The organism is Phycisphaeraceae bacterium, from assembly GCA_020851465.1.
Taxonomy (GTDB): domain Bacteria; phylum Planctomycetota; class Phycisphaerae; order Phycisphaerales; family Phycisphaeraceae; genus JADZCR01.
The window spans coordinates 57,672-115,342 of sequence record JADZCR010000001.1; the positions used below are offsets into that span (position 1 = coordinate 57,672).

At 60.8% G+C, this 57,671-nt stretch carries 39 protein-coding genes (2 of these 39 cut by a window edge); 33 read left to right on the forward strand and 6 right to left on the reverse strand.

The genetic code is table 11. From position 1 onward, the window contains the following. Nucleotides 1–573: the 5' portion of a hemerythrin domain-containing protein gene (locus IT444_00255; protein ID MCC7191184.1), read on the reverse strand. Its footprint begins 57 nt before the window's first position; the window shows 573 of its 630 coding nt (coding positions 1–573); the start codon lies at nt 571–573; its stop codon lies beyond the left edge, outside the window. A gap of 188 nt (nt 574–761) precedes the next feature. On the opposite strand from IT444_00255, the gene IT444_00260 reads away from it, so the two are divergent. The 7 genes from IT444_00260 (at nt 762) to moaA (ending at nt 10,291) form a co-directional block, all read left to right on the forward strand. After that, nucleotides 762–1,184, forward strand: coding sequence for an Rrf2 family transcriptional regulator (locus IT444_00260; protein ID MCC7191185.1), 423 nt, complete (start codon nt 762–764; stop codon nt 1,182–1,184). A 268-nt stretch (nt 1,185–1,452) separates the two neighbouring features. Continuing rightward, a complete protein-coding gene (locus IT444_00265) occupies nt 1,453–3,165 on the forward strand; it encodes a c-type cytochrome (GenBank protein MCC7191186.1) in 1,713 nt (570 codons plus the stop codon). A 45-nt stretch (nt 3,166–3,210) separates the two neighbouring features. Next, nucleotides 3,211–6,741, forward strand: a complete 3,531-nt coding sequence (locus tag IT444_00270; protein MCC7191187.1) for a molybdopterin-dependent oxidoreductase — start codon at nt 3,211–3,213, stop codon at nt 6,739–6,741. Further along, on the forward strand, nt 6,731–7,093 hold the full coding sequence (locus IT444_00275) for a hypothetical protein (protein ID MCC7191188.1): 363 nt from the start codon (nt 6,731–6,733) through the stop codon (nt 7,091–7,093). Before IT444_00270 ends, IT444_00275 begins: the two co-directional genes overlap by 11 nt. Then, the gene (locus IT444_00280) at nt 7,086–8,378 is read left to right on the forward strand and encodes a 4Fe-4S dicluster domain-containing protein (protein ID MCC7191189.1); all 1,293 of its coding nucleotides are present in this window, start codon (nt 7,086–7,088) and stop codon (nt 8,376–8,378) included. Before IT444_00275 ends, IT444_00280 begins: the two co-directional genes overlap by 8 nt. Before the next feature lie 12 nt (nt 8,379–8,390). Further along, nucleotides 8,391–9,221, forward strand: coding sequence for a molecular chaperone TorD family protein (locus IT444_00285; GenBank protein MCC7191190.1), 831 nt, complete (start codon nt 8,391–8,393; stop codon nt 9,219–9,221). An 11-nt stretch (nt 9,222–9,232) separates the two neighbouring features. After that, nucleotides 9,233–10,291: a GTP 3',8-cyclase MoaA gene (gene moaA, locus IT444_00290; GenBank protein MCC7191191.1), complete on the forward strand. Its 1,059-nt coding sequence runs from the start codon at nt 9,233–9,235 to the stop codon at nt 10,289–10,291. Nucleotides 10,292–10,338: 47 nt separating this feature from the next. On the opposite strand, the gene IT444_00295 is transcribed toward moaA, so the two are convergent. Together IT444_00295 and IT444_00300 are read right to left on the reverse strand one after the other, a co-directional pair. After that, nucleotides 10,339–12,030: a DUF4445 domain-containing protein gene (locus IT444_00295; GenBank protein MCC7191192.1), complete on the reverse strand. Its 1,692-nt coding sequence runs from the start codon at nt 12,028–12,030 to the stop codon at nt 10,339–10,341. 17 nt (nt 12,031–12,047) lie between these two features. Next, complete coding sequence (locus IT444_00300) at nt 12,048–12,869, reverse strand: DUF1638 domain-containing protein (GenBank protein ID MCC7191193.1); 822 nt, start codon at nt 12,867–12,869, stop codon at nt 12,048–12,050. Between the two features lie 101 nt (nt 12,870–12,970). On the opposite strand from IT444_00300, the gene IT444_00305 reads away from it, so the two are divergent. The 11 genes from IT444_00305 (at nt 12,971) to IT444_00355 (ending at nt 27,480) form a co-directional block, all read left to right on the forward strand. Next, the gene (locus IT444_00305) at nt 12,971–13,606 is read left to right on the forward strand and encodes a corrinoid protein (protein ID MCC7191194.1); all 636 of its coding nucleotides are present in this window, start codon (nt 12,971–12,973) and stop codon (nt 13,604–13,606) included. Between the two features lie 11 nt (nt 13,607–13,617). After that, entirely contained in the window at nt 13,618–14,985 is a 1,368-nt protein-coding gene (locus IT444_00310) for a methylenetetrahydrofolate reductase C-terminal domain-containing protein (protein MCC7191195.1), read from the forward strand. Then, nucleotides 14,967–15,851: a dihydropteroate synthase gene (locus IT444_00315; protein MCC7191196.1), complete on the forward strand. Its 885-nt coding sequence runs from the start codon at nt 14,967–14,969 to the stop codon at nt 15,849–15,851. Before IT444_00310 ends, IT444_00315 begins: the two co-directional genes overlap by 19 nt. A gap of 2 nt (nt 15,852–15,853) precedes the next feature. Next, complete coding sequence (locus tag IT444_00320) at nt 15,854–17,065, forward strand: amidohydrolase family protein (protein ID MCC7191197.1); 1,212 nt, start codon at nt 15,854–15,856, stop codon at nt 17,063–17,065. Beyond that, nucleotides 17,065–18,153 carry a hypothetical protein gene (locus IT444_00325; GenBank protein MCC7191198.1) on the forward strand — a complete coding sequence of 363 codons (1,089 nt, stop codon included), beginning with the start codon at nt 17,065–17,067 and terminating at the stop codon, nt 18,151–18,153. The genes IT444_00320 and IT444_00325 overlap by 1 nt, the downstream gene beginning before the upstream one ends. Beyond that, nucleotides 18,146–19,282 (forward strand): hypothetical protein, encoded by a 1,137-nt coding sequence (locus IT444_00330; protein ID MCC7191199.1) that lies wholly within the window; start codon nt 18,146–18,148, stop codon nt 19,280–19,282. The genes IT444_00325 and IT444_00330 overlap by 8 nt, the downstream gene beginning before the upstream one ends. Nucleotides 19,283–19,316: 34 nt before the next feature. Continuing rightward, nucleotides 19,317–20,549: a hypothetical protein gene (locus IT444_00335; GenBank protein MCC7191200.1), complete on the forward strand. Its 1,233-nt coding sequence runs from the start codon at nt 19,317–19,319 to the stop codon at nt 20,547–20,549. Further along, nucleotides 20,546–21,100 carry a hypothetical protein gene (locus tag IT444_00340; protein MCC7191201.1) on the forward strand — a complete coding sequence of 185 codons (555 nt, stop codon included), beginning with the start codon at nt 20,546–20,548 and terminating at the stop codon, nt 21,098–21,100. Before IT444_00335 ends, IT444_00340 begins: the two co-directional genes overlap by 4 nt. A 90-nt stretch (nt 21,101–21,190) precedes the next feature. Then, nucleotides 21,191–22,600: a TolC family protein gene (locus IT444_00345; GenBank protein MCC7191202.1), complete on the forward strand. Its 1,410-nt coding sequence runs from the start codon at nt 21,191–21,193 to the stop codon at nt 22,598–22,600. A 21-nt stretch (nt 22,601–22,621) separates the two neighbouring features. Next, nucleotides 22,622–23,968 carry an efflux RND transporter periplasmic adaptor subunit gene (locus tag IT444_00350; GenBank protein MCC7191203.1) on the forward strand — a complete coding sequence of 449 codons (1,347 nt, stop codon included), beginning with the start codon at nt 22,622–22,624 and terminating at the stop codon, nt 23,966–23,968. 83 nt (nt 23,969–24,051) lie between these two features. After that, entirely contained in the window at nt 24,052–27,480 is a 3,429-nt protein-coding gene (locus IT444_00355; protein ID MCC7191204.1) for a CusA/CzcA family heavy metal efflux RND transporter, read from the forward strand. 115 nt (nt 27,481–27,595) lie between these two features. Here the strand turns inward: IT444_00355 and IT444_00360 are convergent, their stop codons facing one another. Next, nucleotides 27,596–29,056 (reverse strand): UDPGP type 1 family protein, encoded by a 1,461-nt coding sequence (locus tag IT444_00360; GenBank protein ID MCC7191205.1) that lies wholly within the window; start codon nt 29,054–29,056, stop codon nt 27,596–27,598. A 154-nt stretch (nt 29,057–29,210) separates the two neighbouring features. Between IT444_00360 and IT444_00365 the strand changes: the two genes are divergently transcribed. Next, the gene (locus tag IT444_00365; protein ID MCC7191206.1) at nt 29,211–31,688 is read left to right on the forward strand and encodes an alpha-mannosidase; all 2,478 of its coding nucleotides are present in this window, start codon (nt 29,211–29,213) and stop codon (nt 31,686–31,688) included. Between the two features lie 88 nt (nt 31,689–31,776). Here the strand turns inward: IT444_00365 and IT444_00370 are convergent, their stop codons facing one another. Then, nucleotides 31,777–32,775 (reverse strand): Gfo/Idh/MocA family oxidoreductase, encoded by a 999-nt coding sequence (locus IT444_00370; GenBank protein ID MCC7191207.1) that lies wholly within the window; start codon nt 32,773–32,775, stop codon nt 31,777–31,779. A 71-nt stretch (nt 32,776–32,846) separates the two neighbouring features. After that, nucleotides 32,847–33,857: a zinc-binding dehydrogenase gene (locus IT444_00375; GenBank protein MCC7191208.1), complete on the reverse strand. Its 1,011-nt coding sequence runs from the start codon at nt 33,855–33,857 to the stop codon at nt 32,847–32,849. 421 nt (nt 33,858–34,278) lie between these two features. On the opposite strand from IT444_00375, the gene IT444_00380 reads away from it, so the two are divergent. From IT444_00380 to IT444_00445, 14 genes are all read left to right on the forward strand, one after another. Then, a complete protein-coding gene (locus IT444_00380) occupies nt 34,279–35,256 on the forward strand; it encodes a sigma-54-dependent Fis family transcriptional regulator (GenBank protein ID MCC7191209.1) in 978 nt (325 codons plus the stop codon). 339 nt (nt 35,257–35,595) lie between these two features. Further along, nucleotides 35,596–36,057 carry a hypothetical protein gene (locus tag IT444_00385; GenBank protein ID MCC7191210.1) on the forward strand — a complete coding sequence of 154 codons (462 nt, stop codon included), beginning with the start codon at nt 35,596–35,598 and terminating at the stop codon, nt 36,055–36,057. A 140-nt stretch (nt 36,058–36,197) separates the two neighbouring features. Next, nucleotides 36,198–37,199 (forward strand): hypothetical protein, encoded by a 1,002-nt coding sequence (locus IT444_00390; protein MCC7191211.1) that lies wholly within the window; start codon nt 36,198–36,200, stop codon nt 37,197–37,199. A 321-nt stretch (nt 37,200–37,520) separates the two neighbouring features. Continuing rightward, on the forward strand, nt 37,521–39,047 hold the full coding sequence (locus IT444_00395) for a hypothetical protein (protein MCC7191212.1): 1,527 nt from the start codon (nt 37,521–37,523) through the stop codon (nt 39,045–39,047). 276 nt (nt 39,048–39,323) lie between these two features. Beyond that, nucleotides 39,324–43,205: a hypothetical protein gene (locus tag IT444_00400; GenBank protein ID MCC7191213.1), complete on the forward strand. Its 3,882-nt coding sequence runs from the start codon at nt 39,324–39,326 to the stop codon at nt 43,203–43,205. Nucleotides 43,206–43,259: 54 nt separating this feature from the next. Further along, a complete protein-coding gene (locus tag IT444_00405; protein ID MCC7191214.1) occupies nt 43,260–44,588 on the forward strand; it encodes a hypothetical protein in 1,329 nt (442 codons plus the stop codon). Continuing rightward, entirely contained in the window at nt 44,585–45,238 is a 654-nt protein-coding gene (locus IT444_00410) for a hypothetical protein (GenBank protein MCC7191215.1), read from the forward strand. Before IT444_00405 ends, IT444_00410 begins: the two co-directional genes overlap by 4 nt. A 40-nt stretch (nt 45,239–45,278) precedes the next feature. After that, a complete protein-coding gene (locus IT444_00415) occupies nt 45,279–48,038 on the forward strand; it encodes a PKD domain-containing protein (GenBank protein MCC7191216.1) in 2,760 nt (919 codons plus the stop codon). Next, complete coding sequence (locus IT444_00420; protein MCC7191217.1) at nt 48,038–49,633, forward strand: right-handed parallel beta-helix repeat-containing protein; 1,596 nt, start codon at nt 48,038–48,040, stop codon at nt 49,631–49,633. The genes IT444_00415 and IT444_00420 overlap by 1 nt, the downstream gene beginning before the upstream one ends. Continuing rightward, entirely contained in the window at nt 49,630–51,252 is a 1,623-nt protein-coding gene (locus IT444_00425; protein ID MCC7191218.1) for a DUF4159 domain-containing protein, read from the forward strand. The genes IT444_00420 and IT444_00425 overlap by 4 nt, the downstream gene beginning before the upstream one ends. A 68-nt stretch (nt 51,253–51,320) precedes the next feature. Then, nucleotides 51,321–52,361 carry a MoxR family ATPase gene (locus IT444_00430; GenBank protein ID MCC7191219.1) on the forward strand — a complete coding sequence of 347 codons (1,041 nt, stop codon included), beginning with the start codon at nt 51,321–51,323 and terminating at the stop codon, nt 52,359–52,361. Nucleotides 52,362–52,416: 55 nt separating this feature from the next. Then, on the forward strand, nt 52,417–53,433 hold the full coding sequence (locus tag IT444_00435) for a DUF58 domain-containing protein (GenBank protein ID MCC7191220.1): 1,017 nt from the start codon (nt 52,417–52,419) through the stop codon (nt 53,431–53,433). A gap of 88 nt (nt 53,434–53,521) precedes the next feature. Beyond that, complete coding sequence (locus IT444_00440; GenBank protein MCC7191221.1) at nt 53,522–55,720, forward strand: BatA domain-containing protein; 2,199 nt, start codon at nt 53,522–53,524, stop codon at nt 55,718–55,720. Between the two features lie 12 nt (nt 55,721–55,732). Continuing rightward, a protein-coding gene (locus IT444_00445; protein MCC7191222.1) for a VWA domain-containing protein crosses the window boundary here: on the forward strand, nt 55,733–57,671 show its 5' portion. Its footprint extends 311 nt past the window's final position; the window shows 1,939 of its 2,250 coding nt (coding positions 1–1,939); it begins with the start codon at nt 55,733–55,735; the stop codon falls past the right edge of the window.

Consider the following 57,671-nt stretch of genomic DNA (forward strand, 5'->3'; position numbering starts at 1 on the left):
ATTCAATCCAACGGGCTTTTGACCGGGATCGAGTCCGCGACGCTGCGCCATTTCCCGACCCACCGCAGCGATGTCCGACGGGGACAGCACTTCCGAAGCGGTGGGAAAGACCACGCGGTCTTCGTAGGCGATATGACGCTCGTAAATCGTCACCAGTGATTCGAGCAATTCCTCCAGCCGCGCTGTCTGTGCGGCTGAGATGGTTCCATCCGCCAGCCACCGCCGGCCAAGCTCGTCCACTTCATCATGCAGACGAACCGCCATCGCGTGATCCGCTTCGAGCCTGGCCATCTCGGCGAGCATGGCAGCGACCCGGTCGTCACGCAGGGACCTCATCCGTGGAAAAAGGGACGACTCCTCATCGGCGGTGTGACGCGGCGCAGCAGTCGAAAAATAGCGCAACGCCACCTCAAGGGCCTCGCGATGGGAAGCGTCGAGCGGCCCGCCATGTGATTCACGGCAGACACGCTGGAGAATGCCCAAAAATCGCTCGATCCGCCGGTGACAATCGCTCAGCAGAGCCATTGGCTGATCGAATCCACTCTGATGCGGGCCGTTGAGACTGATTGGCAATTGAACCTCCACGGGCGGGCAGTTCAGCACAGCGTAACCCCGGAGAGGCGGTCATGCACCGCGCATGATTTTTTGCTCTTGTCAGTCACGGTATCGGCTGGTACACTCCCAGTCAAGATATGAGGATATTTTTATCCGTTGTGAGGTTGCGACTGATATCAAAAAGCGCCGAATACGCAGTCCGGGCATTGATTTGCCTCTCACGGAATCCCGATCATCCGTTGACATCACAACGGTTGGCGGCGGCGGCGGCGGTGTCGCCGACTTATCTCAAAAAAGTTCTGCACCAACTCGGTCGAGCGCGACTCGTTCAAGGACGACGCGGAGCCGGCGGCGGTTTTGTGCTCGGCGTTCCCGCCCACAAATTAACGGTCCAGGCTGTCGTTCACGCAGTGGACAACGGCCACGTGCGCGCTCAGCGGCCGCCGAGACAGTCCGGCTGTGTTCACGCAGCGGGTACCTGTCATCGCCCTATTGCGGAGCTTTTTGCGCGAATTCAAAACCTGCTCGCGGAAACGACGATCGCGGATTTGACGCCGCCGGGTCCGGTCCCCTTGCAGCCCGCACAGATCGGGACTGTGATCAGAGGAGGATGTGCAGTTGACCGTTAGTGCTTCGGGATGTTTCGCCCGTGAGGGTGAGTATGGCTGCTTCGCAGGCGATGAGTTGCGAAGCCCGATCTCTGTTGTGATGACGAAATCACGAAGCACTGGAAATCGAGCACGCCGGCCAAACTCAAAAAGTGCGGCTTTGAAGCCTCCGGGCAGACGTTGTGGAAAACTTTCGTTTAACTATTTGACAAACAACTCCGTGTCGCCGATAAATAGATATAGTGATCTTTTTATCACCTAAACCGAGGCGGCATCACGAGGCGCTCCGATGAAACACCTCAACCGATTCACCGTCCCTGTGTCCGTTCGCAACCAAGCCCTCTCCCCGTGGCTGGGAGTGCTCACCGCCGCCGCCGTCGCCGTTTCGGCTTCGTGTGATTCGGCGGGGCCTGGGCAGAGCGGCTCAACAGCCGGTACACCGACAGCAACCCCTTCCGCTTCCGTGGTCCCGGCGGCACCTCCCACGACGCAGGCTGCCGCCGCGGACGCACGGACGATTTTCGCCGCCAACTGCGCGAGTTGTCACGGCACCGAAGGCAAGGGTGACGGGCCTGCTGCCTACCTCGTTTACCCCAAGCCGCGAAACTTCACGACTGGCTCTTTCCGGTTCAAGTCCACTCCCACTGACCAGCCCCCCACCGCTGACGATCTGCGACGGATCATCAAGGGCGGTATCCAGCGGACCGCCATGCCGTCCTTCGCCGGCACTCTCACGGATGAACAGATCGACATGGTCGGCCAGTACGTCGTCTCGCTGGGCCCCAAGCACGAGGGTTCCGATCCTCTCACACCATTGAAAGTTCCCGACGCTCCCACGCTGGATCAATCCCTGGCTCAACAGGGCAAGCTGATTTATCAGAGCATCGGTTGCGCGGTCTGCCACGGCGAGACGGGCAAGGGTGACGGCCCATCGTCGAACACGCTGGCTGACACCGACGGCTATCCGCTGCCGGCGGCTGACTTCACAATGGGTGTGTACAAGAGCGGCTCGACGCCGGGCGATCTCTACCGGGCGGTATATCTGGGTGTACCAGGCACACCGATGCCCGCGTTCGGAGAAAGCTTCAAGTCCCTGCCGAAGATCGAAGGAGTCAACCCGCAGACCGATGCGACGTGGGCACTGGTGGCGTTTCTCAAGAGTCTGGAAACCCCGCGTGAAGAAACCGGTGTCTCTCCCGGCGCGGTCATCACCGCAACGGCTGCTTCCGATGCGGAAATGCTGAAAAACCCACTGCATGCCGGATGGGAAAAGGTCAAGCCTGTTGCAGCCACTCTTCAGCCGCTGTGGCAGCGGCGCTCGTTCGCTCGCTCCATCGAGGTGCGGGCGGTGCAGGTGGGCGATCAGATCGCGTTTCGTCTGGATTGGCCGGACACCACCGTGGATACGGTGGCGGGCGTGAACAGCTTCGCCGATGCCGGGGCATTGATGTTCAGCCTCAGCGACGGCATTCCGCCGCTGACGATGGGTGCGGGCTTCCGTGCGGGTGATGTCGAAGCTCTGGTGAACATCTGGCAGTGGAAGGCGAGCCGTCAGCTCAACGCTGACGAGTCGCGCCTGCACGATACGGTGAAGGCCGATGTGCATCCGCCTGCTGACATGTACATGTTCAAGAAAGGTGACCCTGTAAAGGGTCCGATCACTGAACACGACAAGACCTACATCACCGCATGGGGCGCAGGCAATCCGAATGCCGACCCGGCTCTGCAACTGCGGCCGGTGATCGAGTCCAACGCTGCGGGCTTCGGTTCGTTGACGCAGCAGCCCGTGGGTGAGCAGAACGTCGAAGGCGCAGCGAAGTGGCGTGACGGCCGCTGGTGCGTCCTGATGTCGCGGACGCTCAAGCCCGCCAACAAGACCGACGTGAATTTTGTGCGATCCACACGTGTTCCGGTCGCCTTTGCGGTCTGGGATGGTCACTCCGGTGACCGTAACGGGACCAAACTTATTTCAGGGTGGTACTGGCTGGAAATCAAGCCGTAATCGTCTGGGAACCAATCATTCGGACGCAGGAGCAGGACCAAAGCCATGAAAGAAGAAACAAAACCCAGCAACCCGGCGCCGGACTCGGCCGCCGGCTCGCCCATCGAAGTCTCCCGACGCCAATTCATGGGAGTGGTCGGTGCCGTGGGCGTCACGGCTTTCGCCTGGCCTTCGCTGGGCGGATTAGCTCCGGTGGTGGGCGTCAATGATCCACTGGCAGCCTACCCCTCACGAGACTGGGAGGCGGTTTATCGCGATCAATATCGCTATGACCGAACCTTCACCTGGATCTGTGCTCCCAACGACACGCACATGTGCCGCATGCGCGCGTTCGTCCGTAACGGAATCATGGTCCGTTCGGAGCAGAACTACGACAGCGACAAGATCGGCGACTGCTACGGCAATCGCGCCACTGTCGGCTGGAACCCGCGCGGATGTCCCAAGGGCTTTACCTTCCAGCGTCGCCTGTACGGCCCCTACCGTCTGCGCGGTCCGGTCGTGCGCAAGGGCTGGAAGCAGTGGGCTGATGATGGTTTCCCTAGCCTCTCGGATAAACCTGAGCTGCGATCCAAATACAAGTTCGACAGTCGCGGCAGCGATACTTTCGTCCGCCTGCCGTGGGAGGAAATCTCCACCTACGTCGCCAAGGGCATGATGGCGGTCGCCAAGACCTACAGCGGTGATGACGGCAAACGCCGCCTGCTGGCTGACGGCTACGACCCCTTGATGCTCAAGCCATGGAAAGGCGCCGGCACCTCCACCATGAAGATGGGTTCAAACCTGCCCATTCACGGCATGGTGGGGAAATACGGTCTCTATCGATTGGTAAACATGACCGGTCTCATCGACCACCATGTGCGTGGCGTGAGTGCTGACGATGCCGTCGGCGCACGGGACTGGAATGAATACACATGGCGCGGCGATCAGGCTCCGGGCGGACCTTTCGCCACCGGACTTCAGACCTCCGAGTGCGACATCAACGATCTGCGCTACAGCCGTTTCCTCCTCCATGTCGGTAAGAATCTGGTCGAAAACAAAATGGCTGACACGCACTGGTTCATTGAAACCATGGAGCGTGGCGGCAAGATCGTCTGCATCACCCCCGACTATGCCGCACCATCCGCCAAGAGCGATTACTGGATCGGTGTGCGTCCCGGTCTTTCCGACCTGGCGGTGCTGCTGGGTGTCGCCAAGCTCATCATCGACAACAACTGGCACGACGTAGATTTCTGCCGCCGCTTCACTGACTTCCCCCTGCTGGTGCGTACCGACAACCTTCAGCGTCTGCGTCCGCAGGATGTGTTCAAGGGATACGTAATTAAAGACATCAAGGGCGGTCCGTCCTACAAGGCGCACGGCCTGACCGACGAGCAGCGTCAGTCCATCGGCGACTTCTGCATGTGGGACGCCAAGAAGGGTCAGGTCGTCGCGGTGTCGCGTGACGAGGTGGGTGAAAAGCTCGCGTTCGAGCCGGCACTCGACGGAACCTTCACGGTCGAGACGATCGACGGCAAGCGCGTCGAAGTCATGCCGGTGCTCGAAATGTATCGCCGCCACCTCAAGGATTACGACCTCAAGACGGTCCAGGAACTCAGCGGGGCCGACCCCGTGCTCGTGGAACGGCTCGCCAAGGATCTGGCGACGATCAAGCCCGCGGCAATCCACGTCGGCGAAGGCGTCAACCACTACTTCCACGCCACGCTGCACAACCGCGTCTGCTTCATGCTCGTGGCTCTGACAGGCAACATCGGCAAGCACGGAACCGGCTCGCACACATGGGCCGGCAACTACAAGGGCGCGTTGTTCCAGGGCGCGTCGTGGGCCGGTCCGGGTGTGGGTGCTTACATCTACGAAGACCCCTTCAACCCCGTCCTCGATGAGAAGGGCGTGATCGATCATCACCACATGCGCCATTGCTCATCCAATGAGGAACCCAGCTACTGGGCCTATGGCGAGAAGGTGCTGAAGATCAAAACGGCGCAGGGTGAAAAGCTCTTCACCGGCCAGACGCACCTGCCCACTCCGACAAAACTCATCTGGTACAACAACGCCAACTTCCTCAATCAGTCCAAGTGGATCTACGACCTGATCCAGAACGTGCTGCCCAAGGTTGACATGATCATCGACCAGCAGATGGAATGGACCGGTTCGGCCGAGTACGCCGACATCGTCCTGCCCGTCAACTCGTGGGTGGAGTTCCAGGATCTTGAGATCGGCGGATCGTGCTCGAACCCGTTCATCCAGGCGTGGGGCGGCGACGCGCTCAAGCCGGTGCATGATTCACGCGATGACGCCATGGTCTTTTCGCTCGTCGGTGACGCCTTCACCGCCATCACGGGCGACAAGCGGTTCAGCGATTATTGGAAGTACATCAAGGAGCGCAAGAGCCGCGTCTATATCCAGCGGGTTCTCGACTCGTGCATCACCACCCGCGGCAAAGATGGCCCATACCAGATCGACCGCATGATGCGCGGTGAGTACGGCGGCCAGCCCGGCTCGGCTCTGTGGCTTTTCCGTACCTATCCGCGCGTGGCGTTCTACGAACAGGTCCACGACAACGTCCCGTTCTACACCGACTCAGGACGGCTCGCCTCCTACTGCGATCTGCCCGAAGCGATCGAGTACGGCGAAAATCTCATCGTCCACCGCGAAGGTGTGGAAGCGACGCCCTACCTGCCGAACGTCATCGTCTCGACCAGTCCCTACATCAGGCCGCAGAGCTACGGCATCGCTCTGGACTCACTCGATCCCGACGAGCGAAGCGTGCGAAACGTCAAGATGTCCTGGGAGGAAGTCAAAAAGACGGTCAATCCGCTCTGGGCGCAGGGTTTCCGCTTCTTCTGCTCGACACCCAAAAGCCGTCACAGCACGCACTCCTCGTGGTCCACGGTGGACTGGAACTGGATCTGGTCCTGCAATCACGGCGACCCGTACCGCGCGGACAAGCGCGCTCCGGGCGTCGGCGACCGGCAGATTCAGATGAATCCGCAGGCCGCCAAGGACCTGGGACTCAACGCCGGCGACTATGTCTGGGTGGACGCCAATCCACAGGACCGGCCGTACCGCGGCTGGAAGGAAAACGATTTCCGCTACCGCGCCTTCCGCTGCATGGTGCGGTTGAAGGTCAATCCCGCGCTGCCTTACCACATGACCATCATGAAGCACACGGGCTGGATCGCCAGTGAGCGAACGGTCAAGGCGGCCGAGTCACGGCCGGACGGACAGGCACTGGCGGAGGATACGGGTTATCAGGCGAGCTACCGGTACGGCTCGCACCAGTCGATCACCCGCGGCTGGCTCCCGCCCATGCACCAGACCGACACACTCTTCCACAAGAAGACCGGCGGCATGGGATTCAAGTACGGCTCCGACGTGGACAACCACGCGATCAATACCGTGCCCAAGGAAACGCTCGTCCGCGTCATCAAGGCGGAGGATGGCGGAATCGGCGGCAAAGGCATCTGGGCTCCGGCGCTCTCAGGCTTCGGACCCGAAAGCCATGAACCTAAAAACCTCGCTTACCTCAGCGGTTCTCTGACGACGCTGGGGACACCAGGAGGCGGCGATGAGTATTGAACTCAACCAGCCTGCTCACCCCGCGTCACGGCCGGCGGAGCCGGACCATCCTCTGATTCTCGATGGCGGCGTCGTCCCCGGCGATGCGTCTCTGATGGTTCGCTGCATGATCGAAGAGCTCCTCCAGATCGGTATCCCCCGACAGGAGCTGCTGGCGATGAGTCGTGATCCTAATTTTCAGGGACTTTTCGCGGCGCGGCGTGATCTGGGAGATCAGACGATGGACGCCCTGATCGACGGCGCTTTTAACCGCGTCGGTCGCCATCGTCACCGCACCGTGGAGTTCACCGGTGACGTTCAGTCCGCCACGTTGACCATCGGGGGATCCAGTAAGGAGCCAAACCGTGCCTAATGTTTACAACTGGCAACTCGGCCGTGAGATGAGCTATCCCTACGAAGAACACCACCCGGAGTGGCAGTTCGCCTTTGTCTTCAACATCAACCGCTGCATCGCCTGCCAGACCTGCACCATGGCGTGCAAGAGCACCTGGACCTTCTCACGCGGTCAGGAATACATGTGGTGGAACAACGTCGAGACCAAGCCCTTCGGCGGATACCCGCAGAACTGGGACTCGAAGCTGCTCAACCTTCTCAATGCCGCCAACCCCGACGGTCAGGTCTGGAACCCTGAAGCGGAAAAAACCCAGCAGGCTCCCTTCGGGACGTTCGACGGCAAGACCATCTTTGAAGCGGTGGACAAACAGTACGACGAGACCGGCCCCAAACGGGCGCTGGGCTACATCCCCACCGATCAGGAATGGCAGGCCCCCAACATCCACGAGGAAACCGCAACGGGTGAAGCGTGGAACAAGGAGGCCTTCGGCAGCAGCGCGCAGCTTCCTGAACACAAAGTCTGGTACTTCTACCTTCAGCGGCTTTGTAATCACTGCACCTATCCCGGCTGCCTCGCGGCCTGCCCGCGCCAGGCGATCTACAAGCGGCCGGAAGACGGCATCGTGCTCATCGATCAGTCCCGATGCCAGGGCTACAAGAAATGCGTCGAAGCATGCCCTTACAAAAAGTCCATGTATCGCACGACCACCGGCACAAGCGAAAAGTGTGTCGGTTGCTATCCACGCATCGAAGGCAAAGACCCGCACATCAGCCCCAACGGTGAACCGGCGGAAACACGCTGCATGGCTGTCTGCCCCGGCAAAATCCGTCTTCAGGGTCTGGTCAAGATCGGTCCCGACGGCAAGTGGGCGGAAGACCGTTGGAGCCCGCTGTATTACCTGATCCGTGAGCGGAAAATCGCCCTGCCGCTCTATCCTCAGTTCGGTACCGAACCTAATGGTTTCTACATCCCGCCCCGCTGGGTGCCCCGCCCCTACCTGACGCAGATGTTCGGGCCGGGCGTCGAATCGGCGATCGAGCAATACTCCTGCCCCGACCGCGACCTGCTGGCGGTGCTCCAGCTTTTCCGCGCCACGCAGCAGATCATCTTCCGCTACGAAGTGAAACAGGGACCGAAGGTCGCCGAAATCGAAGTGACGATGCCCAACGGCAAGACCAAGGTGCAGGAGATCTACAACGACACCGTGCTCGGATACAACAAGTTCGGTGTCGAGGTCGTCCGCACAACAATCGAAGAGCCGTCGTTCGAGCGTAATGCTGAACTGCACATGAACAGCATCTGAGAGGATCACGCGATGGAAACCCAAACTCTGGTGGATACCGCTGACCTGCTGGCTCGACAGGTTGTCGTCGCTGCGCTCTCCGAGGCGATGGTGGATCGCCGCGCCAGGCCGCTCGACTCAACGCACCGCTTTGATGCGAATCTGCTCCGACGCGCCTGGGCGGTGCTGGCCGACTCCAGCCGCACCCAGCCGCCCGCCAAGCTGGGACTCGGAGAGCTGCGCCCCGAAGAGACCGACATCGAGCCGCTCATCCGCTGGCTGGCGCGCGAGCCGCAATTGCGCGGGGAAATGTATCAGGTGGTCTTCGGCCTGGTCGCTTCGCGCGACTGCACACCCTATGAGACCGAATACTGCCACTGGAGCGATCCGACTTATCGCGCCCAGCAGATGGCGGACATCGCAGGGTTTTACCGGGCGTTCAGCGTCGAGCCGAGCGATCTGCGCCCGGAGCGACACGATCACGTTTCGCTTGAGCTGGAGTTCATCGCGTTCCTGCTCCAGAAATTGAGCCATGCGCAGCAACAGGCAATGGGTGAAGGTGCGGAGGTCTGCCAGGACGCCCTGAAAAACTTCGTGCGTGACCACATCGTCTGGTGGATACCGACATTTGCGCGATGCGTGGAACGACGAGTCGAGCGAATGTCACCAGACCTTGCCGACACGGCGACGCGCGACGCGCTGCAGGACTGGGCGGGTGCCGCCCGCGTGCTGCGTGCCTGGACCGCTGCTGAGCGGATCGCCAACGGCGTCGAACCCAGCCAGCGCATCATCGCTCCGATGGTCGAGCCTCCGCCCGCCGAGGAGGAGAGCTGCGGCGGCTGTGCACAGGCGGTTCCCCAGTAGGCGTCGATACGGTGCTCAACTCCAGCGTTTCACTTCCCGTTCTCGACTATCAGAGCGAAAGCTCCCGTTGTGACGTGGACGCGATCCGTCCGGGTGAAAATCTGCAGGACGCTCACGGCAGGCGGGTCCGTTATCTCCGCCTCTCCCTGACATCCGCCTGTTCGATGCGCTGCCTCTACTGCCGACCAACCACGATGGGTCACGATCATGATCCGTCCCGGATGACGCCTGTTGAAATCGAGCGGCTCGTCCGTCACCTCGTCGAGCAGCGGAACGTGCGAAAGGTGCGGCTTACCGGCGGCGAGCCGACCAGCCGCTCGGACCTGTTGGAAATCATCCGCCGTCTCAGTGCGATTCGTGGCCTGGAAGACCTGGCAATGACGACCAACGGTCTGACGCTGGCGCGCCACGCCGATGACTACCGCCGCGCCGGTCTGCGCCGTGTGAACATCAGCCTCGACTCGCTCGACCCCAACCGTTTCGAGCGCGTCACTGGCGTGCGCGGCGTGACCCGTGTAATTGAGGGAATCGATGCGGCGCAGGCAGCCGGTCTCCTGCCGGTGAAAATCAACACGGTTGTCGTCCGCGATGAGAATACGGCCGACCTGCCGGAGCTGATCCTCTTTGCCGCGGATCGCGGACTGGAGATTCGGCTGATCGAGCTGATGCCCATGGGACCGCTCGCCCCGCAATGGGCCGGCCGGTTTGTCTCGCAGCAGGAGATGAGAAAATCTCTCGACCCGATCGTGCGGTCGTGGTGGCACTTCTCATCAGGCTCCGACGCGGCGAGGGTCGATCTGGCGGAGCTGCGTGACGGCCGGTGCGTGCGCATCGGTTTCGTCACCGCGATGAGCTGCCGATTCTGCGAGGCGTGCGATCGCATCCGCATCGGTGCCGATGGAACGATTTACCCCTGCCTGATGGATCATCCCGCGGGAAACCTGATGCGGGCACTTCGTCCGGAGTTTGATGCTGCGTTGCTCGACCGGATGCTGATGAGTTCGCTAGCGGAAAAGAAACGGGAACACCCCGCCACCGGCGCGGGGATCATGACTCGGATCGGCGGGTAATAAACCCGTCCCACAACGGAACGAAAATCGACAGCAGAGCGGCGGGGTCACTCCGGCATGGCGAGCTGATCGATGTAGCGGGCTTCAAAGCCCGGATCAAGATTCAGCTCGACGATTTCCATATCGCGGCCGATGCGGGATATTTCCTTCAGTACGTTCCGATCAAGCAGCGTCAGGTACGCGCCGCCGAGCGACGTGTTGCCGACGACTTCAACCTGTTGCGGGGTAAACCCCGGCAGCAAGCCGCTGGCGATGGCGTTGGGAACATCCAGATGCAGGCCGAATCCGCCGGCGAGATAGACCTTGCGCAGATCGGACGGCGCAAGCCCGACACGTTCGAGCAGCGTCAGAATACCGGCGGCGATGGCGGCCTTGGCCTGGAGCAGTGAAGCGATGTCAGGCTCGCTGACCAGAACCGCTTCACGGCCGCGACCGTGTGCAACCTTAAGCGACAAGGTGCCGTGCTCATCGCGGCTCATCGCTTTTTCCGAACCGGGCAGATGTGCGGTCTGATAGCGACCGGTTGGGTCGAGCAGGCCGATGCGTCGTCCTTCCGCGAGGAAATCGATATACGCCGACCCGCAGATTCCCACGGGTTTATCTCCGCCGATCACTTCCGTCCGCACTTCAAAGGGTGACGCTTCAAACCGGATGGTTTCGATAGCGCCGCGACCTGCACGGATTCCGCTGGTGAGTCGCGCGCCCTCGAACGCCGGCCCTGCCGCCGTTGCGCAACCCAGCAGCCGCTCATCCTGCTTGAGGATGATTTCGCCGTTGGTGCCCACATCGACCAGGAGACTCGGCCCCGGATCGTAGAGCATGCCGCTGGCGAGCACACCGGCGCAGAGGTCAGCGCCGACATACGCCGACGCCGACGGCAGCAGATGAATGGGGGTATCCGGCGCCAGACCCGGCACTTCAAGCCGCACACTGCCGGCCGTGATGCAGCGATGTTCCAGAAAGGCAGGCGTAAACGGTGCGGTGCCCATCGGCGAGGGATCGACCCCCGCCAGCAGATGAAGCATCGTCGTGTTAGCCGCGATCGACAGACAGACGAGGCGGTCCTCATGCGGCTGGCGGTCAGGAAACACCATTGCTTTGCGCAGCAACGGCGCGATGGTCTCCTTCACCAGAGCATCCTGTAATTGCTGCACCATTGCTGAATCGCTCAGGCAGAGATTGATGCGGGTCAGCACGTCATCGCCCAGGTGCATCTGGCGGTTAAAGGCTGAGGACTGCCCGACCACTTCGCCGGTCGCCAGATCGACGAGCAGAACCGCCACCGTCGTCGTGCCGACATCGATGGCGGCACCCAGATTTCGCGGTAACGATCCGTTGCTACCGCTGGTGCCGTTTCCCGACGCCTGGTGCTGCCAGAGCGGGTCATGGGCACGGGCGACGTTCAGACGAAACGACGTCACGACCTGCGGCTCATGCGCCAGCAGGGAACGAGCTGGAATGCGTACATGCGATCTGTCATCGAAACGGAACTCGCAGCCGCGCAGCTCCACCGGGGCTGCCCCCGCCTCGACGACCTGCCCGGTGACGCAATGGACCGCCCTGCCGCGAACCAGCTCCACCACGCATCCATCACACAAACCACGCTGGCCGCACCGTGTGTTGAGCGGCATCGACTCGCGTCGGAGTATTTCGGAAAGCTTCTGTTCGCCGCTGCCGGCCGTTGAGATCATCCGCCGGTCCTGCGGCGATTCAACATCCAGATATTCTTTTGGATCCATAGTTCAGGTACTCATCCTCAGGGTGCGGCGGTTCCGCCGGCCTTTGCCGACGGTGCCACTTCAACCACCCGCTCGTCGGCGGTCATTTGCAGGGACTGTCCCGGCTCAAGAACAATAAACCGCTCGTCGTCCCAGTCCCCCGACAGCAACGCTTCGAGCAGGGACGGATCGCCGCGCTGATGGTCAAACTGCCAGCCCAGCCAGTCCGCGCATTGCTTCGTGTAATCCAGGTCCTGCTCCGTCGCCCCGATCGTCAAATCGACGTATGTCGCGTGATCGTAGGTCTGGAACCACTTCTGTTCCTCCTCCATGAGAAACTCGGCATTCTCCTCGCCGTACTGCTCCTGATATTTTCGGAGGAGTTTGTTGTAGCGTTCCTTACCCGGCGGCGTGTGATGCTTGTTCCATCCGGGGCTGTACCAGTATGTGCCGGGATTCTGGCGGACATACTGGGCGTATCGCTCTTTGCTGCCCAGCAGGATCGTGATGCAGTCGTGGGCGCGGGGCATGATGAGCCTGGCACGACTTGCCTTGACGCCTTCGGTTCCCCGGCTGCACAGACCGTAGCCCAGCAGAATCACATCGGGATTCACTCGTTGCTCTACGGATTCAACCGCAGCTTGCAACTCCACGCGCAGACGATCCGGCTCGTTGTGCAGCCCCTGACGCATCCATTCAAAGTGAATCAGATGGGAATAAGGCTTGGCGTAGTGCTCGACCTCAATTTCGAGCACGGCACAGGAGATGATCGCCACCCGTAACTGCTTGGACGGCTGTTGCTTATCGCCTGACTGATCTTGCGTCTCAGACCCGTGTGACGTCTGTGATGGCTGGGGCATGGAAAATTCCTCAAATCTTTTCCCACAAGCGACCAATTTGCTCTGATTCAGTGTAGCATATATAACGAATAAAGGATATTATTATCCTAAAAGGAGCAATTATGAGTAGTCTCTCTGAACTGTCACAGGCGATCGAAAAGGGCAACCGCGCCGAGTCCACTCGGATCACGCGGGAATCAATCGCCCAAGGCATCCCCGCACGGGAGATTCTCGACGCCATGGTGGCGGGAATGGACGTGGTGGGGCAGAAGTTCAAGAACAACCAGATCTTCGTCCCCGAGATGCTCATCGCCTCTCGCGCGATGAAGGAAAGTCTGGCATTGCTTGAGCCGCTGCTGGTCAAAGCCGGCATCCAGCCGGAGTTCTCCGCCGTCATCGGTACGGTGCAGGGCGACCTGCATGACATCGGCAAGAACCTGGTCGCGATGATGTGGAAGGGTGCCAACATCGACGTCGTGGACGTGGGCACCAACGTCTCGGCCGCCAAGTTCATCGCCACCGCCAAAGAGCGTAACGCCCGGATCATCGGGCTGTCAGCTCTGCTGACGACCACCATGCCCGCGATGAAGAGCACCGTGCAGGCGATTCGTGACGCCGGCCTGACTGATGTGAAGGTCGTCATCGGCGGCGCGCCGATCACTGAAGGGTTTGCCCGCGAAATCGGCGCCGACGGTTTCGCTCCTGACGCCGCGTCCGCCGTTGAGCTTGCGCGCCGCCTTGTCGGGGCGGCCGTCTGAGGAGCGCCGCCATGTTCGAAAAATCAGTCGCCCGGGTGGAGGCCTTTCTAAAAGGAATGGCCTTTGACTGTCGCGCCTGCGGACAGTGTGTCCTGCGCGAGACGGGTTTAATCTGTCCGATGACCTGCCCCAAAGGGCTACGCAACGGACCCTGCGGCGGCACGCTCAACGGTGAATGTGAAGTGTATCCCGACAAGCCCTGCGTCTGGATACGCATTCACAAGAGGACAGGTAAGGAGTCGCTCGACTGCCCGAAACTGCTTCCCTCACCCGACGCACGACTGATTCAGACCTCTTCGTATCTCAATTACCTGACCGGGGCGGACGAACACGGCAGGAAACCGCTGCCCTACCTCGACCTCGGCTCGTGTCGCACCCGCGCGACGCAGGCCACCCTCTCGCGGTTGGAACTGCGGCTTCGATCCGGCGCGTTTGTACGGCTCTGCGAATTACGGGCACCGCGAACTTCGAGCTTTGCTGCCTTTGATGAACAGGCCGGGATCATCCGTGACCATTTTGACGCGGTAAACGCCACCGCCTTTCTCAACGCACGGCCGTCGCTGCCTTCGCCGGTGGCTGCCGCCCGGCTCGTTACTCTGGGAGTCGAGCCGATCTGCCAGTCCACCTGCCGCGATCACACCAAGACCTCTTTCATCGCGGAATTGCTGCTGAATCAGATCAACGGCGTTCATAACACCCTTTGCCTGACGGGGGACTCCTATCGAGGCACCCCGAAGATCAAGCAGGTGTACGACATGGACGCGGCGCTGATGGTTTACGAAGCGCGGTACCTCCGCGAGACCGGACGTGTGCATTTCACGCAGGAGACCATGGAGCCGCCCCCCCGGCCGTTCATCGGTGCGGTCATCAATCCCCTGACCATGCCGATCGAAGTGCCCGTCCGTCGGCTCAAACAGAAGGCGGCTGCGGGAGCCGACTTCATCCAAACCCAGCTCATTTTTGATATCGAGGGATTTCGGCGGTTCATGGAGCTCGTCCGCAGCGAGCGGATCGACGACGACCTTTTCATCATCGCAGGTGTGCCGGTCGTCACCTCGAAACAGGCATTGGCGATTCTGCCCAAGATTCCGGGCGTGAGTGTGCCTGAGGAAATTTTCCGGCGGCTCGACGGTGCGGCGAACATCCGTGCTGAGGGGCTGGCGCTGGCGCGGGAATCCATTGCGGCGATCAGCGCGATCGAAGGTGTTGCGGGGGTTCACCTGATGCTCTTTGGCTCCGACCATTCCGTGCTGCCGGGGCTGGTCGCGGATCTCAAAACCTCGCGCCAAACACCGTCAAAGACGGATACCAAACCGGCGTCCATCCACTTAAAGCAGTTGCCGACCACGAAGGAGGAAACGTGTCCATCAGCAAGCTGACCCTGATCGGCGAACGGATCAATCCCGGATTCGCCAGCTCCAAGGCGTTACTCGAAAACCGAGATATCAAGGGTCTCCAAGATCTGGCGGTTTCGCAGCGTGCCAAGGGCGCGCACTATCTGACGATCAACGTCGGTGAGACGGCGAGCCATGATGCGTCCTTCGTGCGTGAGGTCATTGAGGCGATCCAGGCGGTTGTCGATCTGCCGCTGTCGTTCGACTATCCCCACGCCTCCGTGCAGGAAGTGTGTCTGAAGACTTATGACCCCGGCAAAGCCAGGGGGCGCAAGCCGATCGTCAACTCGATCAGCGAGCTGCGCTGGGACATGTTTGATCTGCTGAAAATCCAGCCCGCCAAGGTGGTGCTGATGGCGTCCGAGCGGGTTGAAGACGGCGTGGAAATCGCCAACCAGAGCGCGACGGAGATCGCCCATACCGCCCGACAGATGGCGCAGCGAGCCATGAGCAACGGCCACGCACTCGCGCCCGATGACATTTTCATCGACGTGTCGCTCTGTCCGATCGCCACGGATACCGAGGGTCGAACCCGTCGCGCCATCGACTCGATCCAGCAGATCGGTTCCGATCCGGCAATGCGCGGCGTCCACATGCTCGTGGGGCTTTCCAATCTCGGTGTCATGCTCCCCAAGCAGGCACTCGACGGCAGCAAACTGAGCGTCAAGGTCGAATCGGCTTTCCTGACCATGACGATCCCGCACGGACTCGACACGATTCTGGGTACCGCCGGTCGCGAGTACCAGATGCTTCCCAGCGACGACTTTGTCCTCCGCGGCTTCGCCGAGGCCGTCGCCAGCGAGGGCTTTGAAACGCTGACCCGGATACAGGAACTTTACGAGAGAAAATAGTCATGGCCTCCCTGACAATCGCCGTCAACTCCTATTTCGACGGGTGGCGGTATCACAGCGACGGCCCGTATTGGATCGAAATAACGGACGGCGTGATCCGTCGGATCACCAGCCATCCGGGCGGTGTCGCGCCGCCTCAGTCTCTCGCTGCACCGTTTGTCATGCCGGGGCTGATTGAAGCTCACTGCCATCTTTTTCTTGACGGCAGCGAGCTTGATGTGAACGTGCGAAAGGCTTACCTCTCCGCGCCGGCTGAGGCGATGCTGGCCACGGCGCGGCGCAGCGTCGCGGAGAATCTCGCTGCGGGTGTGACCACGATCCGGGACGCCGGTGATTTTTTCGGCATCAATAAGCGCATCAAGGCTGAGTGCGCCGCGGCAAAACCTCCGACACCCATCATCCGCAGCCCCGGCTTTGCGATGCGCCGGGCGGGTCGATACGGCTCCTTCATGGCCCTCGAAGTCACTGATGCCGACAGCATCGTCGCCGCGATTCACAAGCTCGCGCCCACCGCAGACGATCTGAAAATCCTGCTGACGGGCATCATCGACTTCGATACCGGAAAAATGAAAGGCGGCGTGCAGTTTGATCTGGAGGAGACGCGGTTGATCGTGCGGACCGCGCGCCAACTGGGGCTGCGGACCTACGCTCATTGCAGCGGTCTCGATGGTCTGGAAATCGCGGTCAAGGCGGGCATCGATTCGATCGAACACGGCTTTTTCATGGAGCGTGAAATCCTGCGCGCCATGTCGGATCAGGGCACCGCCTGGGTACCCACTTTTTCGCCGGTCCAATTCGTCAAGGACAATCCGACGTTAATCAACCTCAGCTCATCCGCTGTGGTACAGCTCGATCAGATTCTCCGTCAGCACCATGAGCAGGTGGCGGCGGCGAGCAACATGGGTGTCATGCTCGTCGCCGGCTCCGATGCCGGCAGCTACGGCGTGCCGCATGGTAAAGGGCTGGTCGATGAACTTCTGTTCTTCCACGACACCGGCATGAACATGGAGGAAGTGCTGACCGCAGCCACCTCCCGACCGCGACGACTCTGGGGCTGTCCCTCTCGTGACATCGCTCCGGGAAACTCCGCGGAACTCCTGGTGCTCGAAGGCTCTCCCTTCGATGACATCGAAAACCTGCGCCGCCCGCGCCAAGTCGTCATCGGCAACGATGTCGTATCGCTGACCCCTGCTTCGATCGGAAGGAATTCGTAATGACCAAGGCTGTTTTGTCCGGCTGTGATCGGGTGAATCGAATGATGGAACGCCGGGACCACGACCGGGTTCCACGGCACGATACCTATTGGCCGGAAACCCTTGAGCGATGGGGAAAAGAAGGGCTTTGGGGCGGGTCGAACCGCGCGCTGGATCTTCTGCAATCCGATCTGCACTACATCTGCTGGCTGTGGCCCAGCGCGTTCCCCGGCCGGGAGGAGGTCGTCAGCGAGGATGAAACGACACGGGTGATCCGCGATGCGCAGGGCAAGCTGGTGCGCTACTGGCGGGAGCGCAGCGGTACGCCTGAGCATCTGGGCTTTGAGTGCGACTCCCGCAGCGCCTGGGAAAATCGCTTCAAGCCCGCGCTGCTTTCCACCGGACTCCAACTCGATCCTGAAGCAGCCAAGCGCAACCTCGCGGTTGGCCGTGAGAAGGGCCGATGGTGTTACCTCGCCGCGGTCGAGAGCTTCGAGGAAACGCGCTCCCTGATGGGTGACGAGATCACGATGATCGCCATGGCAGAGGATCCTGAATGGGTGCGCGACGTATCGCACACTTTCACCAATCAAGTCATTCGCAACCTCGATGCGGTCATGGCCGCCGGCGCACAGCCCGACGGACTGTGGATCTACGGCGACATGGCGTACAACCACGCCACCGTGTGCTCGCCGGCGATGTACAAGGAACTGATCTGGCCCGATCACAAGCGGCTGGCGGACTGGGCACACAGCCACAACATGAAAATGATCTACCACACCGACGGCGACATTCGCGCCGTGGTGGACCTCTACATTCAGGCGGGGTTTGACTGCCTCCAGCCGCTCGAATCCAAGGCTAACGTCGATATCCGCGACCTCTGCCCCCGCTATGGAAAAGAGCTGGCGTTTTTCGGCAACATCAACGCGATGGTGATGTCCACCAACGATCTCGAACAACTCGAGCATGAGGTTTCGACCAAACTCGCCGCCGGCAAAGCGAACCGGTGTTACATGTATCACTCCGACCACTCGGTCCCGCCGCAGGTGAGCTGGCAGACGTATCAGGCACTGATCCAGATGTTGGATAAGTACGGCCGCTATGACTAAATCCCACACGCCGGACATCTCGACCGCGCCGACTCCGCTGACTCGCCGACCGCTCACCGGACGCGAGCGATTCGCGCGCATGTTTGAACGGCAGGATCACGACCGTGTGCCTCGCTACGACAGCTTTTGGGCTGACACCATCACGCGCTGGGAAAGCGAAGGTCTCACAGGCGGCTACGACGGCGCAATGGACCTCATGGGCTATTACGACATCGAAGGTGTCGGCGACTCGGTGCCTGAGGTGTATCACGGTCAGAAAAAAATCGTCAGCGAGGACGAGCAGACGGTGGTTTATCAAGACCCCTGGGGCGCGACGGTTCGCTACTGGAAAGCACGCAGCGGCACGCCTGAACACGTCGCATGGGAATGCGACGGCCGCGACGCCTGGGAATCGTCCATCAAGCCGCGCCTGCTGGCGTCACCGCCGCAGCCTGATCTGGCGTGGTGGAAGCGCCGCTTCGAGATCCACCGGGCGGCGCAGCGCTATCTGGTTTTCGGCGTGCAGGAAGCCTTCGAGATCACCCGCAAACTCATGGGTGATGTCGGTTCGCTTTACGCCATGGCGGACGATCCTGAACTGATCCAGGACATTTCACGGACATTCGCTGATCTGGTCATCCGGGACATGGAACGCTTCCTCGCCAACGGCATCGAGGCTGACGGCCTCTGGATCTACGGCGATATGGCGTACAACCACGCCACGATCTGCTCGCCGACCATGTACCGCGAGTTGATCTGGCCGGACCACAAACGGCTGGCGGACTGGGCGCACGCCAAGGGGATGAAGGTGCTGCTGCACACCGACGGCGATGTGCGCAGCTTCCTCGACCTCTACGTCGAGGCGGGCATCGACTGCCTCCAGCCGCTCGAAGCCAAAGCCAACATGGACCTTCACTCACTGGTTCCCTCGCACGGCAAACGGCTCGCCTTTTTTGGAAACATCGACGCGCGGGTGCTGTCCACCAATGACCGCGCCATGATCGAAGCTGAGGTACGCGACAAGCTGCGCGCGGGTATGGCCGGGCGATGCTACGCCTATCACTCCGATCATTCCGTGCCGCCGTCGGTCAGCCTGGAGACTTACCGCTTTGTTGTGCAACTGCTGGATCAATACTCCTACTACGGTTAACCACATCACCCTCTAACCCATTGAGACACCACCCATGAACGACCGTCAACGCTTCAATGCGACCATGCACTACCAGCCGCGTGATCGCGCTCCGATCTGCGACTTCGGCTTCTGGCCGGAAACCATCGAGGAGTGGCACAAGCAGGGGCTGCCCGCATGGGTCGGCGGCGGACACAACACCACCACGACCAACCAGTTCTTCGGTATGGACGCCTACGCCGGCGGTATTTCCGGCGATGTCTATCTGAACCCCACCTTTGAATACAAAGTCATCGAAGACCGCGGCGATCACGAAGTCGTCCAGCAGGGAGACGGGGTCATCGTCCTGCGAAAAAAATACATGGGCTCGATCCCCAATCACCTGGGCCACACCCTCGTCGATCGCGATTCCTGGGAAAAGCACTACAAATGGCGGCTTGATCCGTCCAACCCCAAACGACTGCCCGATCCTGTCGAGGCACGTCGCATCTGGGACGACCCCAACTATCCTGTGCCCCGCTGCGCAGCAGGCGGCAGCCTCTTCGGCTGGATCCGCGACTGGATGGGTATCGAAGCGGTCTCTTATCTGGTCTATGACGATCCCGCGCTTTTCGAGGAAATAGTCACCACGCTGGGCGATTGCAATGTCGCGGTCACGCTCAAGCTCTACGAAATGGGAGCCAAGTTCGACTGTATAGGCATGTGGGAAGACATGTGCTACAACGGCGGACCGCTGCTTTCACCCGAACACTTCAAGCGTTATCTCGTCCCCCAATACAAACGCATCACCGAGATTCACCGCGCCAACGGCTGCGATGTCGTCTGGGTCGATTGCGACGGCTGCATCGACCAACTGCTGCCCCTCTGGCTCGAAGCGGGCGTCAACTGCATGTTCCCCATCGAAGTCGGCACATGGGGCGGCGACCCCGTCCGCTACCGCCGTCAATACGGCAAGGAACTGCTGCTCATGGGTGGCGTGGATAAACACATTCTCGCCAAAGACAAACGCCAGATCGAAGCCGAAGTCCGCCGCCTTACTCCGCTGGTTGAGGAAGGCGGGTTCATCGGCTTTGCGGATCACCGCGTCCCGCCCGATGTGTCGCTGGATAATTACATGTTCTACCTGCACAACATCCGCGATCTCTGGGGCCGCGGAGTGAATCTCAAACCACTCGGCCAACTCGAAACCAGCAGTAAAACCGCCTCCGAAGCAAAACCCCTGCCCCCCTCAAAGGGTTTCACGGGTAACGCAGCAGGTCGCGGCAACGGACTGCGTAACTCGGTGTGAACATCCGCCCGCAGGCAGCGGTAGTGCTGCTGTGTCTGCACTTTTCAGGTAAGCTCATGGCTTCGCCTGCCGTCAGGCGAGCCGGATATCGGTTGCGCTTGCGCGTCGGGCTGAGAAATCGTTCAAGCATGATCCGCGTTTTCACTAAATCCGCCGCTTGCTTCCTGGCAGTCGTGCTGCTGGTCTTCGCGCCGTTCTTTGGTCAGTATCGCGTGCTGTGCGAAGGCGCGGATGGGCACGTTGCTGTCGAAGGCTTCGCCGAGCATGAAGCTTGCCACGTCAACGAGGCAGGTTTGATGCAGGAGTTTGCCTTCGAGTTGGCAGCCGCCCCCGATGCGGGCGAGTGTCAGCATGTCGAGCTATCGAGCACGCAACTCACACGAAACCTCTCGCGGTCAGTGATTTCTGCGCTGACGCTGGCTTTCATGCCTGCGCCTGCTTTTTCCCCGACTCCGCCTGCATCGGCGTGCCTGTCAACGTCAGTCATTGATTTCCGCGCCGTCCCGCCGCCTGGATCGCGCTGCGTCGCATCGACCGTCCTGCTCATCTAAATCTCCGCGGTCAGCCCCATCGGTCAAGACGGCAACAGGCCGCTGACCCCGCTCTTTTTTTCCTGGCTACACCTGCGGAGAAATCTGCCGATGCAATCGAAGTTGATCTCTGTTCTTGCGCTGAGCGCGCTGGGCGTCTCAGTCGGCTGCCAGCCCAAACCGCACTGGCCTGAACCGGAGCGTCACACCGCCCTCGCCGCGGGACTGGATGAGCCGATTGCGATTCGTGTCGTCGGCTCGCCGGTGGATGAAGCGGAGCCTGACCCTTCCGCGATCACTCCCGCCGAAGCGATACGGCTGGCGTTGACGAGTCACCCGGAGATTCAGGCCGCCATCGCGCGCGTGCGGATGGCGCAGGCCGAGGCGCATCAGGAGCGACTGCTGCCGAATCCCGTTCTGGATGTCGCGCTGCGATTCGCGGAGACGGGTGGAACCCCGGTCGTGGAGGCGGGCTTGTCCGCCGAGTTACTCAGCCTGCTGCAAAAGCCGGGACGGGTACGGGCCGCGGATCATCGGCTCCGCGTCGCAGCGACCGAAGCGGTGACGGTCGCGCTGGATGTGCTGGCGCAGGTGCAGGAATGCTACGCGGGCATTCAAACGCTCGACTCGCTGATCCCTGTCCTTGAGGAGCGGCGCGGGTTGACCGGGCGGCTGTTAACTATCGCCGACTCACGGCTCAAGGCCGGTGAAGGTACTCGACTCGATGTTACGACACTTCGTGCGCAGGAAGCTGAGCTTTCGATTGAACTCATCTCGCTGGAGCAGGAGCGTCGAGAGCTGCGACTTCAACTGGCGCGATTGATCGGCCAACCCACATCAAAGGCGGTTTGGGAGCTGGCTCACTGGGCTGTTCCCGTCCCGCAAACACTGGACGAATCCGCATGGATCGCCGCAGCTCTGGAGCACCGCCCGGAAATTCAGACACGGATGGCGGAGCTGTCCGCTCTGGATGTCGAGGCACGGCTGGCGCGATGGATACTGACCGAGGGCACGGAAGCCGGCATCGAGTCGGAACGCGACGACCACGTCTGGTCCGCCGGGCCGTCGATCCGTGTGCCTCTGCCCGTGTTCGACTGGGGTCAGGCGCGGCGAGAGCTGGCGGACGCACGGCGGATCGAGGCAGCGCATCAGCTCGTGCAATTAAAGCGACAGGCTGTCGAAGACGTGCGACGCGCTCTGGCCGGCTACCAGTCCTCCAGCGAGGCGGCCAGACGTGTGCGGGAGGAGTTGCTGCCTCTTGTGGAACAACGCGGCCGTGAAGCGGAGGCAATCTACCGCGCTGGTCAGGATGACATTCTCATGGTCATCCTCGCGCAGCAGGAGCTGCGTGCGGGGCAGATCAAGCTGATCGAGCTGGAACGTCGCGCTGTCGAGGCTTTCATCCGGTTACAGCGTGCCGTCGGCGGGCCGGCACACCTTCCCGCCGCCTCTCCCATCGTCACTCCGAAAAATCTCCAGACAGCGCCGACATCCGCACCGACGACGCAACCCTTGCCTTAACCATCGAACCAGGATCACAACATGAACTCATGCTTTCGCATCACGATTCCTCTTCTCCTGCTGGCCATGGCCGTCACGCCGGCCTGCAACGACAAGAAACAAAACACCAGACCGACCGAAACTCACGACGACCACGGGCACAACCATGACAGCAACGCCCACGATCACGGCCACGATGAGGAGGACGAAGAAGCGCACGATGAGCACGATCATCACGAAGACGCCGAGGAAAACCATGACGAGCACAGCGATGAAGTGACGCTCACCGCCGACGCGATCCGCAAGTCGGGAATCCATGTCGAGCAGGCGGGAAAAAAAGTTCTGGTCGGCACCTTCGTCGCTCCGGCGCGCGTGTCGTTCAACCTGGAACGTATGGCACATGTCGGCACGCCAATCTCCGGTCGAGTCGCTCAGATCAAGGTCCGGCTGGGTGACTCCGTTAAACAGGGCGACGTGCTCATGGTCATTGACAGCCCCGATCTGGGCGAAGCGCAAAGCGACTTTCTGCAAAAGCGAACCGCGGTCACCACTGCCGGCCCCGCGGTGGAGCTGGCGCGTAGTGCCTACGAACGGGCGGAGCAGTTGCACAAGGACATCCAAGGCATCTCTCTGACCGAGGTGCAGCGTCGTGAAGCGGAATGGCGTGCCGCACAGGGCGCGCTGCACACCGCCGAGGCCGCTCTCAAGGCCGCCGAAAACCGTCTGCACCTGCTGGGCATGAGCAGCGAAGCGATCAAGTCGCTCACGGACAACGGCGAGATCGACCCGAGCAGCGCCATCCGCGCACCGATGGAAGGCGAGGTTATCGATCGTGAAGCGACGCTCGGTGAGTTGGTCGGTCCCGACCGCGAAGCACTGGTGGTGCTGGCGGACATGAGCACGCTCTGGGTTCTGGCGGACGTACCCGAAGCAGTGCTCCATGACGTTGCGGTCGGCTCCAGGGCGCAGCTCGTCGTCAGCACCAGAAATCAGACGATCGACGGCACGGTGGCGTATGTGCTGCCGCAGGTCAAAGCTGAGACGCGCAGCGGTTCCGTGCGCATCGAGGTGGATGGCGCATCATCAGGGCTGCGACCGGGCATGTTCGTTCAGGCGCGGATCGATCTGGCCGCGGGTGACCATGGAAACGAGCCGGTACTGGCGATCCCGGAGGCCGCGGTGCAGGTCGTCGAGGGTGAAATGTCCGTGTTCGTTCCCGTCAAAGGTGAAGCCAATACGTTTACCCGCCGTCCGGTGAAAGTCGGCCCGCAGGTGGGGCGCCTGGTGCCCGTGCTTGACGGGCTGCGCGAAGGTGAGTCGGTGGTCGTCTCCGGCAGCTTCATCCTCAAGGCTGAGTTAGGCAAGGCTGGTGCCGCTCACGAACACTGAGCGGTCATCCTCGTGAAACGGCAAGACTGCCGTGAGATGGTCGAAATGCAGCCTCCTCGCCCCCGCTACACAAGAAGAAAACCATGCTTGAACGAGTCCTTCAATATTCCATCCGGCATCGCTGGTTGATCGTTCTCCTGACGCTGGCGGCATCCGCCGTCGGCGTGTATTCGCTTCAACGGCTGCCCATCGACGCGGTGCCGGACATCACCAACAATCAGGTGCAGATCAACACCGAGTTTCTTTCGCTGTCACCTCACGAGATCGAAAAACAGGTGACGTTTCCCATCGAGACGGCCCTGGCGGGGATTCCCGGACTGGAATACACACGGTCGCTCTCCCGTAACGGCTTTTCGCAGGTCACGGCGGTCTTTGAAGACTCCGTGGATATCTACTTCATCCGCCAGCAGGTCAGTGAAAGGATCAGCGAAGCGCGTGAGGGGCTTCCGCCCGGTGCCGAGCCGATCATGGGGCCGGTCACGACCGGCCTGGGTGAGGTGTACATGTACACCGTCGAGTTTGAGCATCCCGACGGCCGGGACGCGGCGATCGCTGACGGTCAACCCGGCTGGCAGAGCGACGGAACCTATCTCACACCCGAAGGGCAGCGGCTGACCAGCGAGCTGGAACGCGCGTCCTATCTCCGCACGGTGCAGGACTGGATCATCCGTCCGCAACTGCGCAACGTGAAAGACGTGGCGGGCGTGGACTCCATCGGCGGCTATGAAAAACAGTTCCACGTCCAGCCCGACCCGATGAAGCTCGTCAGCTACGGGTTGACCTTCACCGATGTGATCGACGCGCTGGAAAAGAACAACGCCAGCACCGGTGCCGGATACATCGAACACAAAGGCGAGGCGTACAACGTCCGCGCCAGCGGCCGGATCACGACTTCGGAAGAAATCGAGACCATCGTGCTCGGCTCGCACCACGGCACGCCGATCTACGTGCGTGATGTCGCAGTCGTCGGCCTGGGCGCAGAGCTGCGCACAGGTTCCGCCAGCGAGGATGGTCAGGAGGTGGTCGTCGGCACAGCCATGATGCTCATCGGCGCCAACAGCCGCACCGTCGCCGCCGCCGTCGATGCGAAAATGGCGGACATCAATCGCGGTCTGCCTCCCGACATCCGCGCCAAGACCGTTCTGAACCGGACCACGCTGGTTAACGCAACGATTGAAACGGTCGCAAAAAATCTCGCTGAGGGCGCGATCCTCGTGATCGTCATCCTCTTTCTCATGCTCGGAAACATCCGAGCAGCTCTGATCACCGCGCTGGCGATCCCGTTGTCAATGCTTCTGACCGCCACCGGCATGGTCAGCGCCGGCATCAGCGGAAATCTCATGAGTCTGGGAGCAATCGACTTCGGCATCATCGTGGACGGGTCCGTCATCATCGTTGAAAACTGCCTGCGGGTGCTCGCGGAGCGGCAGCATCATCTGGGCCGCAGGCTCACGCTCGCTGAGCGGCTCGAAGCGGTTTTCGATGCCAGCAAACAGGTACGATCCGCGACCGCTTTCGGTGAGGCGATCATCATCACGGTGTATCTGCCGATCCTCGCGCTGACCGGTACGGAGGGGAAAATGTTCCGGCCGATGGCGGCGACGGTGATCTTCGCCCTCGTCGGCGCGTTTGTGCTTTCTTTGACCTTCATCCCCGCGATGGTCGCCTTGTGCATCCGGGGCAGAGTCAAGGAAAAGGAAATTTTCCTCGTCCGCTGGGCCAAGGCCGCCTACGCACCGATCGTCCGCCAGGCGGTACGGCTGCGCTGGATCGTCGTCCCCGCCGCCATTGTCGTCTTCGCCCTTTCGCTGCTCCTCTTTACACGGCTCGGCCAGGAGTTCGTGCCCACACTCGATGAAAAAAATATCGCCATGCACGCGATGCGCATTCCCAGCACCGGCATCACGATGTCCAGTCAGATGCAGTTCGAGGTCGAGCGCACCATCCGGGAGAAGTTTCCCGAAGTGCAGTACGTCTTTTCCAAGACCGGCACAGCAGAGATGGCATCGGACCCGATGCCGCCCAATGTCAGCGACACCTTCATCATGCTCAAGCCTGAAAACCAGTGGCGCAGCGAGGCTGAGCTGGACCGCCTGATCGAGCAGCAGCGACACGAGCTGAGCGGGCTGGGCGGCTCTGATGCGGGACATGAAGATGAACACGATCACGGAGCCAACGGTACTGACGGGCACGGGCATGGACCGCCTCCTGCAGGACACAAGGGCAAGCTTCTCGCGTTGCTCCAGATCGAGCTGCAAGCCGTGCCGGGTAACAACTACGAGTTCACGCAGCCGATCCAGATGCGGTTCAACGAGTTGATCGCCGGAGTGCGCGGCGATGTAGCGGTGAAGGTTTACGGCGACGAGTTCGAGGACATGCTGCCCGCGGCACAGGCGATCGCCCGCGTGCTCCAGGAAACTCCCGGAGCCGAGGGCGTCAAGGTCGAGCAGACCGAAGGGCTGCCCATCATGAATGTCACGGTGGATCGTAATGCCATCGCACGCTACGGCCTGAACATCGCCGACGTGCAGGAGGTGATCGCCATCGCCATTGGCGGGCGTGAATCGGGACTCGTTTATGAGGGCGATCGCCGCTTTGACCTGATGGTGCGTCTGCCTGAGGAGGTTCGCAGCGACATTCCCTCGCTGGCGAATCTTCCCATTCCGCTGCCGCGGCGTGACGATGACGAGCCGGTCGATTTTCAACCGGTACTGACCGGCCGCGCGTTTGCTCCGCCGCCGATGCCCGCCTTCATCCCGCTGGGCACGATCGCAAAGATCGAAGTCGCCGAAGGCCCCAACCAGATCAGCCGCGAGAACGGCAAGCGGCGCGTCGTGGTCCAGTGCAACGTCCGGGGACGCGACATCGGTTCCTTCGTCACCGAAGCGCAGGATCGCATCGCGCGCGAAGTATCGCTCAAAGCGGGCACCTGGCTCGACTGGGGCGGACAATTTGAAAACCTCGTCGCGGCGCGTCAGCGGTTGATGATCGTCGTCCCGCTCTGCTTCTTCCTGATCTTCCTGCTGCTTTTCGGCACGTTCAACAGCGTCAAGTATGCGCTGATGGTTTTCACAGGTGTGCCGCTGGCACTGACCGGAGGCATCGTGGCACTCTGGCTGCGCGGCATGCCGTTTTCCATTTCCGCGGCTGTCGGTTTCATCGCGCTGTCGGGGGTGGCGGTGCTCAACGGCCTGGTAATGGTCACTTTCATCAACCAGCTCCGCATGGAAGGCGAGACGCTCGACGAAGCGATCGTGCGCGGCTCGCTGACACGACTGCGACCCGTGCTCATGACGGCACTGGTGGCGGCATTCGGCTTTGTCCCCATGGCCTTGGCGCGAGGTACCGGCGCGGAGGTGCAAAAGCCGCTGGCGACCGTCGTCATCGGCGGCATCATCTCCTCGACCATCCTGACCCTGGTGGTGTTGCCGGCCCTTTATCGTCTGTGGAACCTCGCGGAAAACCCCCGACCTGCCGCCCCCGCTCCCACAGGCGAAGCCTCGACCCATTGACACGGATTTCCGCATCATCACGAGTGTGCGCAGGCCGGTGCGCCCCTGCTCTCGACAGGCAAGCAATGACATGAAAATTGCCGCTCGACAAGTTTCTGCTTATTCGGACGGGTTCTTAAAGCAAGATACGATCACCCGGCTTGATCGCAGCGGGCAGTTTCTCCGCAGGCAGGTCTGCTGATTCGATAGCTGTGAGCTGGCTGATCTCGATAACTGCATCGACGGTTCCGTCACGACGCGCAACTTTCACGCCGCGCGATTCGAGCCATCGCGCCGCCCGTTCCGTCTGCCCCAGCTTGCTCGTGTGCGGGCTGTCCACGCTCTGATGGATCGGGGCAGCGTCGGCGTTTTTGATCGGGGCGAACTCATCAATGCGATCAGTCTCGAAAATGATCGAGCGCGTCGTCATCGGCAGCGCATCAAATACAAACGTCTCCAGCTTGACCGCGTTATTACTGCCGGGAGTCACGCTGCGGCGCGTCTCCAAATCAATGTAGGGAACCTTCTTGTCCGCGCGGTGGAATGGCAGGGAAAACCCTTGCGCACTCTGATTGAGTGACGCCACGAAATCCACGCGGATCACATGAATGGCGATAGAGCCGGCGCGGAAGCGCAACTCGCCGTTGGCGAGAGTCTCACGGGCAAGTGTCTCAGGCAGATCAGAGTATTCGATAACGGTCATCCTGCCGTCAACGAGGCAGAAATTCCCCAGTTTTTCCAGCGGTTCCCGCTTGGGCAGCATCTTGGAAGACATCTCGCATCCATCCAGCGCGTGCAGGCCGAGGAACTGCGGGTCAATGACCTTGACGATCGGGTTATCCACCTGCGTGTAGCTGATCTGTTCGATGCCGCGTCTGCGCATGTCGGCGATGGCGCCGCTGGTGCACAGAGCCTTGAGCGATCCGCCGTGACCATTGGGGGACAGAGCCAGGCTCGATTCAGACTCAAGCAGCGCCCAGCCCGTCGCGGCGTCGATCGCCGGCATCATCGCCTGCGGAAACATCATCACGTTGCGCGGGTTGAGACCGAAATATCGGTGCTTCTCAAAAAATGCGCGGGTGTCGGCATCGTTGATCGGGCTGGTCATGATGTACCAGGGAATGCCGCCCGCTGCGTGATATTTCAATTCCGTCTTGCGGATGTATTCCGCCATCGACTCAAAGAGTGAGATGCTGCGGATCGCCGTCGCGGGAAACGAACCCTTTGGCCCGTCCCAGCCGAGCCGCGTGCCCTGTCCGCCCGCCACGGTGAATGCCGCGACACGACCACGGCGGATGAGGTCTTCGCCCAGCTTCCGCGCTTCGATGTATCTGTCCTTGAGGTCCGCAGGCGGAGTGTTCGGATACCACGGCGCGGGCTTGACGTTTTCGGGCAGCTTGAAGGTCGGCTTCTGCCGCACATGCGACTCGACCAGCCGCTTGACCTCCGGCCAGTCGATGCCCTCAATCTGTGCAAGCAATTCGTGACGCTGCGCGTCATTGAGATCGTCATAAAACCGAAGGACGTGCGCCTGACCCGCGGTTTCGAGCACCTTAACGGCGGCGGTGTGACGTGATGCCAAGTTCGTGGTCGTCATGCTCTGAATCTTAAAGGAATTTCTCTCACGATTGGGGGCTTCACTTCTGGGACACAATCCAGCCTGCCCCTGCTCTCCGACGCTGCCAGATCATTCGGCTCCGGGAATACAAAAAGGTGTCTTGATCGGGTGTCTCAAGAGTTATCATCGACATATGGCTGCCAACACTTCTCCGACCGATGACCGAATCACGCTCCACCTCGTGGGACACGCACACATCGACCCTGTCTGGCTCTGGCGGTGGCACGAAGGGTTCTCGGAGACACACGCGACCTTTCGCTCCGCGCTGGATCGGATGAAGGAGTTTCCTGAGTTCATCTTTACCGCGTCGGCTGCGGCGCACTATGAATGGATCGAAATAAATGATCCCGCCATGTTCCGCCAGATCAAGCAGCGGGTGAAGGAAGGCCGCTGGGTGCCCGCAGGGGGATGGTGGGTCGAGTCTGATCTTAATCTCGTCAACGGAGAATCCCTGATCCGTCAGGCACTGGCGGGCAAACGATATTTTCGGGAAAAGCTCGGCTTTGACTGTCGCGTGGGATTTTCACCCGACTCATTCGGCCACAGCGCACACCTGCCCAAAATCCTCGCCGGCTGCGGATTCGAGGGCTATCTCTACATGCGCCCTAACGACACGGAAAACCCGCGCGTACCCATGCCCGTTTACCGCTGGTACGCTCCCGACGGGTCCATGGTGATCGCCTTTCGACTCGTCTGGTCCTACAACGCTCATTCGGTGCAGGGACTGGAAACCAAACACAGCCGCATCCCTCAGATCGTGGCTGGCACTCCGTTCGCGCGCGATATGTTCTGCTTTTACGGTGTCGGTAATCACGGCGGCGGGCCAACCATCGAATTGCTCAAAGCCATCACAGCCTGGCGGAAAGATCCGTCACGGCACCGGCTGGTGTTCAACTCCATGGAAGGATTTCTGAAGGTCGCCCGTCCCAAACTCGCCGCGATGCCCGAATGGCGCGACGAGATGCAGCCGCACGCGCTGGGCTGTCTGACTGCCGAGGCTCGTGTGAAGGCGACCAACCGCCGCACAGAGGAAGCCCTGCTCTCCGCCGAGATCTGGTCGAGTGTCGCGGAGATGGTCACGAAGCGCGTGCCGCGACGACAGCCGATGGACCGGGCGTGGAAGGACCTGCTTTTCAATCAGTTCCATGACATCCTGCCCGGTTCATCTGTTCGTCAGGCTTACGCCGATGCACGCGATCAGGTCGGCGGAGCGGCACACGTCGCGGCGACGCAGGCGGTCGAATCCATCGCGTCCATCGCCTGGAATGTGGACACACGGGGAGAGGATGCACCGCTGCTGATTTTCAACCCGCACCCTTTCGCCTTCGAGGGTGTGATCGAGACGGAAGATATCGGCTTCGGACTGGCTGCGGGAGAAACGCTTGCGCTGGTGGACGCCAAGGGCAGGCCGACGCCTCATCAGCTCGTCGCTCCGCACACGCTCTGCCAACGGGTCAGGGTGGCTGCGAAAGTTTCCCTGCCGGCGATGGGTTACACCTTCCTGCGTCAGCGTAAAGTCGCGGCTGGCTCCGACAAGGCGCGATCATCGAGTACGCGCAGCACGATCGTCACGACACAGAATCAATCGTTGAAAAACGATGCTCTGGAAGTTTCACTCAATCGTGAGGGGTATCTCTCCCTGCGCGATTTGCGCAGCGACACAGAAGTATTCACTAACAGCGGCGGATGCGTGCCGCTGCTGATCGAAGATCACAGCGACACTTGGAGTCACCGCATCACGCGGTTCGACAAAGTGGCAGGCCGATTTGAAATGGTCGATTCGGCGGTACTCGAAGCCGGCCCGGTGCGGGGTCGGTTGCGAGTCAATTACAAGTACGGCAACTCCGCGCTGCGGCTCGACTACACGCTCGGAGCCGGTGAACCGTTCGTCGGCATCGAGGCTTGGATCGATTGGCGCGAGCAATGGAAAATGCTCAAGCTCGCGCTGCCCACGGGACTCGATGCCATCGACACCACCGCGGAGGTTCCCTACGGCACCGCCCGCCGATTGGCAGATGGGGTTGAGTGGCCGATGTCACAGTGGGTGGACATCGCCTCACCCAAAGGAACTCGGGGGCTGGCTGTCGCCAACGACTCGAAGCATGGCTACTCCGCGCAGGCCGGTGAATTGCGACTCTCCCTGCTGCGCAGTCCGCCCCATGCTTACGATGAAAACACGCCGATAGATTTTTCCAATCCTCATCTTGAATGGATGGATCAGGGGGTTCACGAGTTCCGGCTCGCCCTGATCCCGCACACAGGCGATTGGCGCGACGCAGGAGTGATCGAGATCGCACGGCAGCTCAATCGGCCGCCCATCTGTCTGGCGGAGACTTTTCACGGCGGCAGGCTGCCCGCTCGCGCGGGATTCATCGAATGCCAAGGTGCTGGCGTGTATGTCGGAGCGTTCAAGCCGGCGGAAAAAGGCAAGGGCTGGATCGTGCGCGCCAACGAGTGGTTCGGACGGCGCACCCGCGCGAGTTTCACCTTACCTGCGCTGGGACGTACCTGGCAGGCGACGTTTGGTCCGCACCAGCTCAAAACTTTTTTCGTACCCGCGCGAAAATCCGCTGCGGTGCGCGAGGTCAATCACCTGGAGGAACCGCTGTAACTCCCCTGCGATGTGCGGACGGCGGTGCAACCAACACGATCAGACGACGCGACCGATCGCTTGCCGGATAGAGCGAGACGAATCCGTCTCAGACTTTCTCCCACCGGTTTTGATTCCGGGCGGATCGCATCACGGCTTCTTCGAGCAGGATCATGTCGAGGCCGGCCTGTGCGGGAATCGGAGCCGGCTTCCGCGCGACCATCGCACGGGCGAAGTCGCTGGCGGCGGCGATGCCGTTGTTTTCCAGGCCGATCGCATCAGCGATCTGCGACGGACGCCAGATCGTAGACTCGCGCCCGCCGCGCCAGACACGCAGCTCGCCGGTCAGGTCATCAAGCTCGGCGCGGCCGGTGCTGCCCTGCACCATCAGCGTCGCGCCCGGCTCCTCGATGCTCGTGTAGTCGGTGGACGCAGCCATGAGGATCGCGCCGCCTTTGCACTCGACCGTATAGACCTTCTTCGTGTAAGCGGCGTAGCTGAAGGTAGGAAACTGCAAGCTCGGCGGAGATTTGTGCGGCAGCTTTGCCAGCGGCTTGTCATCGAAAAACCCGCTGGTGCGCAACGGCTGGCCAAGCAGACCGAGCGTGTAGTCGGTCATGTGATGGATGCACCAGGTGAACGCCCGAAGCTGGGCAAAAAGGATTTGACCCAGCACACCTTCACGGACCAATTCCGTCAGCCGTCGGCAGGACGGGCTGTAACGGTAGTTGTATCCCACACCCAACTGCTTTTTCGCACGGGCGGCTGCTTTCATCATGCGTCGCGCCGCGGCGGGACTGTCCGCCAATACTTTTTCACAATAGACGTGCGCGCCGGATTCCAGAGCCTGCACCGTGAACGCTTCGTGACCCGCCTCCTGCACCGCGACACCCACCAGGTCAGGTTTGATCTCACGCAGAGCCTGTGCGTAATCCAGATAGAGCGGCGCGTTGAGCTGCTTAGCCAGCTCACGGGCGGCCGGCTTGTCCGTGCGCACCCAGATGCCGGCGACTTCGACGCCCTCCGTGCGGGAAAAACCATAGGCGTGAACGCGGCCCCAGCCCGCACCGGCGACGAGGGCGCGAAGTTTAGTCGTGGACTTGGACATAAAAATTTCTCCGCTGTTGCGTAGTGTGAGTAATCGTAGCCGCGAACCGCTGCGGCCAATCAATCCATCCATCAATCACGCATTTTCAGAATCACCTTGCCCGACTCGCCCTTGATAAAGGCGTCGATGCCTTCCTGCGCCTGCGCCAGCGGAATCACATGCGTGATCAGCTTGCGATAAGGAAGTCCTTTGCGGTGAAGATCGAGCATGAACGGCCAATCTTCACTCGTGTAATACCACGATCCCATCATCGTCGCTTCACGACGGAGGAAGCTCTTGGAGAAATTGAGCTGCGCCATCTCAAGCTCGGCGACTTGGAACACCGTGCCATGACGGCGGACCAGCTCAAAGCAGAGCTGGAGCGACTCCTGACGCGCCACCGCCAGGATCACGATGTCCGCACCCAGTCCATCCGTCCAGTCCATTACCTGCTGCGTAAAGTCGGGCTTGCTGGCGTCGAATGACTTTTCCGCTCCCATGTCCTTGACGAGTTTGTTGCGATAGGGAGAGACATCCGCGCCGGCTACATGCGCACCGCGGAAGGACTGCACCAGAGCGCAGCTCAGACCCACCGGCCCAAGACCGACGACAAGCACTTTCTTACCTCGTGTATCGCCGAGTCGTCGCGCTGCGCGGGCGGGTACACCCAGACCGTCACCGCTGAGGATGGCGGCTTCGGGCCAGTTCACATCGTCAGGCAGCATCTGGATGCCGCCGAGTCCGAGCTTGAAAAGTTCGCTGTGGCCGTTCGCGGTGTAGTACACACGATCCGGGCATGCGGTCTCATCACCAGCCGCGCACCAGCGGCACTTGCCGCAACCCTGCACCACTCGTGCGCCGACGCGCATGCCGGGCTTGTATGGTGAGCCTTTCGGCGCCCACTCGATCACCCCCGCCACTTCATGGCCGGCGTTGACTACTTCGCCTTTCATCCCTTCAGGACTTTTGAGCGAGTGAAGTTCGCTGCCGCAGACCGCTGAGGCGTGAACGCGGACGATCACCGATTTTTCATCCGGCTGCGGATCAGGAATCGGTGCGACTCGTACTTTACCCAGGCCATCACAACACAATGCGAGCATCATTCGTCTCCTGTCTGTATTCCGATCTCCATCTAGAGTAGCGAAACTATCGCAACCGGCACGCGATGTCGTTTCGACTTGAGACCAGCCTTGATGAGCCAGCCCCGCGCGGGGCATTTCCAGTCGAGCTGGCTAAATGCGTGCGACACATCTTCGATAGCCTAAAAATACCCGCCTTCTCAACTTTTTGATCCGTCAAACTTTAAGACACGGATCGTGGTATTCGCTGTTGAGGGGACGGTCGCAAGCTCATGAAAACGAAACACGTCTGATACAATTTTTGGTTGCCGTCGGAGTTTGTGCGGGCATTTCAGTGCGGCAGTGACCGACGGCTGTGCAGGGCTGGGTGTGCCGCTACGAGTAAGGACATTCCGTGGAATCCGGGGGAGCAAATCATCGGGGCGATCTCCGTGCGGACAATGCCATGTCCGAAATCGACCTCATCGGCGCGGCACCCGCGTTTGAAGGAGCGCGGCGGGCGGCAATACGAATTGCGCGGCGACGCTCCACGGTGATGATCCACGGCGAGACCGGCAGCGGGAAAGAAATGCTCGCGCGCTTCATTCACCTCCGCTCGAATCGCGCTGCCCGATCTTTCATCCCCGTTGACTGCACCGCCATCACGGAGAGCCTTTTTGAAAGTGAGATGTTCGGCCACGTGCGCGGCGCGTTCACCGGTGCGATCAGGAGCACACTCGGATTTATCCGGGCCGCCGACGGAGGAACGCTCTTTCTCGATGAGGTCGGAGAGCTGACGCAGCATCAGCAGGCCAAACTGCTGCGCGTGCTTCAGGAGCGACGTGTGGTGCCCGTCGGCGAAACACGCGGCTATCCCGTGGATGTGCGAGTTATTTCCGCAACTCACCGAAACCTGCGGGAAATGGTGGATTCCGGGGCGTTTCGTCAGGATCTGTTCTTCCGACTCAATGTTGTGGCTTTGCAGCTTCCGCCTCTGCGTCACCGGCGGGAGGACATCATCGCGTTGGCGCAACACTTCCTGAAATGTCAGGCTCAGGTGTATGCAGAAACAATCAAGACGCTCTCGCGTGAAGCAACCCGCGCACTGGAAGACTACGCTTGGCCCGGCAACGTGCGCGAGATGGCTAACGTCATGGAACAGGCGCACGTACTTTCGCTGGGCGATCAGATCACGCTCAATGATCTGCCGCCGGAAATCCGGTTGCCTTCTCTGGTGAACACGACCCGGCCAGCCGCGCACGAGTTACGTCTGGAAAAACTGGAGCGTGCTGCGATAGCTGAGGCCTTGCAGCGCACGCGCTTCAACAAGACTGCTGCGTCCCGTCTGCTTGGTATCAATATTCAGCGCCTCACCCGTCGCATGACCCGCCTGGGCCTCTCCGCTGAACTGGTTGCGGGAAAACAGCCGCACGACAAAAACTGATCCGCTGCTGCTGACGCTGCTTTCTCGAAACGGTGCGGAATCGCGCGCCGATTTTTCGCTCTTCTTGCGGCCTGATTTGTGGCTGACGATCTAAACGGGTTATTTCAATGCAGCCATAATCAAAACAACCTGTCTCACTGAATCATTGATGGCAACTCCCTTTACGAGCTGACTCTCGCAGCAGACAGCTTGTTTTAAGCTGCACGAACGATCCCGGACAGCAGTCGTCAACGGCCCACATTTCCCGTTATTTGCTTTCACGAAGCGACTTAGGACTACGACGCAACCTGTGGCGCGCCGTTCGTATTCAGATCGTCGTCTCATCACGGAGGCGACGTCATGCTGCACGAGGAACACTCAGATCGTCCCACCCTGCTGCTCGCAGGCATTGATCCGATCGCCAGCCCGACTCCTGACGCATTTATCTGTTCGACAGCTCACGATGCGGGCGAGGTCTTGCACTATCTCCGCGCAAGGCGGACTGATCTCCTGTTGTTGGGATTGTCGCTGCGCGGGACTTCGTTTGCGGTCTTGATGCGGCGGGCACGACTTGTCCATCCGCAGCAGCGCTGGGCACTGGTCGCGCCGGTGATCGATGCTGACATCGAGATCGAAGCGCGTGCCCTGGGTGCGATGACGATTTTTGACGGCCCGCCCAGTCCGACTCAACTGCGCGAGGTGTTGGACAAGATTCGATCTTCCCCGGCGGGACAGCTTCCGACTTCCTCCGTTCGCATCCGTTATCCCCGGCCGCCCGGCAAACGATGGGCTTCCACGTTCCCGCGCTCACCCGGTGACTAGCGAGGAACCGTCACGGCAATCGACGCGGCTTCTCTCATCAACACATGCCTTGAGGATCAATCGTGTCTTGTCTCTCCCGCGCACTTTGATGCGCCCCAACCCCTGCCGACATCGTCGGCACCAATCGAAGGAGAAATGTCATGGATCGCAGCAGAAAAAATTGGTTGACCACGTGTGCTTTTATCGTTGTCGCAAGTACGCCTCTCGCGGTGACACAGGCTGACCCCTTACCGGGGCAGGTGCTGAAATTCCAGCAACTGCCGCTGGATGGAACCGTCATCACCGACACGACGGGGACCAGCGGTACATACCACGGCCATGACGAATACAGCACCGCCTATTTGAATGCGGCCAGCCAGACGTACATCGGCGGCTACATGGCGGATGATTTCGCGGACCTGGCCAGTACGCCTGTGGTTCACATCAAATGGTGGGGTTCTTATCTCGTGCCGCCGACCGCCCATGTGCAGAAGTTTTTGATTGCGTTTGAGAGCGATGTTCCTGCGGTTCCTCCTCAGGGCGGCGTACCGGGCACGCCGAGTCACCCGGACATCAGTGTCCAGCCGTTGCTGTCGCAGATCGTCACGTTCGGTGCGCTCGCGCCGGGTTCGGGTACGTTTACGGAAACGCTCCAGACGGCTGTACCCGGCGGTGAAGATCTGTACCGATACAACGCAGAACTGGCGGTCCCCTTCAACGAACAGTCAGACACCGTCTATTGGTTGAAGATCGTGGCGCTGGATGACAGCGGCGTTGTGCCCGGGTTGTTCACATGGGGATGGCACAACCGCGACTACACGCAATTTGACGCCTTGGCGAGCAACGCTGTGCCGTTCCCAGGCGGCGAATACGATCAGTCCACGGGCGGGCCGGTCGTCCCCATCTGGCATTATCAGGATGACTCGGTGCGAGGCGACATCGTCATCACGCCGTCCATCGTGCCCGGACAGTACATCATCAACCAGAACAACTACTACCCGACATCTTATCTGGATGGTCTGGACGGCCCGACCGGTATCGGTGCGTATTCAGAGGATCTGGCATTTGAGCTTTACACCGTGCCGATTCCTGAGCCGGCATCGCTGATGCTGCTGGTGTCCGCGGGGCTGCTCATGCTTAATCGACGTGATCGAGTCCGGTAATTTTTTCTGCTCCCTTTTCGTCGGGGCTGGCGACGGCCAGCCCCGACGATTTTTTCATGGTGCGCCGGCTGCGCCTACTGCTGTTCTCACGCGCATCTCGAGTCACATGGTTCTTGTCTGGGCGTTTCGCAGTGTTTTATCCCGTGAGTTTTCTCGACCTCAACATGATAATTTTTTGAGGCAGGCGGGTGGAAAAACTAACGGAGCGATGCTAAAATGGGGGTCTGCACAAATGCTCGTGAAGACGCGAACCACAGCCCCCGTTTCTGCGTCTGAAGTCATGTGTTCTGCTCGTCCCGCCTACTCCTCCGAGAGCTTTGCGTGCCCCCGATTTTTGAACTCAACACCGTGGTGAAAATGATGAAGCGTTGTGCTCTGATGCTGATGCTTGCGTTATTGTGGGGCGGCGCGAACGCCGTCGCCGACCCGTCGCTGAAGGTTGCTCCCGCTGCGGACGGCCTGAGCACGACGGTGAGCGTCACGCCGCAACAGACGCCGTTCGGATTTCTCGAATTGGTTGAAGCCGGTACCGGGCGGGTGGTTTACACCTTGAATGCCGGCCGCTTTCCTCCCGGCCAGACGTACACGGTTTCCAAAAATATCGCCGTCGCACCGGGTCGATACAAGCTGCGCTACCGCGAGGGGCTTGATCTGAAACTTCTCGGCGAGCTTAAGCGTCCGGAAGCCTCCATCCCCAACTGGATCAATCCGACACGCATCGTTCAGCGCGGACAAAACCTCTACATTCTCGATTCCGGTCTTGACGTGGTGGAGACTCGACCGGATCACCTCAACGAGCTGACATGGAATCCCGTCACCGGCGAGCCGTTCGCGGCGAAGTTCGTCGAGATCAAAGACGACGTGGTGAGTCTGACTAAGAAGGACGGCACGAATGTGGCGCCGAAGCTGACCGACCTCAAACCCGCGGATCAGGAAATCGCCAAGCGGCTGGAGAAGGAGCGACAGGAGCTGATTGCCGAACGCGCCACCAAACAATCCGCCATTTTCAAGATGGATACCAGGGGCGTACTCGATCCGGGGTTTGGTATCGGCGGCAAGCTCTCGCTTGAGGGTTACTACGGCATCCGAGGTTTCGACATCGATCCCGCCAGCGGCGCGCTTTATCTGCCCGGCGGACACCAGATCACTGTTTACGACGGCACGGGCAGGCCGACGCGGCAAATCATCGGCGGATGGGATAACGATCCGCATGGACCTAAATGCACGCCGTGGACAAACACTGTCGTCGTCGGGCCGGGGAACCGTCTCTACATTCCCAACGTCTATCAAAACATCAAAGTTTACGACCGTACAAAGAAAGGCTTTGACGGAATTCTCTACCACCTGGCTTCCATCCCCGGCGGCATCATGCTCGAAAGCGCTGCTTCGGCGGACGGGGTTAACGCGCTCTACGTGACCTCGCGGCCGGGTGTCATTCAGAAATACATCGACGACGGAAAGTCGCTGAAGGTTTCCTACCGCAGCTCCGAGGCTGACGGACTCGCCCAGCCGACCGGATCATCGGCCTCCGCGGGACTCATCTGGGTGGCGTCACACGGCCCCGGACCCGGTCCCTATTGGGACAGCGGCGGCGGCGGAGAGGTCGTCCTGTATTACGATGACGGCCAGAAACTTCAGCTCGTCAGCCGTTTCGGCACGCCGGGCACCGCGGGCGATCGGCTGGAGTTTATGAATCCTTCCAGTGCCTCCATGACCGACGACCACCTGCAACTCTGGGTGGCGGAGGATGGTCTGGCCAATAAGGAAGGACCGCGAGGCAACGCCCGAATCCGCCTCTTTCAACAGGTTTCCACACACACCGAAGAGGTGCTGGTGGATGTGAAGTAAGGAGTTTGTAGGGATGGCTGGCAGCAGTCAGCTGGCTGTTTCCCTGGGGAAAACAATACCGGAAGCATCGGGGCTGCCAAACCTGACGTTCGCCCCGTTTCCGGCTGCATGAGTACGAAAAACCCGTTTGTGCCGCGATGGGATTAGCCCGCCCTCAACGGGTGGTGTACCCCAGCAGTGATCGCTGCCGCAGTCACGCGCTGGTACAGGCGGGCACTCAACGTTGATTACCGGCATTCACCGGATGGATCGGTCTGGAGAAGGGAACTTTATTGCATGGCCCAGATCAACCGTACCACTGAAACCTCGACCTCCCGGCAGGCCGGCAAGCCGGAAGCCGCGGCTGCGAGCGGCACGCCGGACAGAACCCCCGCCACGGCACAGATGGTCGATCGCATCCGCACCATGGTTTCGCGGAGCGCAGCCCGGTGGAAGCGACTGATCATTCTCGAAGCACTGGCGATCGTCATCGCGGCACCGTTGACCTATCTCTGGCTGGTTTTCATCATCGACAATCTTTTCCATCTGCCCGTCTGGGGTCGCGTTCTGGCGAGCCTCGGCTTTTTCGCTGCGGTCGTGTGGCTCGTCGTCAGTCTTGTGCGTCGCTGGCGGCAACTCCACTTCACCGAGGATCAGGTGGCACTGGCGATGGAGCGGCAGTCGGGCGGCATCCAGAATCGCCTCATCAATGCCATCCAGATCTCACGCGATTCGCATGGCGAAAACCAATTCGACGAAGCGGTCGTCCAGGAAAACTACGAGAACCTCCAGAAAATCGAGCTACATCAGGCGGCACAGATCAAACCGGCGATGATCCGGCTGGCGGTCGCCGGTCTGGTGATCCTCTTTGGTGTGGGCTTCTGGGTCGTGTACCGCGAAAACTTCAAGAATGCCGCGACCCGCATCATGCTGCCCTTCGCTGCCGTCGATCCGCTCTATGACACGGTGCTGTCGGGCTTCGGCGATGTTGAGGGCGGCGGCGATGTCACCATCACCATCAACATCAAGGGACAGATCCCCCCGTCTCTCTCCGTACTCCGCAGCGTCGATGGTCAGCGCACCAGCGAGCGCGTCGTGTTGCCGAAAACCGCCCGGAGCGTTTTTTACACCTTCAAAAACGTGGATCGCACGACTCGCTACGCGGTCAGCGGCGGAGACTTCACCTCCCCCTATTTCAATATCAACGTCCCCACACCCTCGTCACTCTCGCTGGTCAAAGCAACCTTCCATTACCCCGAATACACCAGGCTGCCCCCCAAGTCCGTCGAGTCGGCGGGCGGCGACATGGAGGCATTGCTGGGAACCAAAGCGCAGGTGACCTTTGTCTTTGATCGTGCTCCCGATGAAGCGGTGATGCTGCTGAACATCGCGCTTCCCGCCAATCAACCAACCGCGACCGCTGCGCCTAAAGCGGGTGCCGGCAAAACAGCATCGGGTGCCGGCGGCCCGCCGAAGCCTGATCCTTCGCAGCGGATCGTGATGCTCAAGAAGGTTTCGCCGACGGAGTATTCGACGGAAATTGCTTTCGTGGATGTGCTGGGTTACCAGCTCAAGACACAGCAAGGCGACCGGGCGCCGCACCTGACCAGCCGCTATGCGTTGCGTGTCCGGTCGGACGCGGACCCGACGCTTGATCTGACCGGTCTGAAAAAACAGGCTGAGGTGAATGTCGATGCGATCCTGCCGGTCAAGGCGATCGCCAGCGACGATTTCGGGCTTAACAAGGTCGGCCTGTTCGCCCGGAAAGTGCTGATCAGCTCCGCCGCTGCTGAGACCGTCCTCAACTCCCCCGGTATTGCTCCCGAATCATCCCCCGGAACCGCCGCTCCCGGCTCCGCGGCTGCCGCATCGGCGAATGACGGCGGATGGTCTCCTGTCACGGTCTGGGATGCCAACAATGCGCCTGAGTTCCGCAAGGATCACGAGCTTTCCGTGGCGGCTCTGGGCGCGGTCGAAGGCGAAAAATATGAAGTGACCGTGCGCGGCTCGGACTTCGACCCGCTCAAGAAAGGCACGATGATCGACGGCCCGACGTTCACGCTGCTCGTCGGCGGCGAAGGGGTCTCGCTCCAACTGACCTACGAGCAGATCCTCCAGACGGAAGCGGACTTCAAGGTGCTTATCGCAGCGGAACAGAATGCAATGACAGCGGCCAAGGCGTGGATGGCCAAGCTCGAACCGGCATCGGGGCTGCGCTGGGATGACAAGGCGACTCTCGACTCGCTGGCAGCAGCGATGAAGGCGCAGGCGGCTGAGCAGGAAAAAATCCGACTGGCGTCCGGTCGCGTGGCGCGCGACATGGTTCCCCAGGCCGGTTCACTCCGACTGGCGCTGGGCATGCTCGCCGACACGGAGATGCCGCGGGTGATCCGCATCCTCGAAGCGGTACCCGGCCGGGACAACCCACAGGACAAGCGATCCGCACTGGCGGACGCGAAGATGGCGCAGGAGCGGACCGTCCGCAGCTTGCAGGACATGCTCGACGACTACACACGCTTTCGTCAGGACTGGGAGCTGAGCAACATGGTGCCCTTCACCAAAATGCTCGCGGACCGGCAGGCGGGAATGCGTGACGAATCAACGCGCAACGTAACGGGACCGGCACCGGCAGACCCCGCGCCGCGACAGGCATCGGCGCAGCGACGGCAGGCCAAGGTTGTCGCCCTCGTACAGTTGGCACAGACCGCCTTTACGGGGCTGGCCGGCCGCGTCAAGGATGAGCCGATCATCGCCAAGGGTTTCACGGACGCAGCGGCGGCGCTGGCGTCCAGTGACATGCGCAATCCGATGAATGAAGCCGCTGAACTCGTCAAGGCAGGCCGCTGGGCTGAGGCGGCGCAGCGGCAGACGGTCGCGGCTGAAAAACTCGCTGCGGTGAATCAGATCCTCCGCAAAGCGCAACTCGACGCTGCGGCCGCGGCACTGGCGGCTCTGAAAGAAAAAGCCAAGAGCGATGCCCTGGCGCAGGCGGAAATCGAACGGCTCAAGAAAAACGAGATCGGCAACTTCCTTGACGGCTTCGATGAAAAGAAACTCACGCTCTCGGACATTCTGCACATGAAGGAGTCCGCAAAGCGCAAGGCAGAACGCGGTGAGGACGCGAAGCCCGAAATGTACATGCTGCCTGAGGGCTTTACGATGAACACGCCTGACTCAGGCAAGCGGCAGGACTTCAACACGCTCAAGCTCGCGGAAAAACCCACCGGCGAGCCGAGTTTTCCCAACTCGTCCGACCGCAAGGCCACGCACGCCACGCCGCATATTGATGAAAACTTCAAGGATCTGACCGGCCCGCTGCTTGAAGAAGCCGACCTGCTCAAAGAGAAATACGAAACCTACAACATCAACGTCGGTGTGAACATCAACGAGCCGGGCGAGATCGGAAAACAGGGCGGCGACCTCAACTCCACCGCTGCCTCCGCAGCGACCGGTAATCAGAAGCCGCCCACGCAGAACGTCGGCGGTGCGTCGCGTGCCGGTCTTCAGGGCGCGCGGGCTCACGGTGCGGTCGTCGGCAGTGAGGGAAATGATCGCCGCGGACGCGATGAGGCCCAGGAAGGTCAGGAGCGCGCAGCCGACCAGTCCGGCAGCATCAAGATGAAAAAGACCGGAGATGAAGCCAAAGACACTTCGACCGGCTGGGGCGGTAAAAAAGTCGAAGATCAGAACAACACCTGGAGTCTCAAGGACGCAGGCAAGTGGGATGACGACCTGGCGAAGCGCATGGGCAAGGTCGAAGCCACCGCGAAGGTTGTTGAACGTGCCGACGGCAAGATCGACGCCCGTGTCGCCGAGATGCTCCGTGATCTTGAAAGCACGCAGGAGCAGGTGATCGAGCGCGTCAAGGCGATCAAGAAAGAACTCAATAACCTCTACCTGCCCACGGATCGGCTGGATGAAATTGAAAAGGAACTGGCACGAAATCTGGACAGCCTGAAGGAACGACCGACGGAAGACGTCTTCCGTCTCCAGGCACAGACGCTCGACAAACTGCGCAGCCTCGTGCGGGTTCTGGGTGATGCGTCATCGGGTTACGAGCCGAGCGTTCCGCGCGACCAGCAGGTTCGCGGTCGTGTGCTCGACGAGCCGGCGCGCCAGACCATTCCGGGCTATGAGGAGGCGGTCAAGCAATACTACGAGGCGTTATCCACGCAGTGAGACGGCTGATTTTTCCGTCATTAGTCAAGGGCGAAGAGTTCCGCCCACGAAAACATGAGACGAAATCGTCCAACCATCCTCGCGGTCGTCGTATCGGTGCTGCTTGCCGCATCGCTCTCTGCCGCGCGCGGCGCGATTGACCTCAATGCCGCCCCCGACGGCGATACTTCAACCGCCAACCTCATCCAGGTACCGCACGCGAATTCGTGGCAGGCGGCGGTGAGCGACCGGCTCGGTCAGCTCGTGATTGGCAGCTTCAACAAGAAGGCGAAGGACAAGCCCGGTGAGTTTGTGATTTATCCGCTTGACGGAGCCGGGGCCTTGAAGATCGCCACGCCGGGCAAGCCGGCGGTTCCCGCAGTGGCGGCGGTCGCCGCAGTCCCTGCGACACCGACGACTCCCGCGGTTGCTGCGGTCCCGGCCAAGGCCGCGATCCCTGCGGTGCCGCCGGTCTATGTTTCCGCGACCGTCGCGCTGCCCAGGCCCGCCTCACTGGCTGCGTTTCAGAATTATCCGTTGAGTTTCGCGTTTCATCCCAAACTGCCGCTGCTGTACGTCTGGCAGGACATCCTCGGCCAGGCAATGACCAGCGCAAAAAACAATGTCGTATTCAAGGAGTTCGATCACCTGTTGATTTACAACGTGTCGAACCCCGCTGCGCCGACGCTGGTGCTTCAGACTTGTCGAGGTGATGAGTTTTCCTACGGCCTGAGGTATGGACCGCTGGCGTTTAATGCTGAGGGTACACGGCTGTTTCTGCCCAACCTGCGGCTGAAGGAATCGCCTGATAACAACAGCATTCCCGCCATCGGTTATCTCAAGCTCGACGCGCAAGGAATGCCCATCAAGGACGGAGATGCGCCGGCCATGGTGACTCAGGGCATCACGGCGTGGGCAACCTACCCGCCTGTGCTGGGATGTTTTCCGATCTCCGACGACATCACGCTTTTTTGCGGTATGTACGGGCCGACAACGTGGGACGCGAGCAACCGTCGTGCACCGTTCTGCACGTACGTTCTTAATCCAACCTATCAAAACACGATGCGGATGACGCTCCATCCCAAGCTGTCGGTGTTTTATGTGACGACGATGGGCGGACCATTCGTGTACCGAATGGAGCACGCCGACGGGTTCGTGACACTGCTGCCGCAGACGCTGACTTTTGGCGGAGCGGCGGCGACAACGCTTCCGGTTCTGATGACCAAGGGCAATCTCCTCGCCTTCGGCGGGGTGAACAAAATCTTTTTCGTCGCGCTCGACGCGGAAGGAAAGCTCACCGACAAACTGTCGCAGACTCCCGTCGCCAATCCCTCCGTGGACTCCCTGGTTTACTCCGAGCGGTTTGATCGGCTGTACGTGGGCGTGGAGCAATTACCGCAATGAGAATGACAGCACGAAATATTTTGACGTTGGGTGCGGCTGCTGTTCTGCTGCTGGCTGTCGCGGTCAGTGCTCGCACGATCACTCTCACGGATGAGTCTTCCGAGCGGGCGGCGAGCATCTGGGAAGGTTCGCCGCATGCGAGCTGGGTGGGCTACGAAGCTGCCGCCGGAAATCACACCACGACGATGATCGACGTCCGGCGTGACTCAGGGTTTCTGCTGCAGATTCCGATCAACAAAATTCCGGAAGGCAACCGGATCACCAAGGCGGAGCTATTGATCCCGCTGAATTACACCTATGCAGCGGACGCGAAGCTCCACGTCTGGCGCGTGATTCCCGACTGGGGTCCGGGAGTCAGTTGGGAGAACAGCACGATCCGCCCCAAGGTCATACCCTGGGCAATGCCCGGAGCGCGCGGCAGCTCGTCGGATCGGGCGACCAAGCCCACCGCCATCGTAACCCTTCGCAATGGTTCCACCACCGAGCTGATCGCCAACGTCACCGAAGACGTGGAGATGTGGTACAGCGGATCAGCCAAAAACAACGGCTGGCTTTTCACCCTCGAAGAAGACACCGTGGCGCGATTCCTGCCGCCCTGCTACTCGTACCGAGGCAGTTGGAAACTCCGCATCACCTACGAGCCGCAGTGATTGATTTTCTCCAACGGACACCCGTAAGCGACAAACGCTGATGAACGCAGTCAAGAATCAATCCTTCGTCCGCACACGAAACCCGCAAGGCGCGCTCTGGCGCACGGGCGCGGTCCTGCTGATGTTGTGTCTGGTGCTGACGGGTATCGCGCCGGCCGAAGCGCAGGCGCCGGCGACTGGTGTGCCGCAGGTCAGCGATCCGCCGACACCCGCCCCCGCGTGGATCGCCGGCTACCGTGTGCGTTATGCGCTGCGGATCGTGGATGATCCGACCCCCGCGGACCCGCCGACACCGCCGATTCCCGCGACGGTCATCGCGCGGATTCCTGCGTCCGGCTGGCTCAAGCCTGACGGCAGCGATATCGCGGTGCAGTCGGCTGCGGGCGAGGTGCTGCCGGTTTCCATCCTTTCACACGATCCGGCAGGCGACACGATCATCCAGTTTCCCCGCAAGGGTAATGACCGCTGGTACTGGGCCTATGCCTCGAATCCCGCCGCCCCCGCCAACACCAGACCCGCGCTGCCCGAAGGCGTGATCGCGGAGTACCGCCAGTGGAGCGGCGAGGGCCTCGACAGTTGGGCGATGGTCGTCGATGGTCTCAAAAAGAGCGAAAACGTTATCGGTAACGCGCCGGTGACGGAGGTCATCCAAAACTGCAATCCCGCGCGGCCTGATGATCCGCGACGATTCGCTGCGTCGTACCGCGGCTATCTCTACATCAAAACCGCGGGCAACTATCGCTTCCTCACAAACTCCGAAGACGCGTCGTTCCTTTTCATTGACGGCGCAATGGTCTATCAGCGGCCGGGTATCAACAAACGCATCACGGGGCGGATTCCCATCGAGCGCACGGGGTCCGAGGTGACTCTCACCGCGGGCGTGCATCCCTTCGAAGTGCATCACGTGATGGGGAACAATCCGGAGACTTACGGTTTCCTGGCATTGCTCTGGTTACCACCCGGAGCGAAGAACTGGGCTTTCGTGCCAATGGATGCCTACGCGCGTCCGCTGCTGGCGAATGTCGCGACGGTCGAGGAAGCAGCCGGAGCACAGATCGCTATTTTCAGCAGCGGTGTGGAGGACACACTCGCGTCGAACGGCATGACGCTGTTTCTTGAGCGATTTGAAGCGGGTGGAACGATCAAAAACCCCGCGCAACTGACATGGGACTTCGGCGACGGCACGAAGGGGACCGGACGATCGATTCGACACGCCTATTTCAAAAGCGGTCTTTACACGGTGACGCTCACCTCGCCGGGCGTGGCGCCGTATAAGCGCAGCGTCTATGTCTGGCCGTCACCGGGAGACACCAACCCGCTGTCGCTTTCGCGTGCGATCACCGCATTGGAGGCGGTGAACTGGTCCGCCTTCTCGCCGCAGCAGATCAACCAGATGTTTGATTTTCTCCTCCAGTGCGAGCAGCCGGAGCGATGGGCACTGCTGGAAAAGGTTTCGCGGCAAATCCTGACCCGCACGAACATCGATCCCAAGTTTCGTGCCGTCGCCCGCGCGACGCTGATGGAGGCGATGGCGCGGATGGGTAAGGGTAAAGAAGCAATCGCGATGCTTGAGCCGGCGTTGAAGGAGTTTTCCAAGACGCCGAGCCTTCAGGTGACGCTGAAACTCGCGGCAGCGGGTGTTTACCACTACTACCTGCGTGAACCCAACGACGCCAGCAAGCTCTACCGGTCGATCATCGACGAAAACCGCCGGATCGAGACTGCCGAGGTCCGCATTGCCGCGATTCGTCTGGGCGACCTGATGACTGAAGCCGGCGACCTGGTGAAAGCGGGCGAGTTCTACCGGCTGGCCAACACGCTGGGTGGCGCGAGCTTTGCCAGCACAGCACAGACCGACGCGATCACCCGTGGAGCGATGCTCCGCGTGGCGGAGCAGAAGCTCCGCAGCGGCGACATCCGCCAGACGCGACGCATGCTCGAGGAGATCGAGTTGAAGTACCCTGAGCAGAAGCTCGAAGGGCTTTACCGCTTTCTCCGCGCGGAAGCAGATCGGCTGGGCGGTCGTTACGAAGAAGCGATTCAGAATTACGAAGTGCTGATCAAGCTGACGCAGTGGGCGGGGTTCCGCGACAAGGCGCTCTACGGCATCGCGGACAGCTATTACCGCATGGGGGACTACGAGGACGCGCTCAAGTGGCTGGCGACGGTCGAGGAGTCGTACCAGAAGTTTTACGAGGAGCAAAAGCTGGGCGACTACCGACGCACCATCGAGGGACGCCTCTCGCGCCTCCGCGCCGCGGAGAAGGCGACCAAGGCGGGCGACAAGCCGGCGAGCATTCTTTTCGAAGGATACCACGCGAGCTTTGAGCCGGAGCAGAAGGAAGCGTTTACGATGGTGAGCGGCTGGTCGATCATCTCCGCTGCACCGGGCATGCTGGGTAACCACACCGCAGCCATCGAAGCATTTCCCACGTATCGTGTCACTGCCGACGGCAACATCCGTCTGCGCAATCTCCAGAGCAACTCGTACTACTGGGTCGAACTCTGGTACAGCGAATCCATGGGTTCGCTCCTGAGCAACCCGCACGGCCTGTTCTATCTCTACGGCTCCGGCAGTGATATCAATCCGACCGGAGGATCGGTCAACCCCAGCTTCGAGCGGACTTTCGGCGGATGGCGCCGCGTCGGATATCTCATGAAAACGCCCGTCACGCAGGACGGCATGCTCGCGTTCAGCCTCCGACAGATCGTGGGGCTTTTCGAGTTCGATGACGTGAGCATCACACCCGTGACCGACAGACAATACGATTCTCTCTCCAACTTCCTGGAGACCCGGTGATGAGATGTAAGCGACGACCTGTCTCGGATGGCGCAAGGCCCGGCGTGTTGACGCTGGCACTGACGCTGTCGCTCTGTCTGGTCGGCGTCGCCACCGCGGCAGAGGTTCACTCCAACGGCACCGGCGGCGGACTCTGGAGCGATGCGGCGACCTGGCGCAAAAAGGCTGTACCCGCGCCCGACGACTCCGTCGTGATCTCCACGGGTGATACCGTCGAGTTTGACCGTGACGACTCGGACAAGCAGACCTGCAAGGAACTCTACATCGACCCGTCCGGCGCACTGACCTACAACGGCGGAGGAAAGCGGGTGTTCGTCGTCGGCGGGCCGGTTGAAAGCTACGGCACCATCAAGATCGACGCCTCGCAAAGCAACGACCTGATGGAATTCCGACTTGCTGCTGACAAACAGGACAAGCTCTCACTGACGCTGCTCAAGGGCGGCTCGCTGCTGATGTACGGAAAGCCCGGCGGGGAAGGGAAAAACGCGGCGCTGGTCTGCAAGCCTTCGGTCGCGGCACTGGCGGGATCGCAAGGAATCGTCCAGGCCGGCTCAGGTGCGATGGTGGATCTCCAGCGTGCGGCTGTCGCCGACATCAAGATCAACGCATCCTCGATCGATAACACCGGCGCCAAGCCCAACGAAAAAATCAGCATTGCCGACTGTCTTTTCACCGGACAGGGCACGATTTATCTCTACGCATGCGATACGCCCTCGATACTCAACAACGTCTTCGCCTATGCGGGCGAGGCTGCTCTGGGCTTCCCGGCGATCACGGTGTACGGCTCGCCGCTGGCGGACGTACGCGGCAACCATATCAACGGTAAATACGCCACCGGCATTAACGGCTCGGCGCAGAATGAGTCGGCGGTCATCAACAACACCATCGAAAAATGCGGCTACGGCATCTATTGGTACGGCACCAACGGCATGCTCAAGGGCAATACCTTCAAGAACTGCGACATCGGCATCATCGTTACCTCCATGACCGGCGTCATCGAGGACTCGATCATTGATGGATCAAAAACCGCGGTCAACATCTCAGGCGCCACGCTCCAGATTAATAATCTCACCGTCACCAATCTCCAGAAAGACGGCATCCCGATCGATATGCCAAACGGTGTGCTGACGCTGATGAACTGCGATCTCAAGCCTGAGCAGATCAAACTCGCCGGCAACCCGCCGAAGGAAGGCCCGTGGGTGCTGGCGATGAATTACGTTGTGGTGGGCGTCAAGAATCTCAACGGCCGCAAGCCGATGGTCGAGCTTAAGACCACGACGCCTGAGAAGCCGCTCGCCCCCGGCGCGGTGGACCCCAATGTCCGCAATTCCCCGGCACCCATTGGTCCGCGGGACATCACGCCTCTGCCGGCATCCAACATGCCGCTGACCGTGCGTGCGTGGACGATCGGTACCGACGGCAAACCCACCGCCGCCCCCGCGTACACTCTGAGCGTTTTTCTGCCGCTGCCGGCGGATGCCAAACCCGAAGATAAGCCGGTCGTGCTGGCGACTCAGAGCATCACGCCGCAAGCAAACTGGTACCGTGCGAAGGCCGACGATCCGACGCCGACGGTGGAGGTGACCCTGCCATGAGAATGATCGTTTCGACAGCCCATCATGGATATGGTCAGCGTGACGCGCGCTCGGAGTCGGGTAATCCTGTCAATCGGGTAATGGTCATGGCGCTGGCGTTCCTGCTGGTGTGCGGGGTGATGACAAGTCCGTCACTGGCACAGCGCAAGGTGACGTTCCCGCCTGCGGAGAGCAAGCCGCCGCCGCCCGCCAAGCCGCCGCAGAAAGAAATGCGTGCTGGTGAGGACACGGGCATTCTGCCTGACTACGGCCCGGCGCAGCGAAAGACTCAGGTCACCGCGCCCCCGCCGCCTCCCAATCTCACCGTCATGTACAAGCTCCAGTACGGCGAGACGCTCGAGTACGTCCACCCGGACGGCACCGTGCAGAAGTTCGAGCAATGGAAGAGCTATCCGAACGATGCTTATTACCTCGTCGTCAGCTACACCAACGCTCGTCTGGCCGACGGCAACAATTACCAATACGACGTCAAACCGCTGGCGTCGCCGGGATTTGATCCGGTTGATATTCCGATCCTGTTCATGGCTGGGGATTATGAGTTCGCGCTGTCGCCCGCCGAAGTCGAAAATCTGCGCAAGTTTCTCACCGGCGGAGGAACGATCATCTTCAACGCGGCGCGTGGTCGTGATGAGTTTTCCAACTCCGTAGTGCGCGAGATGCGAAAGGTCTTTCCGCAAAAGAAGTTCATGAAGCTGCCGCCTGACCACCCGGTATTCAACGCACGGTATCGCATTCAGCAACTGATGACGTTGATTAACGGCACGCAGGCGATGCTGCCGCCGGAGCTTTATTCCATCGACATCGGCACGCGGGCGGCGGCGATCCTCGTACCTACCGGGATGGGTGCCGCTTGGGCGGGTGATACCTACAACCCCGCCGGCAAGCATTACGTCGGTGAAGGTGCGATCCGTCTGGGTGTCAATCTCATCGCCTATGTGCTCGGCGGGACCGAGTACGGCAGATTCCTCTCCCAGGATTTCCCGATCTACAACGGCCGGACCCGGTCGGGTGATCTCTTCCGCATGGCACAGATCAAATACAACGGGAGCTGGGACGACAACCCCGCTATCCAGAACAGCCTGCTCCAGGGATTAAACGAGAATACGGGCATCGGCGTGGACTATGCGCCGTATGCGATAGGGCTTGACGACCCGCAGTTGGGTAGTTTTCCGATGGTTTTTATGACCGGGCACTACGATTTTTCGTTTACGCCCGCAGAGATAGCCGGGCTGACGAATTATCTCCAGCGCGGCGGCGTGCTGGTCGCCAGTGCCGCGGCGGGACTCAAGCCGTTTGACAATGCGTTTCGCCGTGAGATTCGCAAAGCGTTTCCCAACAGCCAGCTCATCAAACTCCCGCCGACGCATGCCTTGTTCACCGGCGGTTGGGCATCGCTGGACCGGATCGTGTACACCGAAGCGGCGCGGAAGGACAACCCGCTGCTGGAATATCCAGAGTTTTACGGGCTGTTTATTGATGATCGCCTGGCGGTGATCTACACGCCCTATGACCTCATGAGCGGTGTGAACCGCGAGTCCAACGCCTACTCGAAAGGCGTGACCAACGATGACGCGATGCGCATCGCGATCAATCTCGTGACGTATGTGCTGAGCCACTGAAACGGAAGAACTTCCCTGACAAGGATCACCAAAGCACCGGGTCCATCCCGCGCTCCACAGGAAACACCATGACTACCGCTGCCAATCCCCCTACCGTGACCCACGCCGCACCGCAGGACATCGAAAAGCAGATCGCTGCGCTGAGCCAGCTCCACCGCGGGATGCTGAGCGAGTTTTCCAAAGTGATCGTCGGCCAGCGTGAGGTGCTTGAGGAACTGCTCATCACCGTCTTCGCCGGCGGCCACAATCTGCTCGAAGGTGTGCCGGGGCTTGCCAAGACGCTCATGATCAACACGCTGGCGCGGCTGCTGTCGCTGGATTTCAAGCGGATCCAGTTCACACCCGACCTGATGCCCAGCGACATCGTGGGGACCAACGTCATCGAGGACGACCACACGACCGGCAAGCGCGTGACGGTCTTCGTCGCAGGCCCGATCTTCACCAACATCGTGCTGGCTGACGAAATCAACCGCACGCCTCCCAAGACTCAGGCGGCGCTCCTCCAGGCCATGCAGGAAAAGGAAGTGACCTCCGGCGGCAAGACGTACCGGCTGGCGGCACCGTTCTTCGTCCTGGCGACCCAGAACCCGATCGATCAGGAAGGCACCTACCCGCTGCCTGAGGCGCAGAAAGACCGCTTCCTTCTCAACACCTTCATCAAGTACCCCACGATGGAGGATGAGGAAGCCATCGTGGATCGCACCACGACCAACGAAGTGCCGGAGCTTAAAGCCTACTGCGACCGCGACAGTCTGCTGCGCTATCAGAAACTGGTGCGCAGCATCCCGGTGAGCAAGCATGTGACCGGCTACGCGGTGGATCTGGTCCGCGCAACTCGCCCCAATGAGCCGGGGGTTCCTGCATTCGTCAAGGAACAGGTCGGCTGGGGAGCCGGCCCCCGTGCCAGCCAGGCATTGATCCTCTGCGCCAAGACCTATGCCGCATTGAACGGCCGGGTGAACGTGTCGGTGCAGGACATTCAGCACCTGGCGTTGCCCGTGTTGCGTCACCGCATCTCGGCGAGCTTCGTCGCCGAGGCTGAGGGCATCAGCACGGACGCGATCGTGACCCGACTGCTCAAGGAAGTGCCTGAGCGGAGCACAAAGTAATCGACCACACGCGAGGCTCCGCAGGTCCGTGCGAGACTCCCTCAGGCGATAAACCATGACCGCAGCTCCAACCCCAACTCGGCCGCCCACGAGCCTGATGCGCTCGATCATCCAGAAGCTGCGCCGCGCGCTGACCGATACCGGCCAGACGCAGGTGATCACGGAAGTGATGCAGGGCGGTGATCCGAATCGCTATCTCGATCCGTCGATCCTCTCGAAGGTCGGCATTTCGCCGCTGCTGGCAAAGCTGGTTGTCGAGGGATTCATCAATGGTCTGCATAAAAGCCCGTTTCACGGATTTTCCGTCGAGTTCGCCGACCACCGTGAGTATGTGCCGGGCGATGACCTCAAATACATCGACTGGCACCTATTCGCGCGGACCGACCACTACTACATCAAGCGTTACGAGGAAGAAACCAATCTCCGTTGCTATATCCTGCTCGACCGCTCGGCGTCGATGGCCTTCGGCACGGGCAAAATCACCAAGTGGGATTACTCCTGCTTTCTGGCGACCTGTCTGGCATACCTCATCATCAAGCAGCAGGACGCAGCGGGGCTTGCACTGTTCGGCGCCAAGCCCGGCATCATGGTTCCCGCCCGCGCCAAGACCGTACACCTGCGGCAAATGATGCAGGTGATGATCAACAACCCGCCGTCTGGTGATACCGATGTCGCCTCCAGCCTCCGGGCCATCACGCGAAACCTCAAACGACGCGGGCTGGTCGTCGTCATCAGCGATCTCATCGACGACCCGGAGACGACGCTCCGCTCGATCCGTCTGCTTGCAAGCCATAAGCATGATGTGATCGTATTTCATGTGCAGGACGCGGCAGAGCTGGAGTTCACCTTTGATGGTGCGACGCTTTTCAAGGACATGGAAACCGGCGAGGAGTTGGAGATCGACCCCTCAGCCGTGCGTGCGACCTATCTCCAGCGGATGAACGAAGTGTGCGACTTCTACCGCAAGGGACTGACCGAGGTCGGCATCGATTACCAACTGATCAATACCCGCATGCCTTATGACCACGCGCTGTCGGCATACTTGAAACGCCGGGCAAGGACGAGGAAGTAATGGTTTTTGAATCAACAGATCCGGGCCGGAGCGGTTTTCATCGCTCCGCCTCACACCTTCGAGTGCCGATGCGCGCGGAGGTGAATCCATGATTACTCTCCTGGCGCCGCTGGCATTGTTCGGCGCGGCCCTGCTCGCCATCCCGATTTTGATTCACCTGTTCAAGCCGCGCAAAGTGCGGCAGACGCCGTTTTCCAGTCTGCGCTGGCTGCATCTGACGCAGCAGAAACTCGCCCGACGCATCAAGTGGCATCAGGTGTTGCTCTTTCTGCTCCGTGCTGCGTTTATTCTGCTGCTGGTGCTTGCGCTGGCTAAGCCGATGCTCGCTCCGCGCGGCTCGACCGGGCTGACTGAACGATTCATCGTCCTCGATGTCAGTCGGAGCATGAGCTACCAGCCGACGGGACGTGAAAGCCCGATTGATCTGGGAAAGAAAATCGCGGTTGATCTGGTGACCAGCGGCATGGCGGGCGACCGCACGACCGTGCTGCTGACGGGCACGTCAACCCGCTCACTGGGGCCGCTGGCACGCGACCCGCAGATTTATCTCGCGGCGCTCAAGGCGGCAGAAGCGACCAGCAGCGATACCGATCTGACCTCGTCGCTCCAGGTCATCCGTCCGATGCTCGCTCGGCGGCGGCCGGGTACCACCGGTGAAATCTACTTCATCACTGACAACCATCAGCGGGCGTGGCGTCAGGGTGAAATCGCGGGCTTTCTCAAGGATCTCGACGCCCAGGTGAAGGTGAAGGTCATCGATGTCGGCGTCAACGCGGCGCAGAACGCATGGATCGCCGACGCTGAGCTGATCCCCATCGGCGAAGGACGACGGCTGATCCGCGTGAAAGTCGGCGGCGTGGGGGACGCTTCGCAGGAACGCACCGTCAAGCTCACCGGTCTGGCGGGACTTGCGGAGCTTTCAACTAAAGTGAAAGTTCAACCGCGGGGTCTGGTGCAGGCGGACATCGAATTACCCGCAGGCTACAGCCTGACCGGCAAGGTCGCTCGTATCTCGCTCGATCCGCCCGACGCCTTACCCAGCGACGACGACTTTTTCCTCAATCTGGATTCCCATGCACAGGTCAAGGTGCTCCTGGTCGAAGCAGAATCATCACAGACCGAATCTCTGCGGCCGGGGCTGTATATCGCCAAGGCACTCGAAGCGCTGGCGAAAAACGGCCGCGCGCTTCAACTGGTGATGCGGACGCACACGTCGGTGCAGCCCGCTGATATCGTCGATGCCGATGCGGTGATTTTTGCGGAAGTTCCCGAAGTGCCGGACAACGTCGTCAAGGCACTGGAGACGCGCGTGAAGACCGGAGGAGGTCTGGCGATCTTCCTGGGGCCGGAAATTCAGCAGAACTTCTACAACACTCGGCTCTGGAATCCCGCGACGCCTTCCGATTGTCTGCTCCCCGTTGCACTGAAAAAACCAACCGACGGAGACAGGCTCGATCCGATCACGAACATCGAATGGTCGCATCCGCTGCTGGCACCGATTTATGACCCGGTGTTTGGCGATCTGCCGCAGGTCCAGTTCCAGGGGCATTTCGAGTTTGAAGGCGAGCCTAGAGACAGCCAGGTGCTGGCTCGGATCAATTCCCAAACACCTGCGATCATCGAGCGAGCGCTCGGTATCGGCCGCGTCGTGCTGTTCAACACCACCGCCAACGATGTCTGGAGCAACCTTCCCCGCAAAAAGAGTTTCGTTCCCTTGATGGATCGTCTATTGACTCACCTGAGCGGTGCGACGCTCCGGCGGAGCTTTGACGTGGGTGACACGGTGGCTCTGCCGCTGGCAAACCGATCGGACGAAGGCACCGTGACGGTCACCAGTCCCACCGGCAAGAAGCTCACCCCCGCGTTGCGGGAGGAGGCCGGCCGCACCGTGATGCGACTCGACAATCTCACCGAGCCGGGTGTTTACCGCGTTGAGCAGACCACACAGGCAAGCGCAGGCGGTCCCGGAGGGTTGGCGACGTTCGCCTTTGTCGTACAGACCGGCCGAGGTGACAGCGTGCTGACGCCGACGGAGACCGACACACTCCGCAAGTGGTGGGATCCGGTACCGCTGGACATGGCAACGGCAGAGATCGCGCAGAAGGCGGTCGCCACACAATCACGCTACGAGCTTTGGCCGTGGTTGCTGGCACTGGGCGCGATCTTACTGCTGGCGGAAATGTTTTTCGTGCATTGGCTCTGTCCGAAGGTCAACCCCGCCGTCGCCGAATCCATGGTGCCGCGACAAGGCATCTTCACCGTCCGCACCGCCGAGAAAGTGGCGTAACTGATAGCTTCCATGCCGCACCAATTCTCCCTCAACGTCGTGCCTCTCCTACCCGTCTGGGCCGTTCTGGCGGTCGGCGCGCTGCTGCTGCTGCTCTTGGCGCAAGGCTCGCTGTTGCTACTGCGGAAAAAGGTTCCCTCCCGATGGGTCGCCATCCTCGGCGTGTTGCGCGTGGCGATCGTGATCGTCTTCGTGGTCTGCCTGCTCCAGCCGACGATTTCCTTTCATCGTGACATCCGGCAATTGCCGGACCTGGTCCTGATGGTCGATACGTCGATGAGCATGAACAACAAGACCAGCTCCGGCCAGACCCGGCTCGCCGACACTCTCTCTGACCTGCGGTCGAGCAGTCTGATGGCGGATCTCCAGAAGCAATACAACATTCACTGGTTTGCCTTCGACCGCACGGCTTACCCGATCGAGTCAGCTGATCTGGCGACACTCAAAGCGGTGGGCGACACCACGCGATTCTCCGACAGCTTGACGACGGCATGGGACTATCAGCGTCAGGCTGATGGTCAGACGACTACCGCCGGGAAAAATGCGTCCGCTCGCGTGGTGCTCATCAGCGACGGCAACGATCTGGGAACGGATGATGTCGTCGATGCAGCGCGCCGACTGGGTGTCACGATCGACACGCTCGCGCCCAAGCCTTCCATCGCCGGTCAATCCGCCAGCCGTGTCGTCATCTCCAGCGTGCAGAGTCCGCGCCGTGTGCTGCTGGGATCAGAAGCACAATTCGTCATCACCTTGCGGGCCGATGGCACACCCTCAGGTCCGGTGACTGTCGAACTGCTCGATGACAACAAGCCGGTGCTCTCTCAGGAAGTGGTTTTCAAGCAGGGAGAAAACGAAAAGCAGGTCATCATCACCGACCAGCCGACGGAGGTTGGACTGCGGCCATATGAGATTCACCTCTCCGGTGCTGCCGCCCCCGCTGCGGATGCCGCCAAACCTTACAAACTCAGCGTCGGCGTGCTCGACACGAAAACAGAGGTGCTGTTTATCGAGGAGACCTGGCGATGGGCGTTCAAATTCCTGCGTCAGGTACTCGAAGACGATCCCAGCTTCTCAATGACAGCGATGCTTTCGCGCGGACCTGGACGATGGGTTCAGTTCGGCGAACCTGACCGCAAGGTGCAGCTAGGCGGCTTCCCGCAGAGTAAGTCGGAAATCGAGTGGTACGACACGATCGTGCTGGGTGATGTCAACCCGAAGCGCTGGCCGCGCTCGCTGGCGCCGGCGATTCATCACCTCGTCGCTGAAGAGGGCAAGTCGCTGGTCCTCATCGCAGGACCGTCACTGGCCGCGGTGGCGGAGACGCCGGAGATCGCATCGCTGCTGCCGGTCGAGTTGACCCGCGAGTCAGCACTTCCGGTCGAAGGGCCTATCGAGATTCGCAAGAGCCGTGAGGGTGCAGCGTCGCCGTTCTTTTTCAATCAGGTTGGCAGTCTGCCTGCGCTTGACCGGATCTACCCACCGCTGCGAAAGCGGCCGGCGGCGACGATCCTGCTCGAAGCGACACGCCAAGGCAACAACTACGGCAACATCATCGTGATGGCGGAACACACCGTCGGTAAGGGACGGGTGCTCTTCATCGGCACGGATACGCTTTGGAAATGGCAGATGTTCGGCCAGCAGGACGAGCACGGCGTGACGCCGTACAAGGCATTCTGGCAGCAGGCGCTGCGGGCACTGGCTCCGATCCGTCCGTCCACCGGCGCGGTGAACCTTTACGTCCAGGCGGAGCGCACCCGTTACGAGGCAGGCAAGCGCGTCGTGCTGCACGCCCAGATCAAGTCCGACCGACCGATCACCCAGCCCGTGCTGACCGCGACGGTCACGCTACCCAACGATAAACAGATCCCGCTGGCACTGGCTGCGGACCCGACGAAACCTAACAGCTACAGCACCGAGTTTGAGAGCACGATGGCCGGACGGCATAAAATCA

What these genes read in the sequence shown, in the direction of transcription:
- IT444_00410 (MCC7191215.1), top strand. Translation starts at nt 44,585, where the DNA reads ATGAGAATGACAGCACGAAATATTTTGACGTTGGGTGCGGCTGCTGTT.
- IT444_00355 (MCC7191204.1), top strand. Translation starts at nt 24,052, where the DNA reads ATGCTTGAACGAGTCCTTCAATATTCCATCCGGCATCGCTGGTTGATC.
- IT444_00265 (MCC7191186.1), top strand. Translation starts at nt 1,453, where the DNA reads ATGAAACACCTCAACCGATTCACCGTCCCTGTGTCCGTTCGCAACCAA.
- IT444_00270 (MCC7191187.1), top strand. Translation starts at nt 3,211, where the DNA reads ATGAAAGAAGAAACAAAACCCAGCAACCCGGCGCCGGACTCGGCCGCC.
- IT444_00365 (MCC7191206.1), top strand. Translation starts at nt 29,211, where the DNA reads ATGGCTGCCAACACTTCTCCGACCGATGACCGAATCACGCTCCACCTC.
- IT444_00345 (MCC7191202.1), top strand. Translation starts at nt 21,191, where the DNA reads ATGCAATCGAAGTTGATCTCTGTTCTTGCGCTGAGCGCGCTGGGCGTC.
- IT444_00435 (MCC7191220.1), top strand. Translation starts at nt 52,417, where the DNA reads ATGACCGCAGCTCCAACCCCAACTCGGCCGCCCACGAGCCTGATGCGC.
- IT444_00300 (MCC7191193.1), bottom strand. Translation starts at nt 12,869, where the DNA reads ATGCCCCAGCCATCACAGACGTCACACGGGTCTGAGACGCAAGATCAG.
- IT444_00285 (MCC7191190.1), top strand. Translation starts at nt 8,391, where the DNA reads ATGGAAACCCAAACTCTGGTGGATACCGCTGACCTGCTGGCTCGACAG.
- IT444_00390 (MCC7191211.1), top strand. Translation starts at nt 36,198, where the DNA reads ATGGATCGCAGCAGAAAAAATTGGTTGACCACGTGTGCTTTTATCGTT.
- IT444_00335 (MCC7191200.1), top strand. Translation starts at nt 19,317, where the DNA reads ATGAACGACCGTCAACGCTTCAATGCGACCATGCACTACCAGCCGCGT.
- IT444_00405 (MCC7191214.1), top strand. Translation starts at nt 43,260, where the DNA reads ATGAGACGAAATCGTCCAACCATCCTCGCGGTCGTCGTATCGGTGCTG.
- IT444_00310 (MCC7191195.1), top strand. Translation starts at nt 13,618, where the DNA reads ATGTTCGAAAAATCAGTCGCCCGGGTGGAGGCCTTTCTAAAAGGAATG.
- IT444_00425 (MCC7191218.1), top strand. Translation starts at nt 49,630, where the DNA reads ATGAGAATGATCGTTTCGACAGCCCATCATGGATATGGTCAGCGTGAC.
- IT444_00420 (MCC7191217.1), top strand. Translation starts at nt 48,038, where the DNA reads ATGAGATGTAAGCGACGACCTGTCTCGGATGGCGCAAGGCCCGGCGTG.
- IT444_00275 (MCC7191188.1), top strand. Translation starts at nt 6,731, where the DNA reads ATGAGTATTGAACTCAACCAGCCTGCTCACCCCGCGTCACGGCCGGCG.
- IT444_00385 (MCC7191210.1), top strand. Translation starts at nt 35,596, where the DNA reads ATGCTGCACGAGGAACACTCAGATCGTCCCACCCTGCTGCTCGCAGGC.
- IT444_00380 (MCC7191209.1), top strand. Translation starts at nt 34,279, where the DNA reads ATGTCCGAAATCGACCTCATCGGCGCGGCACCCGCGTTTGAAGGAGCG.
- IT444_00360 (MCC7191205.1), bottom strand. Translation starts at nt 29,056, where the DNA reads ATGACGACCACGAACTTGGCATCACGTCACACCGCCGCCGTTAAGGTG.
- IT444_00295 (MCC7191192.1), bottom strand. Translation starts at nt 12,030, where the DNA reads ATGGATCCAAAAGAATATCTGGATGTTGAATCGCCGCAGGACCGGCGG.
- IT444_00370 (MCC7191207.1), bottom strand. Translation starts at nt 32,775, where the DNA reads ATGTCCAAGTCCACGACTAAACTTCGCGCCCTCGTCGCCGGTGCGGGC.
- IT444_00415 (MCC7191216.1), top strand. Translation starts at nt 45,279, where the DNA reads ATGAACGCAGTCAAGAATCAATCCTTCGTCCGCACACGAAACCCGCAA.
- IT444_00440 (MCC7191221.1), top strand. Translation starts at nt 53,522, where the DNA reads ATGATTACTCTCCTGGCGCCGCTGGCATTGTTCGGCGCGGCCCTGCTC.
- IT444_00305 (MCC7191194.1), top strand. Translation starts at nt 12,971, where the DNA reads ATGAGTAGTCTCTCTGAACTGTCACAGGCGATCGAAAAGGGCAACCGC.
- IT444_00325 (MCC7191198.1), top strand. Translation starts at nt 17,065, where the DNA reads ATGACCAAGGCTGTTTTGTCCGGCTGTGATCGGGTGAATCGAATGATG.
- IT444_00320 (MCC7191197.1), top strand. Translation starts at nt 15,854, where the DNA reads ATGGCCTCCCTGACAATCGCCGTCAACTCCTATTTCGACGGGTGGCGG.
- IT444_00330 (MCC7191199.1), top strand. Translation starts at nt 18,146, where the DNA reads ATGACTAAATCCCACACGCCGGACATCTCGACCGCGCCGACTCCGCTG.
- IT444_00400 (MCC7191213.1), top strand. Translation starts at nt 39,324, where the DNA reads ATGGCCCAGATCAACCGTACCACTGAAACCTCGACCTCCCGGCAGGCC.
- IT444_00375 (MCC7191208.1), bottom strand. Translation starts at nt 33,857, where the DNA reads ATGATGCTCGCATTGTGTTGTGATGGCCTGGGTAAAGTACGAGTCGCA.
- IT444_00350 (MCC7191203.1), top strand. Translation starts at nt 22,622, where the DNA reads ATGAACTCATGCTTTCGCATCACGATTCCTCTTCTCCTGCTGGCCATG.
- IT444_00430 (MCC7191219.1), top strand. Translation starts at nt 51,321, where the DNA reads ATGACTACCGCTGCCAATCCCCCTACCGTGACCCACGCCGCACCGCAG.